Source organism: Verrucomicrobium sp. BvORR106 (assembly GCF_000739655.1).
Lineage (GTDB): Bacteria > Verrucomicrobiota > Verrucomicrobiia > Verrucomicrobiales > Verrucomicrobiaceae > Verrucomicrobium.
The window spans coordinates 1-57,671 of record NZ_BATR01000104.1; the positions used below are offsets into that span (position 1 = coordinate 1).

The 57,671-nt window shown below is 58.6% G+C and carries 39 protein-coding genes and 1 pseudogene (1 of these 40 running past the window's edge); 23 read left to right on the plus strand and 17 right to left on the minus strand.

Annotation, left to right across the window (positions count from 1 at the left end; translation table 11 throughout):
* Nucleotides 1-649 (minus strand): annotated as a pseudogene (locus tag BV106_RS18300) (hypothetical protein); the annotation flags it as partial.
* 177 nt (nt 650-826) lie between these two features.
* On the opposite strand from BV106_RS18300, the gene BV106_RS18305 reads away from it, so the two are divergent.
* Nucleotides 827-1,900, plus strand: a complete 1,074-nt coding sequence (locus tag BV106_RS18305; RefSeq protein ID WP_038167093.1) for a PA0069 family radical SAM protein — start codon at nt 827-829, stop codon at nt 1,898-1,900.
* 34 nt (nt 1,901-1,934) lie between these two features.
* Here BV106_RS18305 and BV106_RS18310 read toward each other — a convergent pair whose 3' ends face one another.
* The gene (locus tag BV106_RS18310) at nt 1,935-3,905 is read right to left on the minus strand and encodes a hypothetical protein (protein ID WP_265595821.1); all 1,971 of its coding nucleotides are present in this window, start codon (nt 3,903-3,905) and stop codon (nt 1,935-1,937) included.
* A 167-nt stretch (nt 3,906-4,072) separates the two neighbouring features.
* Between BV106_RS18310 and BV106_RS18315 the strand changes: the two genes are divergently transcribed.
* From BV106_RS18315 to BV106_RS18370, 12 genes are all read left to right on the plus strand, one after another.
* Nucleotides 4,073-7,288 carry a DUF1553 domain-containing protein gene (locus BV106_RS18315; protein ID WP_265595822.1) on the plus strand — a complete coding sequence of 1,072 codons (3,216 nt, stop codon included), beginning with the start codon at nt 4,073-4,075 and terminating at the stop codon, nt 7,286-7,288.
* A 5-nt stretch (nt 7,289-7,293) separates the two neighbouring features.
* Nucleotides 7,294-8,742, plus strand: a complete 1,449-nt coding sequence (locus BV106_RS18320) for a DUF1501 domain-containing protein (protein ID WP_038167097.1) — start codon at nt 7,294-7,296, stop codon at nt 8,740-8,742.
* 65 nt (nt 8,743-8,807) lie between these two features.
* Nucleotides 8,808-9,779: a glycosyltransferase family 2 protein gene (locus tag BV106_RS18325; protein ID WP_051946025.1), complete on the plus strand. Its 972-nt coding sequence runs from the start codon at nt 8,808-8,810 to the stop codon at nt 9,777-9,779.
* 57 nt (nt 9,780-9,836) lie between these two features.
* Complete coding sequence (locus BV106_RS18330) at nt 9,837-11,819, plus strand: hypothetical protein (protein WP_038167098.1); 1,983 nt, start codon at nt 9,837-9,839, stop codon at nt 11,817-11,819.
* An 86-nt stretch (nt 11,820-11,905) separates the two neighbouring features.
* Nucleotides 11,906-13,027: a glycerate kinase gene (locus BV106_RS18335; protein ID WP_038167099.1), complete on the plus strand. Its 1,122-nt coding sequence runs from the start codon at nt 11,906-11,908 to the stop codon at nt 13,025-13,027.
* Between the two features lie 42 nt (nt 13,028-13,069).
* On the plus strand, nt 13,070-14,002 hold the full coding sequence (gene fabD / locus BV106_RS18340) for an ACP S-malonyltransferase (RefSeq protein ID WP_038167100.1): 933 nt from the start codon (nt 13,070-13,072) through the stop codon (nt 14,000-14,002).
* A gap of 97 nt (nt 14,003-14,099) precedes the next feature.
* Complete coding sequence (locus BV106_RS18345) at nt 14,100-15,101, plus strand: enolase C-terminal domain-like protein (RefSeq protein ID WP_265595823.1); 1,002 nt, start codon at nt 14,100-14,102, stop codon at nt 15,099-15,101.
* A gap of 20 nt (nt 15,102-15,121) precedes the next feature.
* Nucleotides 15,122-16,360 carry a M20/M25/M40 family metallo-hydrolase gene (locus tag BV106_RS18350; protein WP_038167104.1) on the plus strand — a complete coding sequence of 413 codons (1,239 nt, stop codon included), beginning with the start codon at nt 15,122-15,124 and terminating at the stop codon, nt 16,358-16,360.
* Nucleotides 16,361-16,509: 149 nt separating this feature from the next.
* Nucleotides 16,510-16,965: a hypothetical protein gene (locus BV106_RS18355; RefSeq protein ID WP_038167105.1), complete on the plus strand. Its 456-nt coding sequence runs from the start codon at nt 16,510-16,512 to the stop codon at nt 16,963-16,965.
* 253 nt (nt 16,966-17,218) lie between these two features.
* Entirely contained in the window at nt 17,219-17,749 is a 531-nt protein-coding gene (locus BV106_RS18360; protein WP_038167106.1) for a hypothetical protein, read from the plus strand.
* A gap of 70 nt (nt 17,750-17,819) precedes the next feature.
* Nucleotides 17,820-18,254 (plus strand): NUDIX domain-containing protein, encoded by a 435-nt coding sequence (locus BV106_RS18365; RefSeq protein WP_038167107.1) that lies wholly within the window; start codon nt 17,820-17,822, stop codon nt 18,252-18,254.
* 1,276 nt (nt 18,255-19,530) lie between these two features.
* Entirely contained in the window at nt 19,531-20,175 is a 645-nt protein-coding gene (locus BV106_RS18370; RefSeq protein WP_038167108.1) for a hypothetical protein, read from the plus strand.
* 50 nt (nt 20,176-20,225) lie between these two features.
* Here the strand turns inward: BV106_RS18370 and BV106_RS18375 are convergent, their stop codons facing one another.
* Nucleotides 20,226-21,296, minus strand: a complete 1,071-nt coding sequence (locus tag BV106_RS18375) for a hypothetical protein (protein ID WP_038167110.1) — start codon at nt 21,294-21,296, stop codon at nt 20,226-20,228.
* Nucleotides 21,297-21,457: 161 nt separating this feature from the next.
* Nucleotides 21,458-22,072 (minus strand): hypothetical protein, encoded by a 615-nt coding sequence (locus BV106_RS38660; RefSeq protein WP_063767957.1) that lies wholly within the window; start codon nt 22,070-22,072, stop codon nt 21,458-21,460.
* A 1-nt stretch (nt 22,073) separates the two neighbouring features.
* Between BV106_RS38660 and BV106_RS18385 the strand changes: the two genes are divergently transcribed.
* The 3 genes from BV106_RS18385 (at nt 22,074) to cysC (ending at nt 29,189) form a co-directional block, all read left to right on the plus strand.
* Nucleotides 22,074-27,620: an RHS repeat-associated core domain-containing protein gene (locus BV106_RS18385; protein ID WP_051946027.1), complete on the plus strand. Its 5,547-nt coding sequence runs from the start codon at nt 22,074-22,076 to the stop codon at nt 27,618-27,620.
* A gap of 19 nt (nt 27,621-27,639) precedes the next feature.
* Complete coding sequence (locus BV106_RS18390; RefSeq protein WP_038167113.1) at nt 27,640-28,473, plus strand: hypothetical protein; 834 nt, start codon at nt 27,640-27,642, stop codon at nt 28,471-28,473.
* A 146-nt stretch (nt 28,474-28,619) separates the two neighbouring features.
* On the plus strand, nt 28,620-29,189 hold the full coding sequence (gene cysC / locus BV106_RS37415; RefSeq protein WP_081891894.1) for an adenylyl-sulfate kinase: 570 nt from the start codon (nt 28,620-28,622) through the stop codon (nt 29,187-29,189).
* 13 nt (nt 29,190-29,202) lie between these two features.
* Here cysC and BV106_RS18395 read toward each other — a convergent pair whose 3' ends face one another.
* From BV106_RS18395 to BV106_RS18415, 5 genes are all read right to left on the minus strand, one after another.
* Nucleotides 29,203-29,841, minus strand: coding sequence for a sulfotransferase family protein (locus BV106_RS18395; protein WP_038167114.1), 639 nt, complete (start codon nt 29,839-29,841; stop codon nt 29,203-29,205).
* 1,006 nt (nt 29,842-30,847) lie between these two features.
* A complete protein-coding gene (locus tag BV106_RS18400; RefSeq protein WP_038167115.1) occupies nt 30,848-31,930 on the minus strand; it encodes a glycosyltransferase family 25 protein in 1,083 nt (360 codons plus the stop codon).
* Nucleotides 31,931-32,009: 79 nt separating this feature from the next.
* Entirely contained in the window at nt 32,010-32,642 is a 633-nt protein-coding gene (locus tag BV106_RS18405; RefSeq protein ID WP_038167116.1) for a sulfotransferase family 2 domain-containing protein, read from the minus strand.
* 22 nt (nt 32,643-32,664) lie between these two features.
* The gene (locus BV106_RS18410; protein WP_038167117.1) at nt 32,665-33,300 is read right to left on the minus strand and encodes a glycosyltransferase; all 636 of its coding nucleotides are present in this window, start codon (nt 33,298-33,300) and stop codon (nt 32,665-32,667) included.
* 4 nt (nt 33,301-33,304) lie between these two features.
* Nucleotides 33,305-34,537 (minus strand): GlcNAc-transferase family protein, encoded by a 1,233-nt coding sequence (locus BV106_RS18415; RefSeq protein WP_051946028.1) that lies wholly within the window; start codon nt 34,535-34,537, stop codon nt 33,305-33,307.
* 197 nt (nt 34,538-34,734) lie between these two features.
* Here BV106_RS18415 and BV106_RS18420 point away from each other — a divergent pair, with 197 nt between their 5' ends.
* Nucleotides 34,735-35,250, plus strand: coding sequence for a hypothetical protein (locus BV106_RS18420; RefSeq protein WP_038167119.1), 516 nt, complete (start codon nt 34,735-34,737; stop codon nt 35,248-35,250).
* A 49-nt stretch (nt 35,251-35,299) separates the two neighbouring features.
* Entirely contained in the window at nt 35,300-35,656 is a 357-nt protein-coding gene (locus BV106_RS18425; RefSeq protein WP_038167122.1) for a hypothetical protein, read from the plus strand.
* A 371-nt stretch (nt 35,657-36,027) separates the two neighbouring features.
* On the opposite strand, the gene BV106_RS18430 is transcribed toward BV106_RS18425, so the two are convergent.
* Nucleotides 36,028-36,840 carry a hypothetical protein gene (locus BV106_RS18430; RefSeq protein ID WP_051946029.1) on the minus strand — a complete coding sequence of 271 codons (813 nt, stop codon included), beginning with the start codon at nt 36,838-36,840 and terminating at the stop codon, nt 36,028-36,030.
* Between the two features lie 113 nt (nt 36,841-36,953).
* On the minus strand, nt 36,954-37,469 hold the full coding sequence (locus BV106_RS18435) for a DoxX family protein (protein WP_265595824.1): 516 nt from the start codon (nt 37,467-37,469) through the stop codon (nt 36,954-36,956).
* Between the two features lie 156 nt (nt 37,470-37,625).
* On the opposite strand from BV106_RS18435, the gene BV106_RS18440 reads away from it, so the two are divergent.
* On the plus strand, nt 37,626-38,537 hold the full coding sequence (locus tag BV106_RS18440; protein ID WP_038167123.1) for a LysR family transcriptional regulator: 912 nt from the start codon (nt 37,626-37,628) through the stop codon (nt 38,535-38,537).
* Between the two features lie 82 nt (nt 38,538-38,619).
* Entirely contained in the window at nt 38,620-39,240 is a 621-nt protein-coding gene (locus tag BV106_RS18445) for a hypothetical protein (RefSeq protein ID WP_265595825.1), read from the plus strand.
* A 305-nt stretch (nt 39,241-39,545) separates the two neighbouring features.
* On the opposite strand, the gene BV106_RS18450 is transcribed toward BV106_RS18445, so the two are convergent.
* Nucleotides 39,546-43,451 carry a HEAT repeat domain-containing protein gene (locus BV106_RS18450; RefSeq protein WP_038167126.1) on the minus strand — a complete coding sequence of 1,302 codons (3,906 nt, stop codon included), beginning with the start codon at nt 43,449-43,451 and terminating at the stop codon, nt 39,546-39,548.
* Nucleotides 43,452-43,892: 441 nt separating this feature from the next.
* Here BV106_RS18450 and BV106_RS18455 point away from each other — a divergent pair, with 441 nt between their 5' ends.
* The 3 genes from BV106_RS18455 to BV106_RS18465 are packed head-to-tail and all read left to right on the plus strand — an operon-like array spanning nt 43,893 to nt 50,287.
* Nucleotides 43,893-45,473, plus strand: a complete 1,581-nt coding sequence (locus BV106_RS18455) for a hypothetical protein (RefSeq protein ID WP_051946030.1) — start codon at nt 43,893-43,895, stop codon at nt 45,471-45,473.
* Between the two features lie 27 nt (nt 45,474-45,500).
* Nucleotides 45,501-47,060 (plus strand): sigma-70 family RNA polymerase sigma factor, encoded by a 1,560-nt coding sequence (locus tag BV106_RS18460; RefSeq protein ID WP_038167128.1) that lies wholly within the window; start codon nt 45,501-45,503, stop codon nt 47,058-47,060.
* Between the two features lie 2 nt (nt 47,061-47,062).
* Nucleotides 47,063-50,287, plus strand: coding sequence for a c-type cytochrome (locus tag BV106_RS18465; RefSeq protein WP_051946031.1), 3,225 nt, complete (start codon nt 47,063-47,065; stop codon nt 50,285-50,287).
* A gap of 62 nt (nt 50,288-50,349) precedes the next feature.
* On the opposite strand, the gene BV106_RS18470 is transcribed toward BV106_RS18465, so the two are convergent.
* The 5 genes from BV106_RS18470 to BV106_RS18490 all read right to left on the minus strand — a co-directional run.
* The gene (locus tag BV106_RS18470; RefSeq protein ID WP_038167130.1) at nt 50,350-52,836 is read right to left on the minus strand and encodes a family 16 glycoside hydrolase; all 2,487 of its coding nucleotides are present in this window, start codon (nt 52,834-52,836) and stop codon (nt 50,350-50,352) included.
* 130 nt (nt 52,837-52,966) lie between these two features.
* Nucleotides 52,967-53,935, minus strand: a complete 969-nt coding sequence (locus BV106_RS18475; protein WP_038167131.1) for a PEP-CTERM sorting domain-containing protein — start codon at nt 53,933-53,935, stop codon at nt 52,967-52,969.
* A gap of 87 nt (nt 53,936-54,022) precedes the next feature.
* Nucleotides 54,023-55,252, minus strand: a complete 1,230-nt coding sequence (locus BV106_RS18480) for a sigma factor-like helix-turn-helix DNA-binding protein (RefSeq protein WP_038167132.1) — start codon at nt 55,250-55,252, stop codon at nt 54,023-54,025.
* A gap of 57 nt (nt 55,253-55,309) precedes the next feature.
* Nucleotides 55,310-56,869: a hypothetical protein gene (locus tag BV106_RS18485; protein ID WP_265595826.1), complete on the minus strand. Its 1,560-nt coding sequence runs from the start codon at nt 56,867-56,869 to the stop codon at nt 55,310-55,312.
* A gap of 551 nt (nt 56,870-57,420) precedes the next feature.
* Nucleotides 57,421-57,671, minus strand: partial view of a hypothetical protein gene (locus tag BV106_RS18490; protein WP_038167133.1) — the 3' portion only. Its footprint extends 157 nt past the window's final position; the window shows 251 of its 408 coding nt (coding positions 158-408); its start codon lies off the right edge, out of view; the stop codon is at nt 57,421-57,423.

The window sequence follows — 57,671 nt, forward strand, 5'->3', positions numbered from 1 at the left end:
TGCTCTCGTCGATCCGGTCTGCCAGGAAGGTGGAGCACACACCACCGCGCGTGCGGCCGTGGCTCTCATAGCGCACGGTGGCCACAGTCAGGTGCACCTGCTCGGGATTGGCGGCGAGGCTGGAGGAGATGGAGTACAGGCGGATGTTCAGCTTGCGCAGCAGGCCAGCCAGTTCTGCGGGCTCAAACTTGGCGGTCGGGTTTTCCTGAAGGATGTCCAGCACGTCGCTGCCCCAGAGGTACTTCTTGAGCTCTTCTTTGCGCTCGGGGGTGGTGAGGGAGAGCAACTCGCTGTTGCCTGCCTTGTCGGCCACGGCCTTGAGAATCTTGTTGTCCACTTCCGTGATTGCGTAGACCTCGATCAAGGCCTGGCGGATCGTGGTTTCACCGCCCTTCGGGTGGGGCACCACTTCGGAGCCGCTGAATCCTTGCACCTGCAGGATCAGATCCACAAGGGCCGGGTCATTCGTGGGCAGCACCGCCAGGGAGTCCCCCGGGAGGAATTCCATGCCGGAGCCAGTCAGGTCGATCTCGTAGTGACGCGTGTTCTTGGATGCACCGGGGCCGGTCAGGTCATAGGCACGCTTGAGGCGCGCGATGAACGGATTCTTGACGTTGTAAGCGGGCTTGTTCGTTGCGGCAGTGCTCATGTGTTCGGTGCGTAGCAGATGGAAAGAGGGCGGTCAAACTAGGGGGGCGAAGTGGGCTGTCAACCCGAGGGGATATCTTCCTTTGGCTCAATCCGGGGCTAAAGAAGCAAAAGTCTCGCCAAAGCAGGTGGCAGATACAGGTTTGACATGTGTTCAAATGAACTGTAGTCTTTGCCCATGAACGAAGCTTCTCAGGCGCAGGCAACCCGTCCTCGCGGTCGTGGAGCCGGGGACAATCCAGACCAGAGATTCACCCAGCTTCACGTGAGCTATGAGGAGGGGGAGGCCCCATCGAAGGTGACGACGAAGTTCTTTGTGGATCATTCCCAGAGCATCATTACGACCAACAACAGCCCGGATCTGGGATTTGGCGGGAGCATCAATCCGTACCGCGGGTGTGAACACGGCTGCGCCTATTGCTATGCACGACCCACGCATGAATACCTCGGGTTCAGTGCCGGACTGGACTTTGAGTCGCGCATCATGGTCAAGCCGGATGCTCCCGGGCTCCTGCGGTCAGCCCTGATGCGACCGAAGTACGAACCGGACCGGCTGGCCATGAGCGGGGTGACGGACTGCTACCAGCCGGTGGAGCGGAGCATGAAGATCACCCGAGGCTGTCTGGAAGTGCTGGCGGAGTGTCATCATCCAGTGGTGTTGATCACCAAGAACCATCTGGTCACCCGGGACATTGATCTGCTGGCCAAGCTGGCTGCGGATCATGCCGCGGCGGTGTATCTCTCGATCACGTCTCTGGATCCCAAGCTCGCGCATGTGCTGGAACCGAGAGCCTCCTCGCCCGCCATGCGTCTTCAGGCCATGCGAACGTTGCATGAGGCAGGAGTGCCGGTCGGGGTATCGGCTGCGCCCATGATCCCCGGGCTGAACGATCATGAGTTGCCCGCCATCATCGAGGCGGCGGCAGAGGCCGGGGCGAGCTTTGCCAGCTATACCGTGGTGCGGCTTCCCTTTGCCGTGAAAGACGTGTTTGCGGACTGGCTGGATGAGCACGTTCCTGGGCAAAGGGAAAAGGTGCTGGGCAGGATTGAGGAATCACAGGGGCGAACCTTGTCGCACCCGGAATTTGGCAAACGTCTCAAGGGCGTGGGAGTGTGGGCAGACCAGATCGCGCAGGTGTTTCAAGTCAGCCTGAGAAGAAGTGGCATCGCGCAGAAAAGGCCGCCCGTGCTCAGCGTGGCGGCCTTCCGTAAGCCGATGGTGCGTGGGCCTCAGATGGAGCTCCAGTTTTGACGGGATTCACGGGAGAGGCTTTTGCAGGAAATGCTCAGTTTGAGTCGGGGGACTCTTTCAACTGGGGCTTGTCCTTGCCTCCCTCGGTTTCGATGGAGATGGTTTTGGTGGCCTTGTTAATCTTGATGAGAGCGGGAAGACGGGCCACCCGGTTGTCTCTGACATTGAGTGCCCAGGCTTGAAGGGCAAGGTCTCCGTCAGGGAGGGCGGGGGCTTTCACGATGCCTTTCCAGGGGTACAACTGGGGCACGGTGAGGTCCTCGAGGTTCGAGAACTCATAGTCGAGTCCGTAGATGCGCAGCCACTGGTGGGTCTGGGGCTGCATCAGGCCGATGACCTTGTCTCCCTGGGTGATGAGCACGAGATCGCTGGGGTGCTTGGTGCCGAAGCGTGCATGGCCGGAGATCTCCAGCCCGCCATCCTCCTGGAACTGTGCGGTCAGGACGTTCGCCTTGTCCTTGGGCAGGGTTTTCTTGTCCTTGGTGAAGGTGCTGAGATCGGGCGACTCCAGGATGCGAGTCTTGAAGAGTCCCTGGCTGCGGAGGATGTTCACCGCGTCCAGGCAATACTTGTAGTCTTTGCACAGCACGTTCATCTCATCCCGGCTGAGCTGGAAGTGCGGCAGGAACATGGTGAGGCCCTTCGACTGCCAACGGGCGCGGTGCCAGATCTCTGTGAGATGGAGCGAGTAGCGCCAGGAGGGAATCTGGGCGGTACAGAAGACGGCGAGCATCGCGGTGGCGACGATGGAAACGGCATGGGAGGGAAAGAGACGGGCGGCCCAGTTGGCTGGATTTTGCCGCAGCCAGGTCACCCACTCGCGACTGTGCAGGAAGGCCAGGGCCATGGTCGCTATAGGAAGGAAGGAACTGATGACCAGATATCGGGTGGTGGTGGACCGGTGTTCCCCGATGTGGGCCCGGCCTTTGCTGATGGAGAGGGCGACGCCGATGACGTAGGCGGAGAGGGCCAGCCATGGCAGGGCCTGCGGCCAGAGCCGACGACCGGTCTTGGTGAAGACCGTCAAGGCTGCCACCACCAGGAATGCCCCCAGCACCCAGATGCCGAAGAACTCGGCCGAATCCAGCGGGTGATCTTCAAACGGAGTGCGGGCGAAGGGGTTGCCCAGGAATCCGAGGAAGAAGCCTACGAACTTCTTAATGTTCTCCGCCGAGTTGAGGCTGATGCCGCCTTCCAGAGCGTAGTCGCCCGGTTTCAGATTGTAGGCGTGGAAGGCGACGTTGTAGAAGTTGCTGAAGTAAGAGACGATGGTGCCGGCGGCCACGGCAATCCAGATGCCCCCCATAAGAAGGCGGGTCTTGAGCGGGGCCAGATTGGGATGCAGGAGGATGTAAACCAGGATCACCGGCCAAAAGACCAGGCCGTGGGAGAAGGAGTGGGTGGCCATCTCCGCGAGGAGCAACGCAGCGGCAAACAGCAGCCAGGGACGCTTGGCCGTTGGCGGGAGGGAAGGCGCAGGCGAGTCAGGAGTGAAGGCATTGAGAATCGCCAACAGGCAAGGCACTGGAATCGCCATCCACATGGCTGCTCCCCAGAAGAGGATCTGGAAGAGCATGGGAGAGAAGATGAGCAGGTTGGCCGCAAAGGCCAGGGCGGCCACCCAGAGGCTGCGCCCCAGGGTCTTGCTCATGATGCGCCAGGTGAGCAGGCCGCTCACGAAGAACAGGAAAAACGTGAAGTAGTTCTCCCAGCGGAAGTCTCCGCCGCTCAAATGGCTCAGGGTGAGAATGATGAGCCGTGGGATGACAATGCGGTGCTGGATCTGCGGGGCATAGAGGTCATGCCAGCTCAGGGTGCCGTTGTGCCACTTCTGCAGGAGCGGAGCATTCTCCCAGGTGTCCCAGCAGGCGATGTCCACGCTCTTTTCCCAGACGAGCATGCCGGTGAAGAGGGCCGGCGTGAAAGCCAGGAGAAAGATCAGGACCCGTTTCCAGGAAAACGAGCTTCTGTTGGGGGCTGCGGTCTGGCTTTTGTCGAGGTTCATGTGAGCGTCGGGCCGATCCATAGCCGGGTATTACCGGGGTGCGAGAGTAAATCCATGAACAAAAGTTTAATTGATGCTGGCCGTGAGGAAAATAACCTCGGGTTGTCCCAGCACCTCCGGCAGGAATGGCAAATGAACCCGCGACCCACCACTCCCGGCATCCTTGGATGTCTTCTTTTGTTGTCTTGATGCTGGGCGGGGCTGCGGTCCCGGTCTCGGGAGCGGACGGCACCACGCCTCCCCAGTACAATCGGGACGTCCGCCCCATTCTGGCAGACCATTGCTTCAACTGCCACGGGGCGGACGAGCGGCAACGCAAGGCCAAGTTGCGGCTTGATGAACGAGATGGGGCCTTGTCCAGCAAGGCCGTCGTGCCCGGTCATCCTGAGGCGAGCGAACTGATCAAGCGCATTCTGACAGAGGATCCGGAGGAGGTGATGCCTCCGCCCAAGTCCCACAACACGCTCACGGAGGATGAAAAGGCCACTCTGCGGCGCTGGGTCGAGTCCGGGGCCGAGTACCAAAAGCATTGGGCGTTTATTCCGCCTCAGAAGGTCGAAGTACCCGCGCCCAAGACACTTCCATCTGGATGGGACGGTGCGGTGGACGCGTTTGTGCTGAAACAACTGGAGGACCATGGGATGGCTCCAGCCGGGCCAGCGAATCGAGAAGCGTGGCTGCGTCGGGTGACCTTTGCCCTCACCGGGTTGCCCCCGGGGATCAAGGAAATGGACGCATTCCTCGGTGACACCTCAGGAACGGAAGCCGATGCACGGGCCAAAGTGGTGGATCGCTTGCTGGGCTCACGTTCCTATGGCGAACATCTTGCCAAGGACTGGCTGGATGCGGCGCGCTATGCCGACAGCTATGGCCGCCATGAAGACGGTGACATGCTGGTGTGGCCCTGGCGAGACTGGGTGATCCGCTCCTTCAACAACAACCTTCCTTACGATCAGTTTGTCCTCGCTCAAACGGCCGGTGACCTCCTGCCGGGATCCACGCGAGATCAGAAGGTGGCCACTGCCTTCAACCGGCTGGCGCAGCAGTCCAATGAGAGCGGGAGCGATCCTGAGGAATTCCGGCTAGATCAGGTGAGTGACCGGGTGCGGGCCAATGGTCTGGCCTTCATGGGGCTCACCATCGAGTGCGCCAAGTGCCACGACCACAAATACGATCCGATCAGCCAGCGCGAGTACTGGCAGATGGCGGCCTTCTTCGACAATATCGACGAGAACGGCGTGTACTCGCAGTTCTGCCCCAAGGCCACGCCTTCGCCCTCACTGCTGCTGCCTGATGCCTCTCAGGAGGCGAAGCTGGTGGACCTGCAGCACCAGATCGAGACGCGTGAGCATGCCCTGGAGGCTATGCGCAAGGAGGCGACGGCCGCCTTTGAAATACAGATCGCCGAAGAGGGGATCCCTGGGGCGTCCAAGTCCGGTCTTGTCAATGGCATCAAGGCGCTGTTCGGCTATCGGGAGTTCAATCCCTGGACCCAACGGGCCAAGGCGCACTTCGATTTTGAACCGGAATCAGTGGCGAGGCAGGACGGTGATCGGGTGCTGCTGAATCGTGAGGACAAGGAGAAGGCTGCACGGCTCCGGGTGAAGCTGGATCCCATCGAAAAAGGAGCTCGTGGCAAGGCCATGCTCATGAAGGGGGATGATGAAATAAACATCCCGCGCATGGGCGATTTCAACGAGTATGACGCCTTCAGTTTCGCCGTCTGGCTCCAGCCGGGTGAATCGCGTGAGCGGGCAACGGTGGTGGCCTGTTCCCGTGGTGGCAACGATGATGGGCGGGGCTATGAGGTGGTGCTGGACAACGAGGTGCCTTCCTTCGCCCTGATGCACTTCTTCCCCGGCAATGAGATTCGCATCCGCGCCCGGACCTCCCTGCCGCTGAACGAGTGGAGCCATCTCGCCGTGACCTATGACGGCTCCAGCCGGGCTGAGGGCATGAAGTTGTACATCAACGGGGAGTTGGCCTCCGTGGAGGTGGTGCACGACAACCTGAAGAGGGACATCTCCCGCCGCGAGGAGTGGGGGGACATCGGCATCGACCAGGTGCGTTTCACCCTGGGAGGGCGGGAGCATGATTCGCCGCTCAAAAACTGCGGGGTGGACGAGTACTACCTGTTCGGTCGCGACATCTCCGCGGGTGAGGTCAAGAACCTTGCTGGCGTGCCATCCCAGACGGCGGACTGGCTGGACTGGTGGCTGGCCCTCAGACACGATGGCTGGAAGAAGGCCCATGCGGAGCTGAGGAAACTACGCGAGGCCCGTACCGCCGTGACCAATGAGGTGCTGGAGATCATGGTGATGCAGGATCTGCCCGTGGCGCGGCCCAATTTTGTGCGCTTGCGCGGTGACCACCGTCAAAAAGGTGAGCCGGTGCAGCCGGATGTGCCGCAGCAGATCCTGCCGTGGCCGGATGGTGCCCCGCGCAACCGGCTTGGCTTTGGCCAGTGGCTGGTGAGTCCGCAGCATCCGCTAGTGGCCAGGGTGGCGGTCAATCGCGTCTGGCAGATGTTCTTTGGTCGCGGGTTGGTGGGCACGCCGGAGGATTTTGGCACGCGCGGGGAACTGCCCTCCCACCCGGAACTTCTCGACTGGCTGGCTTGCGACTTCCGTGATCACGGCTGGGATATGAAACGGCTGTGCCGCATGATCGCGCTCTCAGGAACCTTTGGACAGAACGCGATTCCAGCGGATCCCGCCCAGTTGACGACCGATCCTGCCAACAAGTGGCTGGCTCGAGGGCCGGTGGTCCGTCTGGCCGGGGAGGAACTGCGTGATCAAGCGCTGGCCGCCAGCGGACTCTTTGCGGACAAGGTGGGTGGCCCCAGTGTGTATCCTTATCTGCCTCTGGGAATCTATCGCGACAGCGGCTTGCAGCAGAATTACGTGGAGAGCCAGGGGGAAGGCCTGTATCGACGCAGCCTCTACACCTTCTGGAGGCGCACGCTGGCTCCTCCGAATCTGGCGGCGTTCGATGCCCCCACGCGCGAGGTTTGCGTGGTACGCCGGGAGAAGACCAGCACTCCGGTGCAGGCGCTGGTGTTGCTGAACGATCCCCAGTATGTGGAGGCTCAGAGGGTGCTGGCGGCCCGGGTTTTGAAGGAAGCCGGGGATGATGATGCGGCGGCCTGTGCGGCAGCTTTCAGGCTGCTGCTGGGCCGGCTTCCCTCCGAGCAGGAGCAGGTTGTCCTGCGGCGCCTGCTGAGTGGTCACTCGGATCACTATCGGGCCCATGAGGATGAAGCCAAAGCCCTCTTTCAAAACGGTCACCATGTGGCCGATGAACATCTCGAACCCGCCCGTGTGGCGGCCATGGCCATGGTGGTGCGCACGCTCATGAGCCACGTGGAAGCCGTCAACCGTTGATCCCCATGACTGACTATTCCAACATTACGCGGAGACAGATGTTGAGCCGGGCGGGCTGTGGTCTGGGCGGCCTGGCCTTTGCCAGCCTGTTGGGTGCCGCGGAGTCGGGCGCAACCCCGGGACTCTCTGGCTTGCCCGGGCTGCCGCACTTTGCTCCCAAGGCCAAGCGGGTGATCTTCCTCTTCATGAGCGGCGGGCCGTCGCATGTGGACAGCTTCGACAACAAGCCGGTGCTGCTGAAGCGCCAGGGCGACAGTCTGCCTGAGAGCTATCGCAAAGGGGCGCAGAAGCTGCCCGGCATGTCGGGCAATCAGACACTCTTCCAGCTCAAAGGCTCCTCGTACGACTTCAAGCAGTATGGCCAGAGTGGGGCGTGGGTGAGCGATGCCTTTCCCCACACGGCGAAGATGGTGGACGACCTCTGTTTCATCAAGTCGATGCACTCAGAGTCGGTGAATCATGACCCGGCCATCACGTTTATCCAGACCGGTTCACCGCTGGCAGGTCGCCCCAGCGTGGGGTCCTGGGTGCAGTATGGGCTGGGGCGTGACAACCAGAACCTGCCGGCCTTCATCACCATGATCTCACGCCGTTCCGTGGATCAACCGTTGAGTGCCAAGCTGTGGGGCAGTGGGTTCCTCCCGACACAGTATGAAGGCGTGCAGTTTCGCGCTTCCAAGGATCCAGTGCTTTATCTGGGAGACCCGGCTGGCGTGAGTCGCGACACGACGAAGCGGGTGCTGGATGGTCTCAAAGATCTTCAGGCCGCGCAGTCAGGTGTGAGTTCCCAAGCCGCCACGGCTGCTGCGCTCGATGCCCGGTGGGCGGAGTACGAGATGGCCTTCCGCATGCAGACCTCGATCCCCGAGGTGACGGACCTGAAGGAAGAGCCGGACCACATCTTTGACCTCTATGGTCCTGATGCTCGCAATCCGGGGACTTTCGCGGCGAACTGCATCCAGGCGCGCCGTCTGGCTGAGCGTGGCGTGAAGTTCGTCCAACTCTTCCATCCAGGATGGGATCTGCACAGCAACATGGAGAAGGGGTTCCCTGTCCTGGCCCAGGAAGTGGACCAGCCCTGCGCCGCGCTCATCGCCGATCTCAAACAGCGTGACATGCTGAAGGACACCCTGGTCATCTGGGGTGGGGAATTTGGCCGCACCTGCTACCTGCAGGGGCGTCTGGGCAAGATGGGCCAGGGGGGCAGGGATCATCACCCGAACTGCTTCACCTTCTGGATGGCGGGAGGCGGTGTGAAGCCGGGGGTGACCTATGGGGAGACGGATGAGCTGGGGCATGCCATCGTGCGGGATCCCGTGCATGTGCATGATTTCCATGCGACCCTTTTGCATCTGCTGGGGATTGATCACGAGCGGTTCACCTACCGCTTTCAGGGACGGGACTTCCGGCTCACGGATGTGTCGGGGAGTGTGGTGAAAGGGATTCTGGCATGATCGGGTCGCGTTCTGCGGACTTTTCCCAGTTGCATCCCCGGGCCGACGGTGGAGTATCCGCGCCGATGACAGAGTCCCCGGCGCTGCCGAAGTTTTGTGTGGTGATACCCTGCTACAATGAGCAGGAGTCGATCCCTGTGCTTGTGGAGAAACTGACGCCCGTGCTGGAAGAGGGAACAGCTGGCTCGTGGCAGATTCTGTTTGTGGATGATGGCAGCCGGGACGCCACCCCGTCCATGATCTGGGAGCTCCATGCCAAGGATCCCCGGTACCAGGGAATCCGGCTGAGCCGCAACTTCGGGCACCAGCCCGCTGTCTGGACGGGAATCGTGAATGCGCGGGCCGAGTGCATCGGGGTCATCGACTGCGACCTGCAAGACCCACCGGATGTGCTGATGCAGCTCTACCGGAGAGTGGTGGACGGCGGCGTGGACATCTGCGCTGGCGTGCGTGGCAAGCGTGAAGAGGCCCCTTGGTGGCTCTGCATTGCCTACAAGACCTTTTACCGCCTGATGGGCTGGTTGGCTGAGCACGATTACACTCTGGACAGTGGGGACTTCTGCGTGGTGAACCGCCGCGCGCACGCCGCTCTCTGCCGCCTGGGGGAGGCTGCTCCCGTCCACCGCGGACTGCGCTCCTGGGTGGGGTTCAAGCAGGACACCATCACCTATCTCCGCCCGCCGCGCCTTCACGGGCAGAGCAAATACAACCTGACCCGCCTCGCGGTGCTGGCGATCAACAACCTGGTAAACTTCAGCACCGCCCCCCTTCGCCTGGCCACACTGGTCGGGCTGTTCATGGGGTTCATCACGCTGCTGGCTGCCGGATTGTTCCTCTTGAACCGGGTCTTTCCCAGTTTCTCACTCTTCGGCTACTACGTGGGGGCCAATCCCGGGACGGCGACGCTGGTGCTCTACACCTCGTTCATCTCCTCCGCCCTCTTCTTCTGTCTGGGCATCATCGGGGAGTACCTGGCCGTGGTGATCAAGGAGGTGAAGCGGCGGCCGGTCACTGTTATCGCGGAAAAAACGGAGTGACGAGCTATTGCTTGCCGAGGGGCGCGGGGGGTGCTTTGATCCGCGCTTCCTCGTACTATGGCATCAGAGATTGTCCCAGCCCCCGCCACACGCAGCCGTGTCTGGTTTGAAACCGCATGGCCTTGGCTGAAGCGGATCGTGCCCTGGTTGCTGGTGCTGCTGCCTGCGATCCTGCTCAATCGTCTGATTCAGGAGCACAAAGTGAACATCCCGTTCCTGGACGACTGGATGTTCGTCCACATGGATGCCAAGCTGGCTGAAGGGACCCTGCGGTGGCAGGATTTCTTCATGGTGCAGATGGAGCACCGGATGGCGTTTGTCCGGGGGGTGATCATGCTGTTTCACCATTTCTCTCCGGGTAATTATACGGGTCAGATGTGGCTCAGTTGGGTGTTGTTGGCCCTGACGCTGGTGAATGTGGGAGTGCTGCTGCGCAAGACGACGGGGGCTCCGTTCCGGGTCTGGTGGCCGCTCCTGGCTCTGGCGAGCGTGGCGCTCTTTTCCCCGGTGCACTACCGGATCGTGCTGTGGGCGATGATGTTCCAGGTCATCTGCCCGGCCTTCTTCCTGTCGCTGGCGATGGTGCTGCTGCTCTCCCGGTGGCCGTTGTGGATCCGTTTCATCGGGGCGGTCCTGTGTGCCCAATGTGCCACCCAGTGCTTCGCCACGGGCATCCTGGTCTGGGTGTTGATGATCCCGATGATCCTGTGGTCGGGGGCGATCCCCAAGACGCAGAGCCGCTACCTCTTCCTGATCGCCTGGATCGGGGTGTTTCTGGTGACCATGGGGTTGTATTTCCACGATCTCAAGAACGAGACGGATCCCCAGTTCTCCTATAAACAGGGGGAGGAGCAGACCATGGGGAGGAACTTCAGTTCCTTCTTCAAGAACCCCGGCAAAGGCCTGGAGTTTGTCGTGCGGTTCCTGGGGTGCCACTTGGGGCGCGGCTGGAGTGTTTCCGTGATGGACGCGTCATTGCTGCTGGGGGGGCTTTCGCTGGCGCTGGTAGCGGCGTTCTCCCTGTTGTGGTTGAAGAAGTTCAAGGATGAGACCCTGCGACAGCGGCTGCTGCCGTGGCTGCTCTTCGGCGGCTACTCGGTGGGCGCTGCGGTGCTGACGGCGGTGGGGCGCAGCTGGGCCTCCCAATCAGGGGACAATGCCATCCATGCCCGGTACACCATCCATGCGGTGCCGCTGACGATCTCTTTGGTGGTGCTCGTGTGGATGGTCTCGCGGGAAATCCGGCATCGGCGCCCCCAGTGGAGCAAGGTGACGGTGCAGACCGTGACGGCGGGGGCTTACATGCTGGTGGTGGTACAGGCGGTGTCCTGGACCTTCGGCGAGCGCATGATGGCGGTCTGGGAGTCCTCCCGACTCCGTGGTGCAGCCAACACCCTGTTCTTCAACACGGTGTACAATACGGAAGGCGATATTGCCGGAAACCGTGATCTGGCGCGAAAGGCCAACGAGCTGAACTTGCTTAATCCGCCGATGCTCAAAAATGCACGGTTGGACAACTTCAGCCTGACTCCCAAACTGCTGAATCAGAACACGGCCTTCTTCCGGTCCTGCGTGGTGCATGGGGTTGATGGGGAGGCCGAGGCTGTCGTCGAAGGGTTCGCCTGCCTGCCCAATCGCATCCGCGTGGCGGACGCCGTGATCTTCGCCTACAAAGACAAGGCGGACGGGCACTGGGAGATCTTTCACGTCTGCCAGGTCATGGGGATGCCGCTTTACCTTGTGGATCTGATGGCGCGGGACCTTCAATTTGTGCACACACCGCCCGGCTCTCTGGAGCAGGAGGGGCTGGCGGGATTCCGGGGTAGCTTTTCCTTCCAGCAGCTGCCTGCCGGGGAGCACCGGATCATGGCCTGGGCTCTGGATTACAAGAGCCAGCGGGTCTATCCAATGTCCGGCTTCTTTGAGGTGGATACCGTCAAGAAAAGGGTGAAGAAGCTGGGGAGCGATCCCAAGGAGGTGAATCTGCACTGGTTCCTGGAGAAGGGGAAAGGCAACCCGAACTGGGAACAATTGAAATGACAACGGGGGCGAAACCAGCCCAAGATGGGGTGAAGGTTCTCCCCAGAAACCGTTGAAACTCCGATCACTGCTGCTAGGAAGACACCATGCGTATCCTGCTTGCTCTGGACAAGTTTAAAGGCTCCCTGTCCGCCCGTGAGGCGTCGGATGCCGTCCGACGCGGGCTGGCCGCGGCCGGAGTGGAGGCAGAGATCTGCACGTGTCCCATTGCGGACGGTGGCGAGGGCTTCACCGAGGCCATCATGACCTGCGTGGGCGGGCAGTGGCATGAAGCGCCCGTGCACGACGCCAGGGGACGGGACCGGGTGGCCAGGTATGGCATCATCGACCGCAAGGGCCACACCGAGGCGGTCATGGAGATGAGCGCGGCCTCCGGGCTGGCCATTGTGAATGATCTGCCGCTGGATCCTGCCGTGGCGACCACGCGGGGTACGGGCGAACTGATGCTCCATGCTCTGGAGCAGGGGGTGAAGCGCATTTTGATCGGCATCGGCGGGAGCGCCACCAACGACGGCGGCACGGGCATGGCTTCCGCGCTGGGCGTCAGGTTTCTGGACTCTGACGAAGTGACCGTCGAAGACCTGCCCGCGGAAATTGAAAAGGTGCGTCGGATTGCCAAGACGCATCGACTGCCGGTGGACGTGGTGGTGGCGTGCGACGTGACCAATCCGCTGCTGGGTGAGCATGGTTGCACGCACGTTTATGGCCCGCAAAAGGGGGTGAAGGATCTGCCGTTTTTCGAACAGCGCATGACCCGCCTGGCTGACATGGTCCGCCGGGATCTGGGGTGCGATCATCAAAACGAGCCCGGGGCTGGTGCCGCGGGCGGGTTGGGCTTTGGTCTCATGAGTTTCTGTGGAGCCCGCCTTCAGAGCGGCTTCGATCTGGTGGCTGAGGTCACCGGCTTGAGAGAACACATCCTGGAAGCGGACCTGGTCATCACGGGCGAGGGCAAACTGGATGCCCAGACTCTGCACGGCAAGGGGCCCCTGGGCGTGGCAGACATGGCCCGCGAGGCGGGGAAACGGGTGATCGGCGTCGGTGGCATCATCGATGACAGCCCCGAATTGCGTCGCCGCTTTGATGGTCTGGTGCAGGTGAAGCCCCCGGAGGTGCCGATTCCCGAGGCCATCCGTCGGGCCTCCGAACTCCTCGAACAGGCCATCACCAAGTGGGCCTCTCACTACGAATTTATGGCTCCCGTGTGAGTCGTTTCGGTCATTGAATTTCTCGTTAGATCTGTTGAATTTATGGGTAAAAAAGTTGTTTTGTTGTTCTCGGGCCAAGGTGCCCAGAAGGTGGGCATGGGCCAGGATCTGGCCGCCGCGTATCCCAAAGCCAAAGCCTTGATCGACCGTGCGGATGAGACGCTGGGCTTCAAGCTTTCCGAGGCAATGTTTCAAGGGCCCATTGAGGAATTGACCCGTACCTCCCGCTGTCAGCCCGCTCTGTACACCCACGGCCTAGCGGTGTTGGAAGTGTTGAAGGATCTGGTGCCCGATCTCGAAGTGGCCGCTTGTGCGGGCCTGTCCCTGGGAGAGTTCACCGCCCACGCTGCGGCGGGCACGTTCGATTTCGAAACCGGTTTGAAGCTGGTCTATCAGCGCGGCACCTTCATGGAAGAAGCCTGCGAGGAGACCAAGGGCGGGATGGCGGCCCTGATTGGGGGCGAGGAAAGTGCGGTGCGGGAACTCGCTGCAGAGTGCGATGTGGATGTGGCCAATCTGAACGCTCCCGGCCAGATCGTGCTGAGCGGCAGTGTGGATGGCATCAAAGCCGCGGTGGCCAAGGCCAAGGACAAGGGCATTCGCAAGGCAGTGGAACTCACCGTGGCCGGAGCTTACCACTCCCGGCTCATGAAGTCTGCCCAGGACAAGCTGGCCGCAGTCTTGCAGAACACGCCCGTGCAGCTCTCATCGACCCCGGTGGTGAGCAACTACGAGGCGGATGCCGTGACGAGCGACATCGTGATCCGCACCACCTTGGAGCGCCAGGTGACTGGCTCCGTGCGCTGGTCCGAGTCCATGCAGCTTTTGCTCAAGGAGGGGCATGATTTGTTCCTTGAACTCGGCCCCGGCGGGGTGCTTGCGGGCTTGATGGGCCGCATCCAGAAGGGCGTGAAGGTGCTTTCGATTGAGGATGTGAAGGGAATCGAGGCGGCAGTGGCGGAGTTGAACGCCTGATCCTCTAGCTCATAAAGGTTTCAGTTTGGGGCGGCGGCTTTCATCGGAAAGTCCGCCGCTCTTGTGTCTCCGGCCAAGCCGTTCTATGGTCGGGTCCATGAGTGCAACACCCCTGCAGGCCGGGCTGAAGACCCTGCAACTCACGGAGCCGTTTCGCATCGCCCATGGCACGTCCACGGAGCGTCAGGTGCTACGACTGCACTGGAACGGAGCAGTGGGCGAGGCTCCCGTCGTGCCGTATTACAAGGAGAGCGCCGCTGTTACCTTGGAATGGCTGCAGAGTCTTGATTGGAATGGCAGTCCTGCGCCCAAAGACGGGCCGCGCCTGGGCCGTCTGGCGCTGGATCTGCTCTGGCATGACGCGGTGGGCCGGGAAAAAGGGCAGACGCTGGGGCAGTTGCTGCATCTGGATCCTGCCCTGACTCCGCCCGGTTGCCGATCCTTCAGCATCCCCACCGATCTGGACGAGTTCGCGGAAAAAGTCGCCCAAGTGAGTCGGCAGTTTCAGGTGCTGAAACTCAAGACGGGAAGTGGCAATGTCGAGTTCGACGAGGCCATCGTCGCCACCGCGAGGAAGGCGGCACCGGATGCAAAGCTGCTGGTGGATGCCAACGGGGGATGGACCGTGGAGGAGACGGCGGCGATCCTGCCGAAGCTGGCCAAGTATGACCTGACGCTGGTGGAGCAGCCATTCCACCATGATGGCGGCTCTGAGTTTTGGCGGGAACTGAAGTACCTCCTGCCTTCGCATTCCATTCCGCTCTACGCCGATGAGAGTGCGCAGGGGCCGGATGATGTGCTGACGCTTGCAGGCCTGGTGGACGGCGTGAATGTGAAACTGCTCAAATGCGGGAGCATCGCAGAAGCTCAAACCATGATCCGTTTTGCCCGGGCCAGCCGCATGGGCGTGCTGCTGGGGTGTATGATCGAGAGCAGCATCGGCGTGACGGCGGCAGCCCACCTGGCGCCTCTTGCCGACTGGATTGATCTGGACGGCCATCTGTATGTGTCGGACGATGACTACGAAGGCGTATCGTATGATGAACAGGGGCGTCTCCAGTTGCGCGACCTGCCGGGACTAGGCGCGACCCCTCGCTGACGAATCTTCAATTGCCTGCTATGAATTCACAGCCCTTGATTGACTGGCTCACCTCCCAGATGCCGGAGGCGCTCGAATGGCTGGAGCGCATGGTGAGGATCAACAGCTTCACGACCAACAAGGAAGGGGTGAACGTCCTGGGCAAGCTGACGGCGGATGCCTTCGCCGAACTGGGGTTTGAGCCCGAGTTTGTGCCCTCCACAGAGCCAACGCACGGCTCGCACCTGTATCTCCGACGTCCTAGGGCGACCGGGGCGCAAGTCTTGCTGGTGTCTCACTTGGACACGGTGTTCCCTCCCGAGGAAGAACTGCGGGAGAACTTTCAATGGGAACCCGTGCCGGAGGAGGGGCGCATCTATGGTCCCGGTACCGTGGACATCAAAGGTGGCACTGTGTTGATCTGGATGATCCTGGGGGCGCTGCAACGTCTGGCTCCCAAGGTGTTCGAGGAAACTAACTGGCTCATTGCGCTGAATGCAGCTGAGGAGGTGATGAGTGCCGACTTCGGGGTCAGAACGGTGGAGCGCAACCCCCAGGGGGCGACCGCGGTGCTGGTGTACGAAGGTGGCCCCATGGTGGGCGGGGCTTATCATCTGGTGACGTCCCGGAAAGGACGTGCGAGTTATCGGCTTGCTGCCCATGGGAAAGCGGCCCATGCGGGCAGTTCCCATGCCGAAGGGATTAATGCCATCGTGGGACTGGTGGATGCTGTGAAAGCGGCGGCAGCGCTGACCAGCTATGACGATGGACTCACGGTGAACGTTGGGGTGATTCACGGAGGTACGGTCACGAACCGGGTGCCGCATGAAGCAACGGCCGAACTCGAGATGCGGGCCTTTGATCCGCATGTCTTGAAAGAGGCTCAAACGGCGGTGGAGGCCCTCGCGACTGAGGGAGATCCTTCGAGGAGTGAACCCAGAATCGAAGTGATCTGCGAGGGGGGCACCCCCGGGTGGCCCAATGACGAACGCACGCAGCAGTTGTTCCAGTGCTGGGCTGACGCAGCGGCGTCACTGGATCATCAGGTGATCTCAGTGCCCCGTGGTGGGTTGAGTGATGCGAACTACCTCTGTCACTTGGGACCCACACTGGATGGTCTGGGGCCCTTCGGAGCCAATGCTCACTGTTCGGAGCGCAGCGCGGACGGGACCAAGGTGCCCGAGTACGTGGTACCGGCTTCCTTCGTGCCAAAGGCTGCGATCAATGTGCTGGGGATCTTGAAGCTGCTGGGGCGTGAGGCAGAACTGGAAGGGGCCTGAGAGATGTCGCCCTGCTGCGAGGATCCTCTTCATGCGGAAGAGAATCTTCTTGCTGTTTTTCGACATTTTATACGTAGATGTTGGGGCTTCTTCGCGTCCTAGTGTTGAGTGTAGTTGTTTGTTGGAGGTAACACGTCAACGGAAATGGTATGAAAACAGTCGCCGTATTAGTGCTCGCTCTGGTCGTTATGTTGTCTATCCTTGGAGCGGTTGCCCCCGATGATCCCGTAGATCATGAAGTCAGGGCGAGTAAAATTCCTGGCGTCTATTTGGACGGCGATGTGGAAGATTTTGTTATAATTTTCTTCTCTGATGGAAGGGTTATGACATCTTGGTGGAATATTCCGCCAACGTTGCAGCTTGAGGACTGGCACAGGCGCGGTCGTTGGGCGGAATCTCCAGATGGATCGATTAGCATCAAGTGGGAGCCAAAGTCAACAGACAGGCTGGAAGACCTGGAGCCGAAGGTGTATAGGATAGATTCGCAGCTGAAGGATTGTCTTCGGTCTCCCGATGGTAACTATCATATGAGGATGGGTGGGGTGACTGAGCTTAGGGACACGAATGCCCGTCTGAGGAATGAGCGAAAGTTGAAAGAGAAATAGAATGAGACGTTCGCGCAGGAGTAAGCTCAGCCACCCGAATGCTTGGGGCGATGCGTATGCCCTGGCGGACAACCGCATCTCTCGGGAGGTGTTTGGCGGGCATGATGCTGGTACTTCGAGCTGCGCAATTGACAATGGTGCTGGTGCCAATCAAGTTCCCCGTATGACGCGACTTGTCCCGGATACTTGGCTGATCTGGTGCTCCGCCCGTGTTTCTTGCTCTATTGCCTGAGCTTGACGTCATCTTGCAGCTATGATTCGCGATAAGGTACTTCTGGGATTGAAGGTGATTGCCGTGTCAATCGCTCTTTCGGCAGTCGATGGGTTGGGGGATGACCAGAAGTCCCCACCACAGGAAGCAAAATCGCCCTGGTCTTCAGACGATGAGCAAATATTTATCCTGATGAAGGATCGCGACCCCCTTCTCCTAAAGTTCTATGTTGATATACTTGCCGGTTCCAAGCAGCCCGAAAAACGTATGCTGGCCCTTGAAGCCTTAGCGTATGATAGAATGTTTCACGACGCCACGGAGATATTCGGAAAGAACTACCGAGTCAACCACCTGATCAAACTGGTAGTGGATGAGAGAGTGGAAGTGCGACGCCTCGCTAGAGATGTGCTGGATCACATAACGTCAGCGGAGATCGTAGAAATGGTTGGGCGCCTGCAGGCTATTGTAGACCAGAGTGGTGCGACAGAAGAGAGGGCGGGAGAATTGAAATCGGCCATTGAACACATGAAGCAAAGACTGCTGGATATTTCCAGTGGCAAACTGAAGGGCTGATGTCATGTCTATCAGTAAAACGCTTGAAACCGGCTTAGTCGGGAGTCGGAGCTGCAACCTCTTGAGAACGATGTCTCCTTACTACAAAAAACTTCGCAGCGTGTACGGAAAGGGACTCCTTATCATGCCCTCTGTCGCGGCCGTCATTCGCGACGAGGCTGATCGTTTGCTCTTGATCGAAAAGCATGACGGCAACTGGAGTCTACCGGCAGGTGCGATTGAGCCTGGTGAAACTCCGGAGCAAGCGGTCGCCCGGGAAGTGAAGGAGGAGACGGGCATGATCTGCACCGAGTTCCGATTGCTGACATTGCTGGGCGGATCTGGATATCGGTACACCTACTCGAACGGAGATCAGGTGGAATACCTCGTGGCCCTGTATCGATGCGCTGCCAAGGAGGATGGTGAGTCCACTGATGTTCAGGAGATCCGGAGCGTGCGGTATTTCGCAAGGGAGGCGATGCCGGGTCTGCCCCTGCCTTATGATCTTGATCTCTTGTTCCAGTGATGGATAGGAGCGGGAAACAAGATTGTGAGGGACCTGAAAGTGTCCAGCGAAGTCCATCAAGAGCCCACATCTAGAGGCTGCGGCAGTCTACGAACGAAGCAAGTCCTTTATAGGGAGGTCTGGAGTGAGGTTGCAACCAAGTGTTGTAGATACCAAGGACTTTGTGATAAGAGTTTGCCGTGAAAAATACCCGTCTGCCTAAAAGTAGACACCATATGCCAAAGTGAAGTCGATTGGTAATGCAGGCTCGGTACCGATGCGGTAGTTGTCGAAACCATCCGAGATCCCGCGAGGAGGGATCCCCCTGATTTATTGGCATCAGGTGATCGAGTGATCGGTCAGATGGCTTTTCTTGATCTGCTCGCAGAAAGACTCCTAGGTCCGTTGTGGAAGGAAGTGAGCACAAGTGATCGTAGTCGGAGAATGCCAAACTTGGGTCTAGGGCCAAGGCCCCATCCGGTGCCAGATGGCAGTTGCCCATTTGCCGCATGATTCTGTAACTAAAGATCTCTCTAGCAAAAATGTGGTCGAATTGACTTAAGTCTTCGCCCTGATTGAAAGCACTTTGAGGTAGTAGCACCTTCCTGTGTGAAGTAATTGATTTTAAGCTATGGCGCAACCCGGGGGAGGCGCGATAGAAATTGCCTACATTGCCCCCACCATAAAAGAGGAGCGTGTCTGCCTTGTCCGACGGCTCAAATGCTTTGCCAGGTCGTCCGTGCCGCACTAGTTCGATTCCACTCCTGGCAAATAGCTGTCTGAAGCCCATGGCGATTAATTGATCGCCTGGATTTCCGAATGGGTTGTCTATCATTTCGCATTTTGAACCTCGAAGCAAGTCGATCAGCGGCGCGAAATGTTTGTCGTCAAGTATGGGACCCATGAAAGTCGAAGTGTGTTTCCAATGTGAAGTGAGACTGAAGCGCGTTGTGGAAGGCTCATGGTGCTTCACTCAACAACAAAGTATGATTGCCATCCGATTTACTAAGGTCAAGCAGTAGCTCTCTTGATGGATTCTCCAATTTGACGTATGGCTGTACGTATTCTCTGAGTTTTGGTCGAAGTTTTTGCAAGCTTCCGCTCGATCAAAATATGAATTGCAGATGGATGACGTTGGTGCACAAATGGTGGAAGCGTGGCAAGAGGGGGCTCGAATCTCGATTCTCAGATTGAAGATGGCTCAAGATCTTTGCTAGATTTTGTGTTTAGGAATTTGTCGCTGCACAGTTCCAAGTCGAACAAAGCTGGATCTCAATCGTTAGCCATTGCCATTCGCATGTTGACAGTCGTCCTGACTAGCTACGCTCGGCCAAAAAATGTGCATTTGATCCATCGGGTGCTGCAAGCGCAGAGTGTGAAGCCGAAACTGTGTCTTTGGGACAACAATCCTACAACCCAGCTGGATGCATTGGGGTGGGATCTCTATGCTGCTTCCACCGAGAACAGGTTTTGCATTCCGAGGTGGCATATGGCCAAGCTGGCATCCACGCCCTACGTTGCAGTGATGGATGATGATCTGATTCCCAACGACGAGAATTTTCTTGGTGACGTCGTGTCGATCCTATGTGGGCGTCCCGAGATTGCGGCTGTAGGCTTGTTTGGTGTCATTCTGCAGTCCGAGACCTGCTATCGCCATTGCACCCATATACCGAACCGCAGATTTCAAGGGGATGTGAATGTGAGTTTGCTCAAAGGCAGGTTTGTCGCTTTCAGAGTCGAGAGTATCATGGACTTCACTCCGGTTACCTTTGACTGTGAAGACATCGAGGCCTCGGCGTACCTCGGCTCCCTTGGAACCCTGGTGGTTCCCGAGTTGCTGTCCAACCGTACCCGAGATCTCCCACGACAAGGGGGACTGGAATTTCGGCCGGATCACTACGACAGGCGAGAGGTGGCGCGCCGCCGTTTCTTCAAATGCTGAAACATTGCGTCTCAAAAGGGAATTGTTTCTGCCAATGAGGTAAGTTGGTTTCAGTTTTGGGAGGGTTTGCGTTGAAAAACTGTCATGCCCTTGGAGGTATGCGTGACTTTGCAAGCAACGCGGAACTGATCAAGAAGCTCAGTCTCCAGGTCCTCATTGCGGGACGGTTGATCCGTGGTGCCGTGAACAAACAACCACCCTCCGTGAGTAATGGCGGTACGCAAATGCTTTAGTGGATCAGGGGTGGTTGTGTTAGATACAATGCACACATCTACGGTGTTCGGTTCGAGAACTGGTAGTCGAGCGTCTGAAACTAACCGTATGCTCTGCGAGGCGTGACGAGAGCTGCTCTTGAAAACCGCGGTTAGGTATTCGCAAACCCCTGGACTTCCCATAATGAGAATTCGACTGGTCGGCTTGACTACGCACAGGATGGCGGTGGCTTCATCGTCGTGAATGAGGTCGCTACCTTGGGTGTGGCTCCATGTTCGACGCCCACGCATCCCTCCAATGTTGTCGCTGGAGAAGTGTCTTTGAAGGGCAATCCATCTTTCCGGGGCGTAGGTAGGGATCTCAGACTGCAGTTTCCCCACGGTTTGGTCACTGAACATCTGACGGAAGGGCTTTTTGCCGAGTTCCTTGAGAATTCTGGAGGCGCACCAACGGCGAATCATCAGAGCATGGTTGAAGTGGGTTTTAACACAACGGACCAACCCTGGGGAATCGGTTTCCAGGGGTGGTCTGACATGATTTCCCCCTAGAAAGAACATCCCCCAACCATCGGGTAAGTTGTCTATTAAGAAGTCGATCTTGCTCGTGAAATCTTTAGTGAACATCACATCATCTTCTAAAAGTAGCAGTGCATCGTCGTCGGACTGGAGGAACCTTCGGATCGCTATCCTTTTGGATAGTCCCACTGCGTAAGACCTCTTCCCAATGTTCCACCTGCGGCATTTCATTTCTGAGACGCACTCACCGTCGGCAGCGTGAATGAACTGGATCGTCTTGGCTACATCGTCGGGGGCAGTTTGCAGGAGGACAAAACGACGATCCTGTCGACGAGGCAAATTCATGCAGATGCAGCTTGTTTGCAGCGTCCACTTCTGGCCTGGTTGTTTCATTGTAGGTAAGAGGGACGTTGGCTTAAATGCCAGCAATGATCAATCGCGACACGGTTCTTACAAAAAGTTTTCATCCCACGCCGTAGGTTGATTTTTACTGTAACGTTTTTATTATTGTCTCGACAAAGTTTGCGCAGCAATCCTTAGTGTTGGCAATAATTTCAGGATAGAGGGGCTTTTACCAGGTGCCCTGACGATATTCCGTGAGTTTTGATTCGCTTTCCCCCCATGAAAAAGGCGTCTTCCCCCAGCAACGTGCCAAGTTCATCGAACAACATTGAGCCTACGCCAACGCCGACGTTTGTGCCTGTTACTCCGACTCCGACGTTTGCGCCGGTCACGCCTACGCCAACCTTTGTGCCAGTGACGCCAACACCAACGTTTGCGCCCGTCACTCCGACGTTTGTACCGGTGACGCCCACCCCGACTCCGACGTTTGCACCGGTAACGCCAACGTTTGTGCCCGTCACTCCGACGCCGACTCCAACGCCTACCCCGACACCGAGCAGCTCGTCCAGCTCTGGCAGTAGTGGTTCCAGTTCAGGAAGCGGAAGCAGCTCTGGCTCCGACAGCTCTTCTTCGTCCAGTTCCAGTAGCTCCTCTTCTTCATCTTCCTCCAGCTCCAGTTCGAGCAGTAGTAGTAGCAGTAGCAGTTCCTCTTCAACCTCCAGCTCCAGTTCTTCCAATAGCAGCAGCTCGAGCAGCAGTGAAGGGCCATGTGACAATCCTTCCTCCTTCCAGGACTTCTCAGAGGCATCCGGGCCGCAGTATCGCAAGGTGGCACTGAACGGTTTGCCTCTTTCGGACTCAAAACCTCAGGCGGCGGATGAGTCGGACGAAGACTCGGAGGAGACCTATGTCGATGCTCTTACGTTGTCCCTCAGGCATGACACCAGCGACATTTATGTGCCTCTGCCTGGTGGCGAGCTTGCTCTCGCAGTGAAACGCAGCGTATCGGAGGAGCAATGGAGCACCCATCCTGGATTGAAGCCCAGTCAGCAGGTTGATAAGCCTTTTGGTCCCTGCTGGACATCCGGGTTGGCAGCGCATGTCAAGTTCACCTGGAAGGACGCTGATGCTCCTTCAGGACATCAGTGCGAGGTGGAGCGCCCCGATCCTGATTACACGTTTGTGGTGGATGAGAACGGTGCCTCCCATCGGTTCGTCCTTATTTGGAACAAGTCCGGCGGGGGAGCTGCCCCTTATTTCATGCCGATTGCTTCCAATCGGTCTGAGAAGGACTCCTTTCTCATGCGCCTGGAGGTGGTCAATCCTGGTGACCCTCGCTCGCAGTGGCGCTTTCTATTCACTCGCAAGTTTGGCACCAAGCTTGAGTTCGAGACCGCCGGTCTGCTTCAGAGCTACCAGCTCAATCCGGGTGCTTCACCGCCCAAGATGCAGTATTATTCTTACTGCCGCCTCAAAAAGGCCACGGATCGGATGGGGAATGAGATCGACTTCTCTTTCAGTGGTACGGGTACCTTGATCCCGCAGACCATTGCCTGCGGGATCCGCAGTATCACGGTCGAGCGAACCGGCCAGATTATCACGGCCGTTACTGACCCCCGCGGCCATCGTACGACTTATCGCTACGGAACCGTCACTTTCGGGGGCAATACCTTCCAGCGGCTTATCGAGGTCGGTCGGCCAGAGGGCATCCGTATTCGCTATGGCTATGCGGGTGCCACTGAGCTGGACAATACGCCTCAGACTCCGCCTTCCCCTGGGCAGCCATCGCCTCCGCCCCAGTACTTCTACCACTACAATGTCTCAGCGATCACGGACCCTCTGGGGCGGTCCCATCGGTTCCTGTACGCGTTTGATCATTCGAAGGAGACCTACTCCACGGCATCAGGCACTCCTACGTGGTACCTGCAGCCCGGTCTTCCGAGGGTGGTCCAGCGCGTGACGCTTCCAGACAACAACTTCAGTATCTTTTCTCAATCCGCGGCCCCTTTGCGCATCCAGTTTTCGCCTGACCCAAGTGAACCGGATGGGTTTCGCAGCTATCTTACGGGCGATCGTGTCAACACGGTCACCGACGCCTTGGGCAAAGGCAGGGTTTACACGTTCTCCCAGCCGGTGTTTATCGATGCCAAAGAGTTCGAGGATTTGTTCTTCGACACGGGCAGCCCACGCAAACGTTTCTTCCTCATTCTCTGGACACGCCTTGATCTAAAGCACCCTACTCATGTCACGGAGTCTTTCCGGTTCAATCCCGAGGCCAACATGGCCTTGTCCAGGATAGAAGACTATAGCGGAAACATCACCACGTTCGACTACGACAATTGGTGGTCAGTCGACTATGTTTTCCCCTGGCTTCCCGCTCGGCTCAAAAATAGTCCGATCTTTGTCAGGCACTACTCCGACCCCACGGGTCAGATGAACGCCCTCGGCCGGTACAAAATTTTCAGATATCTCTCGGAGGACCCGACTCTCCCGAGTGCCCGGGTGATGACTCTCTTCGTCGATGAGGAGAGTAGACGCACGGAATATGAGGTGGACAGCACCCGAGGGCTTCGTCTTTCAGAGAAAGTGCGTACCGCCGGTCGCTTGCTCGTTCGGCAGACTGACTATACCTACGGAAACGGCACCTTTCCTTCCTTCCTCACGAAGACGACGGTGCAAAACGGGGTGAGTGCAGGCAACGACCTCGTCACGACTTACACCGCCGACGCTTATGGCTACAAGGCCACGGAAAATGTCGGCGGCCTTATGCCTCGCTCCTTTGATCACGACGCCAATGGCAACCAGACAAGGATGACAGACGGCCGCGGACTGGAGACGGAGTTCGTCTATGACGACGCCAATCGCCTCATCCAAACCGACTTTGAGGACGGTTCCTCCCGCTACATGGGCTACGACACGGCGGGGAACAAGATCCAGGAGGAGGACGAAAACGGCCACATGACGTGGCACACCTATGACCGGCTAAATCGTCTTCTCTCTACTACGAGGGACATGGATGACGGTCCTCCGCTGGTTACATCAAATACATACAATGCGTTGGGCTCGCGGCTTACTACTACGGACCCCCGGAACAACGTCACGACCTTTGAGTATGACGACATCCAGCGCCTCATCAGTACAACGGATCCGCTGAACCACACCACGAGTCGTTTCTATGGGGCCAACAGCGGGTCCAGCGTCTTCGACGTCTCCGGATTCAAACCCGTCCGCATCCGTGATCCCCGGGGATACGACACGCATTTCACCTACGACGCTCTCTATCGCACCACCGAACAGGCCGCCGAATACGGCAGCGGCACCGCTACCACGGAGACGGACTATGACGATGTCGGCAACCCGGTCTCGGTCACGGATCCTCTCGGGCACACGACCGCTACGGAGTTTGACGCCCTGAACCGGCCGGTTCGTGTCACCTTTGCTGACACCACTTTCACAGAGAAAACCTACACGCCTGCCGGGCTGGAGCGAACTCTAACCGACGAGATGGGTCGTGTGACCGAGCATCATTACGATGACGCTGGTCGTCGTATCCGCATCGTCTTCCCCAATCCGGGTGGCGGAGCCCCGGAGGTGCTCATGGACTATGACGACGCAGGCAACCTGGTGTCTCAAACCGATCCCAACCTGCACGTCACGACGTTCACGTACGACGATCGCAACCGCAAGGTTGAGGAGGAACTCGCCGCCATCTCGCGGCTTGTTGTCACCGGCTACGACTTTGTGGGCAATGTGACGTCGATGACCGATGCGAATAGCAACGCCACCACGACCGACTACGATGCGGCGAACCGACCCGTGCTGATGACAGCCGCCGACGGTGCGACCACGGAGACCTCCTATGACGCAAATGGCAACGCCCTTGCTGTCACCGATCCGCTGGGCAATGTCACGGTCAACACCTATGACGACCTCAACCGTCTCCTAAGCACCACCACCACGCCCTCGGTTGGCGATGACATCGTGGTGAGCTACGCCTATGACCAGGTCGGCAACCGCACGCGCCAGACGGACGGGCGCGACTGTATTGTGCGCTTCACCTACGACGGTCTCAACCGTCTCCTCACCACCGTGCATGATGCCGACACTGCTCTGGAAGCCACGGAGACCAACGCCTACGACGACCTCAACAAGGTGAGTTATGAAGATGCCGAAGGCCGGGTGATCGAGTTTGCCTACGATGTTCGCAACCGCATCACCGGCGAAACCGTCCCGAGCCGTCCCCAGGACAACCGCACCCGCACCTATGACGATGTGGGCAATCTCCTCTCCGTCAGCCACGCCGGGGACACCTGGCGGGATACCGCTCAGACTTACGATGCACTGAACCGCGTTGTGAGCGAGACGAGTTCAGGGCTTACCCACACTCATACGTACGACAAGGCAAACAACCGTCTCACCACCACCTATGACAAGAGTGGCAGGGTGCTTACCCGTACCTACGACGCCGGCAACCGTCTCCTCACCCAGGAAGATGTGCTTAGCGGTGAGCCTACCCGCCTCACCAGCTTTGCGTACGATCCGCAGGGGAACTTGCTGGTGAAGACCCTCACGGACAGCAGCACGGAAAACCGCACCTATGACGTGCGCAACCGTGTCATTGAGATGCACGTGAAAGAGCCAGACGGTACTACTACCCGTCTGCTCCAGACCTATGAATACGACCTGGCGGGGAATCTCACCGCTTTGGAGGAAAGCAGCACCGTTGGAAGCCTGCCCACCCGCGTGCTCACCTGTGCTTACGACGGCACCCATCGTCTCATTGTTGAGGCCGACCAGCGGGGCTTGGCCCCCGCCATTGTCACCAACTACACCTACGACAAGGCAGACAACCGCGTCTCGCGCGAGGTCTTCGGCGGTCCTGATGCTGGCACCACCACCTATGCCATCGGCAACGGAGGCAACGGCACCGGAGCCAACCAGATCGCCAGCTTCACCCGGCCGGACACCAGCGTGGTAGCATTCACCTATGATCTCACCGGAGCCCGCACCAGCCGCACCAATGACACGCGTACGGATACCTACAGCTACGACGTCTGGACGCGCCTACTCACGCTTGACCTGCAAACCCCGGCGACTCCGGGGGATCGCGGTCTTTATGAGTACAGCTACGATGCCCGCACCCGCCGGGTGTCACGTGAGGAGTTGAGTGCCCCCACCGTGCTTACTTTCCAGGGCGGAGTTAGCATCCAGGAATACGCGGCCAGCCCCGGCACCAGCGTGGGCAGCCTGCCCAATCCCACGGTGGAATTCGTGAGGGGGCCCGATCAAGGCGGCGGGGTGGGAGGCATCCTCTACAGCGTGCGCAGCGGCGCAGCGAGCCTGGCGCACAGCAGCGCGCGAGGCGATGTCGTGGCAAAGGTGGATGAGAGCACCAGCACGATGACCTGGCAGGCGCAGTACGAAGCGTTTGGCCGCCGACCTGAGGAAGCGGGCGCGAATCCAGACCGTCAGCGCGCGAACAGCAAGGATGAAGATCCGACAGGGTTGTTGAACGAAGGGTTCCGATATCGGGACCTGGAAACAGGGATGTTTATTACGCGAGATCCTGCCAGGTTTGTGGATGGTCCGAATTTGTACACATACGTCAGCCAAAATCCGTGGACTAGTTTTGATCCGAAAGGTTTGGAGATTAGAAAATTCAATGAGATTAAGAGGAAGGATGATTCTGGTTGGGATAAGAAGCCAAAGAGAGATGCTCTGACCAAGAGCAAAGAGCAATATGAGAAAGATTTGAAGGCATGGAATTCAGCCGTGGCTAACCACGAATTTAATCAAAACAATGTTCGTGAAATTAAAGCATGGGAAAACTACAACAAAGCCATCCAGCTTCTCGAATCAACGCCGGAGGGTAAAGTGCTCTTGGCTGAAATGAATCGTACAGATACTGGAAACATCTATGAAGTTGCAATCAGTGAAAGTCATAAGGGTATAAATATTGGTGCTGGTGTAGGGTTGCCTGGAAAAACTCAAGGCTTGGATTACGAAGGCTCGTCCTATGTTACTGGCGTTGTGCTTGATCCGATGACAATGGGGGGGTCTACGACAAGCTTGAATGGCGGGGTAAACGTGGACTCACCGGCTTATGGTTTAGTATGGCACGAGCTGTATCATGCAGCTGAGCCTTCGCGCCTGAATCCTGACCCGTATCGCTTCGGTACAGTGAGTCCAAAAGATGCGCCACTTGCTGATGCGGTGCGGAAAAATTTCCACGAACGACGTGCGGTGCGTTTTGAGAATATCATCAGAGGTCGGCTCGGTGGAAGGGTTGTGGCCCAAATATACGCCCCCAATACTATTAGGGAAACTCAGGTACCTGACCCTCTTGGAGTTGGGGAATATGCCAAAAGTCTATGAACGTCTAACTTCTATATGCATGAAACTTGCTGCGCTATTGTTAGCTACTATCTGTTTGGAGGGTGAACTTTGGAGCCAGGAGGAGGTTCCAAAGGTTAAGATGGACTCGGACCAGTACGTAAAGGATATTCAACGACTCTCCGCGAGTTCTCTGCCAAGCGAACGGGGGCGAGCAGCAGAGGAGATTGGAGCCCGCCCCGAGGAACCTTTGCAACTGGAGATTCTCTGGAAACTCATGGCAGACAAAGATCCGGGCGTGCAAGGTCAGGCTGCACTTGCGGTGGCTTCTAATGCACCAAACTCTTCGCTTTCCTCTGATGCAGCTCAAAAGCTAGCGAAGCACTTTAGGCAGCAATTGGAGACCGGCCGAACTATTGTCGGGCATCCCGAACCAGACCTAGCTAAGATCAGACTCCTCGTGTGCAATGCGCGTGCATTCCGGTCGCTATCTCTTTGGCATCCTGTAGTCTCTATTCGGGAGTATCGCCTGATTCAGGGGGCAATATTTCTGCCGCTGTTGAGAACGCTTTCGAAAGTTCGGACTGATAGTTACAACGATCCTTACCTTGCGGTGCTGTCTCTTATCGATGATCCGGATGTTGCCTTGCGAGCGCTCGATGTTACATGGCGTGAGGATGTTGAACGGATTTCTCCAGCGCTAGTGCTCGCTAATATGAGACATTATCGAACTGACTATCTTTTCGGGGACGGTCGGCCGATGAGATGGTGTCTCAGGAATTTGTTGCTGTCCAAGAAGGAGGAGTTACGAGTTAGAGTTGTTGGTGGTCTGGCTGATCCTAAGGAGAGAAAAGAATGTGAGTACTACCTTGATGAGTTGTTCGCTGGGGAGTGACCTCGCTGAGACTCCAAACGCAATGCAAATGGACAGACTAGAATGGCGCTGACAAACGTGACAACCCATAGCAGCGATGCGACTCAAGCGTGGTGGGCTTTCCCTATGGCCTCAGGGGGGCGCACGAGCCGCACTGATGACACACTATGAGCGAGAACTGCGACAGTCTGGGGACTTCTTGCATCCCATCGTCAGGATTGGTAATCTGGATCTTCGGCAGGCCATCGTCTGGAAAGACCACTTTGGCGCTGAACCTTAGTGCGCGATTGACCAGAAATGGGAGTCAATTAGTCATTTTGGATGGAGACGAAGTTCGCAAAGGTCTATGCAAGGACCTTGGGTTTTCTGTTGCAGATCGTACTGAGAATATTCGACGGGTCGCGGAAGTCGCCAACCTCGTGGCTCGATTCGGGAAAGTTGTAGTTGTGGCGTGCATCACACCACTTGTGTGCCAGCGTAGTCTTGTAGCTTTACTTCTAGGAGACGCAAGAGTTCACTTTGTGTACCTCCCTGCTAGCGCAGAAACCTGTGTGCAACGTGATGCAAAGGGGCTTTATGCCTGCGCACTTAGGGGTGAAATCAATGACATGACTGGGATCTCCTCGAAATTTGAGCCTATAGATCCGGTGCTGGAAAGCGAGTTTATTGTGGCTCCCAATGAAGGCCCTTTGGAAATTGCAGAGTTTGTTATCCAGCGGATAGGTTTGACGTTGTAGCCGCTATCTCGAATCAGTCTTGCCTTTCAAACTGATAACCAAACAGTCTGATGTCGTCACTGTACTTTTGCCCTATTTGCTGGACAAGCTCTTCGTCATAGTGCGTGGAGTAGTGACCTAGATCTTCTTGTTTGAAGATATGTGGCAATTCTGGAGTTTTGATCCCCAAACGGTTGCAAATTAGAGAAAAATCTGCCTCAAGATGTTCAAATCTTCCAATGAAGTCGACGGTAAGTTTTCCCTCTTTGTCCGTCAAGTAATCTGATTGCTGTGCCCCTAAGTCCTGACCCCATAACCATTGCTTCGTGTAGCAGAGGATCTTGAGGTTGTCGGAAATGCATTCCCCATTGAATACTTGCTTTCCAGTCCTGGCTTGCAAGTAGCGAACTTGGGAGACCGCCCGGCTCCATGGATTTCTCACAAAAGCGAACTTAAAATATGCAGTTAAGTCGTAGTTGCTTTTTTGAAACCACCTGATCTTGTTGTGCTGCATGCCTGTCGGAGGAAGACAGTGGCGTCGAGCCATCTCCTTGGAAAGTGTGCTCCAATCTGGCACGCCCAAGCATGACTTCATGAGCGCGTTTTCGATGCTTGTTCCTGCACATTTTGGAATGTGGATGAAAATAAATGGCTTCGGAAGGAATGCGATCATTGGTGGTGATATCCTACGCATTGTAGCCGCTGGCAAAACAAAAACTAGAATGTGCGTACCATGATTCATTTTTTATCCGTCCACACTAGTAAACGATGGGTTGATATTCAGCGGCGATTCATTGAAGGCAATGTCGCAGCGCCTCATCGATTCTGGTTATTCCTTGAAGATGAAACTGATGAAGTGCGTTCAACTTACGTTTCTTCGACTTGCTACGTTGCCAGAAGCGGGGTTGTGGATCCTCCAAACTCACGTTCATCGGGACGTCACGTCGCGAGGCTAAACAAGCTTACCCGACATGTACTCGGTCAATCATTGGTTGTTGATGAGGATGTATTGGTATTTCTCGACTCAGATGCTTTCTTAATTCGCAACATCGAACCGCTGGTCGAGAAATTGAAACGGTATCCCGTCATCTCTGTGCAAAGGCTGGAGAATGGGGATCGTCATAGCCACCCCTGTTTCTTCATGACCACTGTCCGTACGTGGAAGTCCCTCAACGGAGGCTGCGGAACAAGTGGGCCAATGTGGCATGTAGGTCGCACTGATAGCGTTTTCAGACCAAAAAAAAGCGATACCGGTGGTGCAATTTACAATGAAATAAAGCGGCAAGGGTTGAAGTGGTTACCGCTCAATCGAACAAATGTTGTGGACTTTGCACCCGTATTGTTCGGCATCTACGGGCATACTGTCTACCACCATGGATGTGGAAGCAGAAGTCCAGTCGTTGATGTTCACATAGTTGCTGTTCGTGGTAAGCCTCAAGCCCTACAGCATATGCGATGCTGTTTTGGGCGGATGAGCAATTTGGTTTACAATAATATCGAAAAGGAGCCGCACTTTTTTAGAGTTTTTGAGGGTCATAGTAGACGCTAGGTTTGTCAATGTGACGAGCCCACGAGCTTGAGTTACCATGAAAATCCAGTGGCTTGAGAATTGTCCACAACACAAGGTTCTCGTTCCCGTGCCCAAATAGTACGCGCGTGAAAAGCAAGGCATAGTTCTTTCAATTCACAGTAAAAGCGAGAGAAGCATTTTGGAAAATTGCGCTATGATCTGTCACATCGTCTTGCTCATTTGAGAGTTTCAATGCGTGAGTGCGGAGATTGTGAAGTTGATTGTGAACCATCCTTTCCATAGATCTTGGGGCCCAAGGTATCACCCCCGCCCGCCATATTTTCTTCAGCCGTTCAATCCCGATATAAGGGTGTTGAACCGCAGGGAGTTTTTCTATATCCAATGCCTCTCGTGCTGCTACATTGAGCCAATTGGAGAGTCGATCGTCACTAATGGCGGCAACATCGAGACCGACATCTTCGAATGTATCGGGCTTCAGGTTGTACCCTCCATGTAGCCAACGTTCATCACCATGAAGTGATGTGCCGACTGCGGGAGGCAACCAAATGAACGGAAGATGCTTCGACCAGGTTGTGGGGTGCCACCAGTGGCGGGAATTGTATCTACCACTGATGTCGCTCCATTCTTCATCTTGGCCCGCGATCCAGTATGAAGGGCTGTAGACCGGCCAGTCCCCGCGCTCATGTGCAATTCCCAGCTGGTGATCAATGTGCCATCCACCTGGGTGCTGGATGTAGTCAGGTGCGTGCCAAATATGCTGGTGCATGCGTACCATGGCGCGGCTGTGTACAGCAAAGGCATGTGTGCGATTCACACAATGACATTTCAGCACGTATGGTGAGGCTGCAACCGGGGTGGCGTCCTTGAGGTGTTGCCCGCCCAGGTAGATTTGGCCCCAGTCTTCTGGCACCTGCTTCATGAATCCCTTCAGAAGGGACCCGGCATCAGGTTGAAACACAACATCGTCTTCGAGGATGAGGACGTTCTCAATTCCGTCGGCAATTGCTTCGGCTAGCACGCGTGCGTGAGAAAGGTGACATCCCCATGCTCCATTGCCGGCATTCCACCATGCCGGCGGGGGCATTTTGTCTCCGGAATACGATCTTACCCAGGTGATATTCTTCTCAAAGCCTTGTTCGGCGAGATGGCGGGTCAGCCTCTCTCTGCGCTCTGGCTTATAAGGTAGATTGAGAATGCAGATGCGTTCAAAGTAATCGCTCAGGGTGGCCATAACGGGAAAAATTAACGCTAAAAGTCATTACCATGGCAACAGAAAGTTGACCGCGGTCGGAGCTTTGTGAACATGCGGATTAGTCACTTGGCATTGGCGAAGTGAGCGTGACGGGGCTGTACCCAAAAAGAGCGAAATCTTTTTGGTAGAGACTTGCCACCAGTTGCAGCGATGCTGGGTCATAGCAGTCCTGCCATGGAGCATGTGATGACGCATTCCTCTTCGGCAAATGGGTGCCGTTGAGAGCGTATCTGCGGCAGAGTTGAGTCCAAGTCCTTGTCATTGCTTCGAATTGAAAGATTTTGTCCACCAAGATCTTCATTGTGGGGTCGCACACAAAACAATGCTGAGGCATCAAATGCACGATGTTCGTCAAGAGATCCTCTGACTCTGCAAGTTTGACGACAAACGATCGGAAATCTTTCGCTTCGTGGACAACCTGATTGTTTAGGGCAGGGTTGATGGGTCTCTCTCGCAGATAGTTGAATGCAGAGACGAGGCGATCAGCCGGATGACGAACGATTGCGAACTTGAAGTAGCCACGGAATTTCTCGGGGAATGCTCGCCGATAGCCCAACGCAGTGGTGTGCCCTCCCACAATGCGGTCTTGCGATTCTTTGAGGGCGTTTTCAATTGAGGTGCCAGCACACTTTGGCACGTGCACAAAGATGGCTCGCAAGTGGTCATAGATCTGAGGATTGGGATAGACCATGTAAAGTGCCTGGGAGTGAAGTTCATTGGCGCTGCCAGGTGGCCGCGCGGATGTGATAGCCGTAGCGACGCTCGCCAACACCATCACCACACCGTTCGTTGTCAAATATGTCTGGATCGAGGATCCTGATGCAGCCTACGTCGGCCTGCCTGGATAGGAGCGAGTCGTAAAATGCACCCAGGGCAAGGGGGCCTGTGTGGCGCAAGACTGGCGTGTTGTCTGGCAGGGCCAGCATGAAGTCCACCGCTTCCAGCCAGAACTCCTTGCCGGGGGTTGCGGCCATCCATGCATTGCCGAGAAATGACCACTTTTTGACTCGAGCTTGGGTGGATTGGTAGAAATACAAGTCAGACCCATCTTTAAACAAGCTGTCGATACAGTCGGTGAAGACGAAATCGAGGTCTGCATACACACCGCCAAAACGGTGCAGGATGAAGTAGCGGGCCACGTCAACTTTCTTGATGGGCTTGTTCAATGCCTTCCAGCGTTCATAGTACGCGGAATAGCAGTCGCGGATGAAGTTGTCGAGATCATCATCGGTCCAGAATTTGTATTGCCAGTGTCCCAGATGGGTTCGTACTGAGGCCTGGGATCGCTTGAAGATCCAGAAGGTAATCTCGTTGACCTTCCAAGTCTGATGTATCACTTGGGGAACCATGATCTTAAAGTGAGTACACGGTCTTTTTCATCCACCCCTGCGAGCGACTCACCGGCCACACTACCAGTCGAGCAGGGGAAGAGCCGGCCAAAAACTGGACTCGACGTTCTTGGACCGAACCGAGTGCCTCCAGACTATCGTAAGGTGCATCGTGCCGATACAGAACTTTTCCATTTGCATCCTCGATGCCAAAGTACACAAACTGAAGGTCATCCGCCTGGAGAACGTCTGTGGGCTGCCAACTGTAAGTTAACGTATAGTTGCGCGCGAATTGTCGAGCCCACTCGGCCTCCGTCGAGAATGTGCTGGGTGGCTCCTTCCCCGCGATGGTGTCGTTATGCAGGAGTCGCTCTGCGAAGTTGATTCCTGCATAGATTTCATAGTCGCGATGACTGCGAACTGAACCCAGGCCGTAACGCCCCAGCTCCACCTCGTTCTCTTCCTCCTTGAGCAGCTTCCGTAGACGTTTTTTGCTCACGACATCGCGTTCATGCCAAGCAGCTCCCACCAGCTCTTTGTTGGCAGTGGTGTGATCATCCCAGTGCTTCACCCTGCCTTTACGAGTGTATTCGTGCCAGACCAAAGTGCGGTGGGGATGAAACAGGTCATATCCGAGCGTGTAGGATCGGATGCTTAGGCTGATTTCATCTCCTGCGAAATACAAATTGGGATCGTAGGCATACTCTTCACAGTGCTGGCCAATCGTGAAAAAATAGTGTCCCGAAACAAATCTGGCCCGGACTGGGCCAGTGAGGTCGCGCCAATTCGGAATAAGATGGGGGCGAAACAGGATGGTGCCTGACGGCGTGAAACGATCTGCGACCATTTTGAAGGGCTCGTTTCCCGCCTTTGTGTTGGTAGGGGGATCGTAAACGCCGGCATAGGTGGTCAGAATGGGCTTGCGACTTCCAATCGACTCTAGGTCGGATAGAAGTTTACGGTCCCATTCTTTCTCAAAACGATGATGTGAGTCTAGTTGAAGGGTGAAAGATTCGCCTTCATACATTTTCTGGATCCGAGAGCGAGCCCAACACAGCCCCTTGCTCTCCTGCCATGGGACTTCATCTATTCTGAAGTTTGACCTGGTCTTCCATTCATCAAGTCTTCGATCTTCGCTATCACTTTGCCAGCAAATCCCAAAAGTGAGATCGTTCTTATACTTGGCTTTTGAAATGCAATCCTCCAGAGTAGGAATGAGTTCAGGGTCCCGATATGCTGCGATTTGCACGTAAATCATAGGCTCAACGTGAAAAACTTTTCGTCTGACGGAACCCTAGCAATCAGATGATTGAATGTCGAAAAAAATGATCTTCTTGTAAGAGATTCTTTAGAATCGGTCGGGTGCAGGCAACTGCTGGCTATTGAAGGCGCTAAAGTTTTCGCTTTGTATGCGATCTTAACCCTTTATACCAGTGAGCGGTAGGATGTCAGCGAATGTCACCTCCCGACTCTGCAACGGCAAAGAACCTTGCGATCAGCGCTGGTATCGTCCTCGTGGCGACGGTGGTGACGTATTTTGCGTGGAGCATGTTCAAGTTTCACGAGCACTCGAAAACGGACTATTGGCGTCGGGACTATGCTCCATCTGCCGCTGATCTCGCTGGATTTGCTGAGCAGCACTATCCATCGTCAATTCACCGGGTGTTTGAGGTGGGGCATTCATCGCGGGTCAATGGAGATGGAGAATCCCTGACCATCTGTAGCTATGATCCTGCAGACTCCGAGGCGTTCATATCGGTGATCAAGGCTGGAAACGGCTGGGCCGAAGGACTTCCCAAGGACTCGCATTGGAGCTACACGCTGGAGCGCGATGCCCCGCGGCACCTGTGGATCACTGCCTCAGATGTGCCTGAGGACTTTGTTCACGCGGTCAAGGGACCGGATGAACTGACCTGGCGCCTGATCAACCGCAAGAAGGGTATTGTTTACCTCCATACCGTGCGGCGTTAGCCGGATACCCATATGAAAGTTTTTTTAATAATACACAGACACCATAACGATGAACCAGTTGCCACTAAGTGAGTATCTGCGTCGTCCCATCGAGGACGTGGCGGTTCTCGAACAAGAGCCAGAGTATTTTGAGAGAGAAGGTCTTCTGATCTTTACTGAGACTTATGATGACCTTGATTGGTACAAGATAGCGCTATTTACCGATAGCAAAGGGCAAGCTTTTGGGATTAAACGCTATCGAAATTGCCCAAGTTCCGGGGTGTTTTTGCTAGCGGAAATAAATCACACTCTCTCCCTTCATGAGCAGATTGAAGGGGTGTTGCAACTACTTGGTTTAAGTGGCGAAAGCGTAGTTTGGGCGCGAGAGGATGCTCATTGGCCAACTGATAACTGCGGTAGAGAATAGTAATGCGTAAGCGTAATGCGTGGTCATGCTGCGTAGGGAGTAGCGCAGAACTTTGGTTCGCCAGTCGCGCCATCCACGAGATTCAATGCCGACTCGAGAGGGGTGGGCAAAAGGAAAGAGGTTTAGGGTCTGGCCGTGACCGCTTTTAGCTGCCGACTCTACGAGGTTGTGATCTCAGAGACACCTTCACGGTTTGTAGAACTCACTTCGGAGTTCTGGTCCAACTGCCAGTGTACCCAGGGTGGCGGCTCGTGCCTCGCCTTACCCTGGGCTATTTTGTATGACGCCTTTGGCGTCAGGGCGCGTGCCTGGGGTTGGTGGTGCAGACGCTTATCACGATGTCCATGTGCGTCCTCCTTTTTTGGATCAATTCAGAAAAAACGAACTTCTGCCCCGTCCGGATCGGTCCAGCCTCGGTTGGAGTTGTCTCCGGGAACCGCCATGTCCCAACCCACCAGTCCGGTGGCGTTCGGGGCGCCGCTGATGCCGGGGCGCGTGTTCCAGGTGTTCACGGCGAGGTGATGGTGGTACTTGCCCCGGGCCATGAAGATCGCGCCGGAGTAGTTGTCCTGGGTGACGCGGAGCTTGAGGTGGTCGAGATAGGCTTGGGCGTTGGTGAGTTGGGAAGTCTGCAGGTGGATGTGACCGATGTGCATCGGTGCCGCAGGAGCATCCTTGACCGCATCTTGTTGGGCCAGGATGGTGCGGAGAGGCAGGGAAAGACTGACCATCTGGATCTTGTCGCCCTTCCAGGGCCACTCGTTCTCGGGCTTGTCCCAGGCGAGTTCGATGCCGTTTCCGTCGGGGTCTGCCAGATAGACGGCCCAGCTCACGGCGTGGTCTGCTGCTCCGTGGAAGTCCAGTCCCGGCATGGCGAACATACGGCGCAGGGTGAGCTTCCACTCCAGCAAGTCGGGAAAGAGAAACGCGACATGGAACAGGCCCGGAGCGCCGCGGGTGGGAGCAGGTGCGTTCTTGTCTTCAAGAAGGGTGATCAGCACGGCCTTGTTGACGGGATGCACGAGATTGATGGTGCCAGTCTCTCCGGAGCGGGATTCGGGAATCAGGCTTAGCAAGTGAGAGTAGAAGGTCCCCAGCGTCTTGGCATCGCGGGTGCGGAGAATGACTCGCCCAATGATGGAGTTGGTGGTGGGGGCATTAGAAGTGGGGGCGGGGGCATTCATGGCAGGAAAGGCTGAGGGTGGACGAGTGGATGGTCTGGCGGGTCGGGGGCGGGCGTTGCTCAAGGGCGGCCCGAATCGGGCCGCCCTAGGAGGCAAAGGGAGCTGAAGACTGATTACGACTGCTTGCTCACGGCACGGTCAACCGAGAAGCGGCCGGCGCCCGAGATGACGAGGGCGAGGGCGATGCCCAGCACCAGGACGAAGAATTCAACGCCTTCACCCTTCTGCGTGCCCATCCAGTTCATGAAGAAGCCGTTAGCCAGGTGGACCTTCACCATGGCGGTGCCGAACACGGTGCCGATGGCGATCGCGGCGGGGCGGACCGCAGCACCCGCGATCAGGAAGAGCGGAGCAAAGAACTCCACGAGGATCACGCCAAGGGCGAGGATCCAGGGGATGCCCATCGTGCTGGTGAAGAAGCCCATGGTGCCTTCATAACCGTAGCCGCCGAACCAGCCGAGGAGTTTCTGGGCGCCGTGGGGGAAGACCACCGCAGCAAGAGTCAGCCGGAGAACGGTGGGGGCGAGGGCATTGTTGGTGCCGACTGCGGTGTTGAGGACCGTGCGGACCACACCGTTGTCGGTGGTGTTGGAACTAAGCACGGCAGGGGAAGTGGAGGTCGTATTCATCTTGGTTACTTGATTGAAGATTTTCGTTTTCTGTTTCAGGCGGGTTGCCTGTCTGGGGTGAGCATGGCTCACCGTGCGGTTTCGCGATAATGCCCGTCCGCTCTTGCCGTTATGCGTTTTGCGTATACCCTTGGGGTAACAAAACGGCAGCTTCCTATGATTGATTTGCTCAGGGCGTTCTTCGTGGTGCTAGAGGAGGGGAGTCTCAATCGGGCGGCGACCCGGTTGCATGTGACCCAGCCTTCCTTGTCCAGGCAGATGCAGGCTCTGGAGCACGAGATTGGGGGACCTTTGTTGGAACGTCAGACGAGTGGAGTGAAGCCTACGGCACTAGGGCAGGCGACGGTGGCCTGCATGAAGCCGGTGCTGGAGCGGTATGAAAGCGGACTGGCAGAGTTGCGCCATCAGGCACGGGGGCAGCGCGCGGAGTTGCGCATTGGCTACATCGGCTCGGCGGCCCAGTTTTACCTGAACCCCGCGCTGACGGAGCTGCGCAAAAGGCATCCGGAAGTGCGGGTGAAGCTGCTTGACCAGGCTCCGGGCGAGCAGATCGCGGCGCTGCAGCAGGGTGACATAGATCTGGCGTTGATTGGTCAGGAGGGAGCGGCGCTTGCCGGAGAGTACTACACCAAAAAGCTTGCAACGCTGGGTGTCTGCGTGGTGCTGCCGTCGGATCACCCCCTGGCGGTGCGGCGGGAGCTGGCCCCGGTTGATCTGAAGAAGGAGGTTTTCATCGGCGCACCGGAGAAGGATGTGCCGGGGCGGAATCGGTGGATCACACGCATCTGCCGCGCCGGTGGCTTCAAGCCCAAGTTCATTGCTGATGCGGAGAGCATTGGCGAGGCGTTTTCCATGATCGCCAGTGAGGGCGCGGTGACACTGCTGCCGGACTACTTTGCCCAGAGCCCACCTCCTGGCGTGGCGCTGGTGCCGCTGATCGACAAGGCGGCCACCTGGGATCTTCTGCTGCTCTGGCAGCGGGGCAAGGCCTCGATGGTGCTCAAGGCCATGGTGGAGATCCTGACGAAGGTGGGTGAACGCAATTCACGCGCTGGCAAAGAGCAGTGACAGGCCGGGGTGAGCGTCGCGTAATCGTAGGGTGAAGACGATCTGCCGTATGCGAGGAGGGCCACTTCTGGTCTGTGTGGTCGTGTCTCTGGTCCTGCCTGTTCTGGCGCAGGAGGTGCCGAATCTGAAAGACTTGAAGGTGCCGGACCGGACCTGGACCCTGTTGGAACAGGGGACATCTGCCAAGGCCGAGCAGCGCTCACCAGCGCGGCAGGGTGGAAAGCACCCCTACGCGTACTCCTGGTGTGTCTTTCAACAGGAGGCGTCAGGGGATCTGATGGCCGTGGTGGTGGACCGCTATGCCGGGATTGCCCGGGAGCTGGGCACGGAATCGCATTTGCAGTCGATAGGGGATCGGTTTGTGGCCGGATATCCCATGATGATGCCAGAACGTGGGCGTTTCCTGAAACCTGAATTCGGATGGTCGGTGCTCTCCCTCAAGCTTCCTGCTCCGGAGAAACTGGTGGTTCGGAAGGCAGATGGCACCCGGAAGGAACAAGAGACGCTGGAGTACATCCAGCTCTATGAGATTCCGACTGAGAGGCCGGCAAAGCCGGGAGACCCACGTTGGCTGATGGGCGTGGGGTATTCCTACATGCAAGGTGAGCTGGCCGTGTATGTACAGCACACCTCTAAAAAGGTGATTAGCCAGGAGGAGGTGCGGGCCTTTACTCAGTGGTTGCTGAGCCACGGGGAACTCTGAGAGGTAGAAGTGCAGGGGGGCAAGGAGCGGTCTCGGGAGGGGGATAGCAAGGTCCCTCTCAAGATGCACCGTTGCTGGCATCCCTTCAGGATGCAATACATCGTGGAGTACCCGGAGGTATCAGTCGCTCCGCTCCTTCAACCTCCGGCTAATGGCTTTGATGCCTCCGGCATCGGATGGCATGTGAAGGGAATCTCCTTCTGGTGCAAGAGCCTGGGAATTCGCTCGTCAAACAACCAAACAAAAAGGGGCAGCCGTTGGTGGCTGCCCCTTTGAGGAACTATCAAGACCAAGTCTTCTGGCGGTTAGCCCTTTTTGTAGGGCTTTGCTTCGAGCTTCTTGGCCTCGCCCTTCAGCGGCTTTTTGAGGGTGCTGAGCCAAGCGACGATGTCGCGGGCTTCGTGGGCGTTCAGGAAGACGCTCATGGGGGGCATGGCGGAGACCGGTGGGGAGGCGGTGGCGACGTCGGCTTTCTTCACGCTCCAGAGGTCTGGTGCCACGAGAATCTCGTAGGCATCGGGCGTCTCGTTCTGAAGCACTCCGCCCACGCTGCCGCCGTCTTTCAGGGTCAGGAAGACCATGCCGTAGCCGGGGGCGACTTTGGCACCGGGATTCATGAGGGCTTCAAGGAAATATAGCCGGTCATGCTTGCCGCCCACGCCTGCCAGATTCGGGCCGGCATCGCCGCCTGCATCGTGACCGCCTTCACCCGCACGATGGCAGCGGAAGCATTGGGCGCTGCCGTGGCTGAAGAAGAGGCCGCCGCCACGCTCTGCATTTCCGCCGTAGAGGGCGGGCATCCACTTGGCGAGGAGGTCGGCGGGGTTCAAGCCGCTCTCATAGGCACCCAATGCGGTCTTCACTGCGGGTTCGCTGCGCTTGGCCGCGGCTTCGAGGATCTCCAGCTGGCTCTCCTTGTCAGTCTGCGGGGTGGCGATGTCCTGCACGCCCTTGGCGATGAGCTGGGCTGCTGCATCGCCCGGGATGCCGGCGAGCACGGTCCAGGCGGACTGGCGGCGCGTCACCGACTTGGACTTAAGCGCCTGGGTGGCACCTGCCAGGGCTTTCTCAGGGCTGGTCTTGGCCAGATCCGTGAGAGCGGCGGCGGCGACTTCATCGGCAGAGTCGGTCGAGAGTTCAACCAAGAGAGAGTCCGCATCCTTCGGCTTGCCTGCGATCCACAACTCCAGAGCCGTGGCGCGGGCGGCGGCGGGGAGCGTGCGGGTGGTGATGATGCGGCGCAGGTCGGCCTCGGTGAAGGCGGAGCGGCTGAGGTGCAGATCCTCCACCAGCTTCAGCGTCGGGGCCAGCAGGGTCTCTTCGGCAGCGAGAAGCGCGGGAATACCAGCTTCCAACACGGGAGCGACTTCCTTGGGATCGCGGGCTGGCTTCGGATCCAGGCGGCCCAGAGACTGGTCCACCGGATGGGGCTGCGGCCACTGCAGCAGGAGGCGGAGGGCTTCCTTGCGCTGGTCGAGGTCAAAGGACTTCTGAGCCGCCAGTTTGATGAGGCGGTCGGCATTCTCCTTGCCGCCGGTGCGGAAGGCTGAGTGGATCACACGCCGGGCGATCATCGGGCTCAGCTTGCGGGCCTTCGCGGCGTCCGGGCCGATGTAGCCATCAAGCAGCGCGTTCAGCGCCGGGCGGGCGGCATCCACTTTTTCCTCGTGGATGGCGCGGATGGCTTCGTCAATGATGCGGGGCTCGGCATCGACCAGGAATCCGGCCAGTTCCTTGCTGTGCAGGCGGCGCAGGGCGATGACGGCGGCCATGCGCACTGCGGGGGCGTTGTGAGTCCTCAGCGCGGCGAACTCGGCTTCACCACCTGCACCGAGCAGGCCCATGATGGCAGCGTGGCGCAGGTAGAGGTCGGCGTCGCCGTTTTGCACCAGCACCTCAATCAGTGGAGCCCAGGCCTCCTTGGACTTCAAGCGGCCCAGGGAGATGGCGGCGAATCCGCGAACGCGGTTCGAGGAATCTGAAAGCAGCGGAAGGAGGCTGGCAGGAGGGGTGCCTTTGACCTCACCCAGCACGTGGGCGGCCTGGGCGCGCACTTCAGCGTCCTGGTCCTTCAGCAGCTCCACCAGGGCCGTCGCGGCGGCGACATCACCCGACTTGCGGGCGCGAATGCCAAGGCCCCAAATGCCATGCAGGCGAGTGAGGAGATGGTCCTGGTCTTGCGAGGCCTTCACCAGCAGCGGGGTGCTGCCGTCCTTGGCCGCAAGGGCGATCTGGGCGCGCAGGCGGACGCGCTGGTCAGCGTGCTGCAGCAGGTCAGCCAGTTCGTCCTGAGAGCGCTGGGTGAAGCCTTCCGCCATGAGCTTGGCGACATCCGGCGTGCGGCCAGCGTTCTTTTCCGAATCTGCCGTGATGGCGTAGATGCGACCGGCGTCATGGGATTCCCAGCCGCTGATGAAGTCCGAGACAAAGAGACGGCCGTCATAGCTGTACTCCACATCCGTGGGGCAGACACCCCAGTTGAACTTGTAGGGATCTTCGAACTTCATCCCTGCGCCGTCGCGGGTGACCTTGAAGGACCAGATGCCGGAGCTGGCAGCATTCGCACGGTAGTCGCAGACGAGGAAGCGGCCTTTCTCAGATTCTAGGAAACCACTGCCAGGGTGGTAGGTGAGGCCAGAGGGTCCGCTGGTGATGGCACCCACCGGAGGCACGATGTAGGCGGGCTGGGAGGGATTGCGGGTCTCTGCCATGCGCTCTGTCATCCACGGGGAGATGGGGCGCTCGGGGAGGCCGATGTCATCGCGGAAGGTGTGCAGCGCCTGGTGTTGCATGCGCCAGCCGGAGTCGGCCCCTTCCATCATGTACACGACGCGGGCGGGATCGCCCTGGTCGGAGTTATTGTCCACGCTGATGCCGTTGCCATACTCGTCGAAGGCCAGCTCCTTGGGATTGCGCAGCCCAGTGTGCACGACTTCGAAGTTGGAGCCGTCGGGCTCGAACCGGAAGATCGCTCCCTGGTCGGGTGACTTGTAGGAGACGCCTTCCTTGGTGGTGAAGCTGAAGCCGCGGTCACCCACGGTGCCGTAGATGCGGCCGTCCATGCCAAGCACGAAGCCGTTCAAATCGTGGCCGGAGAGGGACACGCGCACGCCGAAGCCGTCCTCGATGATGTCGCGCTGGTCAGCCTTGCCATCACCATCCTTGTCCAGGAGGGAGTAGATCTTGGGGATGCAGGCAAAATAAACGCGCCCTTCATGGGCGAAGACGCCAGCGGCCGTGCCATCAAGCAGGTCATTGAAGCCGTCGGCATAGACCGTCATCTTGTCGGCTTTGCCGTCGCCATTCTCGTCCACCAGCTTGCGGATGACCTCGGTCTTTTCCGTCATGGACTCCAGCGGCACTTTGGCCTTCCACTTCTCGTGCATGGCGCGACGGTCTGCGGTGGTCTGGGAGGCGATGTCGTCCAGGTACCAGTAGCGATTGTTCCGGTCATCGTGAATGCCGAAACGGAAGCGGTGGGTCTCCGCCACATAGAGCGCGCCTTTTTCGTCAAAGGCAAAGGCTGTGGGGCTGGTGACCTTTTCGCCTTCGTGCGTGGCAAAGATCTGGATGCTTGTGCCCTTCGGGATGCTGTTGCCTGGGATGACCGGAGTGGAGACCAGCTCGATGGCATTCTCATCTGAGCCCGCCTTCTTGGGCGACTCCACCTTGATGACGAAGTTCTTGTCAGGGGAGAAGACGAACTCATCTGCCACGATCAGGCCCCAGCCTCCTGTGGCCTGGTCCACGATGCGAAGCTGGCCCTTCTTGCCCTGCCAGGGGCTGAGATCCCACGTGACCTGACGAAGTTGCAGGCTGTTCTGGCCGGTCGCTTCTTGAACGACCTTGCCGTCCACCAGGAGCTGGACGGCGGTCTTGCCGGGCTGATTGCCCCCAGCAACGAGGAAGTGCAGGTGCCCGCCGGTGAGCGCGATCTCAGGGGAAGTGAGGGTGCCGGTGGCGGGGTCTCCTCCATGGCCGGAGCAGGCATAGGCGTGCCCGGCGAAGCCGGTGACGGTGCCATTCATGCCGGGAACTTTTCCAGCGGCTGGGCCACGGCCGAAGGCGCTGCCGTCTTCGGTCCAGGTGTCAAACCCATCTCCTTCAAAGGAGAAGTGGGAGCCGGAAGGAGAACTGGCCGGGTCTGAGAGGAGGGAGGTGGTCGTCAGCAGGGCGCTGAGCGCGGGCAGGAGCTTAAAACGGCGGGACAAGGCGGGACGAATGTGAGTGTGAGACAGGTACTGAAGGAACTGCCGCTGGAAGAATTTCCGACGGCCGGGAAGCGGGAACAGAATGAAACGATGAATTGCCGGAAAATAAACGTCAGGAGGCGTGAATTCTGGACTTTTTACGGTCTGGACATTGGTCCAGAGGGGGAAAGTGAATGGTATTTCAGCAAAGAGATGAGGCGGAGGCCAGGGTTGGAATAAGGAGAATTACTGGGTGCAACCTCGGTGTGGGAATGAAGGGCATCTCTCAAGGAACTGTCGTCCTCCATGGGAAAACGGACAATAAGATGTGGAAACGGGCAGACGAGCGGAGGCTCCGCTTCAAAAATAGGCTGTCCGGTTCATGGGCTGAGGCACAGATAGGAGGGAAATCTCCTCCGGGGTGGCCAGAGTGCCGCTGCCGACGTTCACTGTCATCTGCCCATGAAAGCCGCTCCCTTCCGAATCCTGCCTGCTATCTTGGCCGCCGTGCTGTCGTGCATGGGGCTGGCCCATCTGAAATGCCAGGCTGAGGCCGTGGCACCCTATTTTGAAATCCAGGTGCAGGATGAGGCCACAGGGCGGGGGATTCCCTTGGTGCAGCTGACCACGGTGAATCACGTCACCTATGTGACCGACAATGCGGGTCGGGTGGCGTACTACGAGCCGGGGCAGATGGGGCAGACCGTCTTCTTCGAGGTGAAGGCACATGGCTTCGAGGTGCCCAAGGATGGCTTTGGCATTGCCGGAACCCGGTTCAAGATGGAGCCCAATGGTAACGGAGTGCTCAAGCTGAAGCGGGTGAACCTGGCGGAACGCCTGTACCGGATCACCGGCTGCGGGCTCTATCGCGACAGTGTGCTGCTGGGGAAAGAGACCCCTCTGGCGGAGCCGCTGGGTTCAGGCATGGTGGCGGGGCAGGACTCCGTCTTTGCCGTGCCGTATCGTGACCGCGTGTACTGGTTCTGGGGGGATACCAACCGGATGTCCTATCCACTGGGGCTGTTTCGCATGGCAGGGGCGACCTCTGAGCTGCCGGGCAAGAGCGCATTGCCCGTGGATAAAGGAATCAACTTCAAGTATTTCACAGGCGCGGACGGTTTTGCCCGGGCTATGGTGGAGGTGGAAAATCCCGAAGGGGTGGTGTGGATCTTCGGGGTTCACACCGTGCGCGATGCTGAAGGCAAAGAACGCATGGTGGGACATTTCACCCGTCGCAAAGGGCTGGGGGAAGAGTACGAGCAGGGGATCGTGGTATACAACGACGAGCGGGAGATTTTCGAAGTGAAGAGCCGCCTGCCCCTGACGGAGCGCTGGCGCTTTCTGAGCGGGCAACCGGTGAAGGTGCAGCGAGATGGGGTGGAGTACCTGTACAGCGGATTGCCCTTTCCCCAGGTGAGGGTGCCAGCCACGCTGGAGGCAGTGCTGGATCCCACCAAGTATGAGGCCTTCAGCGTTGCCCCTGCGGGCGAGGCGGAGCAGTCGCCGAACGATGCCAGCGTGGTGGCGGGAGAGGCCCGGCATCCGCAGTGGCGTTGGACGACGCAACATCCTCCCACGGTGCCCAAGCAGGAGGCGCTCTTAATCAAACAGGGGGCCATCGTTGCCAAGGATGCCCGGTTCCTGCCAGAGGATGCGGACCAAGCCGGCCAGCGCGTGGAATTGCACACGGGATCTGTGAAATGGAACGCTCACCGCAAAAAGTGGGTCATGATCGCGGTGGAGACTGCCTATCAGCGTGCCGGCTCACCCTCGCCTCTGGGAGAGGTTTGGTACTCTGAAGCCGATGCCCCTGAGGGCCCCTTCCTGAAGGCTGTGCGCATTGTCACGCATGACAAGCAGACCTTTTACAATCCCGTGCACCATGAGTTCATGGACGAGGACGGCGGCAGGACCATCTACTTTGAGGGAACCTACACCAACCAGTTTGTAAACTCGCCTCCGACGCCCTTGTATGAGTACAATCAAATCATGTACCGGCTGGACCTGGATCATCCGCGGCTGAAGGCGGCCTTTGCCCGGTAGTCTGCCTGCCACGTGTGCAACTCCGACATGGATTGGGAAACAACAACGGATGCCGATGGGGCGGGAACTTCCGAGCCGGGAGATCGCGAACTGCTGGCGGCGTATCTGGACCATCAGGACGAGCAAGCCTTCACTCGACTCGTGAGGAGGCACCAGGACATGGTACACTCTGCGTGTGTGCGTCGGCTGGGACGCCTGCCGATCGCAGAGGATGCTGTGCAGACCACCTTCCTGCTTCTGGCGCAGCGGGCCCGGCAGCTGCGAACGCATGCCTCCGTGGGCGGTTGGCTGTACAAGACCGCCTTGTTCCAATCCTCCAACTTGCTGCGGAAGGAGCAAAGCCGACGCCGACTGCATGAAAAGTGGGGAGTGGAGCCGACCGCCAAAACGGAGGACACAAGTGCGACGTCAGGGAATGAGCCTACCCTGGCGGAGACCATGCGGCCGCATCTGGACGAGGCACTGCTGAAGCTTGGAGAAGCTGACCGGGAAGCGGTCGTGCTGCGGTTCTTTTGCAAAAGGAGCCTTAGCGAAATCGGTTCCTCGCTGGGGACCACGGAGGATGCCGCGAGGAAGCGGGTGAGCCGTGCCCTGGACCGGTTGTCCGGGTTTCTCCGTCGACGACGCGTGGAAGCCGGGACCGTGGCGGCGCTGGCACTGGCGCTCACGCAGAGCACACATGCTGCCCCCCCGGATCTGGCGGTGAAAGTGACAGCCATGGTGCACGGGACGGCCCTGGTGGGGCAGGCCACGGCAGCGACTGCTCTGTGGCTGAAGTGCTTCTGGGGAGGGACATTGCTGGCGACCATGGCAGGCACCATCGCCTGGCAGGCCCGGACGTATCGTCAGTTGCACGAGGAGGTCTCGGCGGTGAATGCAGAGATCGAGTCGCGCACTGTCGCGGTTCATGGAGCCAATTCATCGCCGCCTGCCGAGCTGTCTGCGGGAGGCACCAGTGGAGTGGCGGGATTTGCCGTCCAGCCGACCAACGCGCTGCCTTCCCTGATGGCGGCCATGTGGGCGGAGGAGAGCCGTGCGGGCACGGATGCCCGGCTCCAGCTATTGCAAGAGCGGGTGCGCCTGGATACTACCCAAGCTGAAGCTGCGAGCGTCCTGCTACGGCAGAGTCTGGAGGCCCGGCAAAAGCTGGTGGCAGGCCTTGCTGAGGGGTTGGTGGAATTTGAGCGGGTGATGGCCTTTCTGCGGGCTGGGAGCGAGGCGGACGCGGCCATTCGCGGCCTGTTGAGGGCGGATCAAGTGGACGGCTTCAACGTCTTTCTCGTGTCTGAATCGAAGGCACGCGCAGAGAACGCGGCGCGCTGGCGGTTGGCAGACTTGCGGTCGCTGTTGCGCCTGACGAAAGACCGGGAACCGGCAGTGCAGCGGGCGCTGGTGGAGCATGGTCTGGCGTTTGCCCCTGAGAGCCTGCCAGCCGTGCAAGGGTTTCACGAACTGCAGCAATGGCTCAGCGCCCGGGATGCTGACGAGGCGGAGAGATTGCGTCCCCTGCTGACTCCGGAGCAGCATCATATTTATCAGGAACGGTCCGCCAGTCTGCGGACGAATGCTTTTTTCAACCAGCCTTGATCATGAGAGTCTCGATTGCAGCCGCGGTGCTATGTTTCTGTGGGACGGATCTGCTGGCGGTGCTGCCAGCCAAGGAGGCGCTGGTGATGGACCTGAATGCCGGAGCCCAAGAAACGCTGCGGCAGGCGGCGTCGTTGCCACCATTGATTTCATCGAGGCCTGTGAGCGTGATCCTGGATGCCAGTGGTGCCAAACGGAGGGCGGGGCAGCCGATGGCAGCCTGTCGGCCGGAGTTGGTGGGACGCGGACGGGCTGCGACGTTGAGGTTTGACGGCCGTGATGATTTCCTCGTACTGGATGACGGTCCCGGGATGACTCCGGAAGCCACGGTGGTGGTACTGGCAGCTCCGCAGGGGAATGCGGGCGGCTTTGCGGCCCTGCTTTCGACCACTCTGACGGAGCAGGATGACTTTACCAGCGGACTGAACCTGGATCAGGGGCCGCAGGCCACGACGGACTTGAGCGTGCTCAATGTGGAGACGGCGGGTGGAGGAGGATTTCGTAATCTCATGGAACCCACCCTCATGGGGGCAGCCAAGAGGCCGTTTGGCGGGTATCACGTGTTCTCCATCCGCACCAAGATGGGGAAGGGCGGTACGGAGCTGTTCTTTGATGGCATCCGGGCGGGAGCTCGGGACAGGCTGGAGTCCCACATCGGTCTTGAGCAGGTGGTGCTGGGGGCTCGCTACTACTCGCATGAGGAACGCCAGCCGCCCCATGCGCAGGGGTTCTTCCATGGCGACATCGCCCGGGTGCTGATCTTCAATCGAGTGCTGACGGATGCGGAACTGCAGGCGGTGGAACAAGAGGTGATGCAGGTCACTCCTGCGCTGCATGCGATGCTGCAGGGTCGCGGAGAGGGGCATGCTCTGGAGACTCTGGCCAGTCCACCGCTGGTGCAGATGCTCGTGCCAGGCTTCAGTGTGGAGGAGTTGCCTCTGCGGATCGGCAATTTGAACAACATCCGCTACCGCCAGGATGGGAAAGTGGTGGCGCTGGGGTATGACGGGCGCATACACCTCCTGAGCGACAGTGACAGTGACGGGCTGGAAGACCGCAGTGAACCCTATTGGTCCGGCCAGACCATGAGAGGGGCGATCGGAATGGTCGTGACCACAAAGGAGCAGGTCTGCGGGCCGGGGGTGATGGTGGGGAGCAAGGGCAAGGTTTCCTTTTTCCCGGATCGCAACGGCGATGATCGAGCCGATGGCGAGGAGATTGCTGCTTCGGGATGGAAGGAGAGCTTCCATGGGGTGGATACCGTGGGGCTGGCGATGGATCCCAAGGACGGCTCATTCTACTTTGGCCTGGGCTGCGCGAACTTTGCGGATGCGTATCTCATCGACAAGAAGACGGGCAAGAGTGCCTACGACATCCACTCCACCCATGGCACCATCCAGAAGTTGAGCGCGGATTTCAAACAGCGTGAGACAGTGGCAACAGGGTTGCGGTTCACGTGCGCGCTGGCGTTCAATCGGGCGGGAGATCTGTTTGCCACGGAACAAGAAGGGGCCACCTGGCTGCCCAACGGCAACCCGTTTGATGAGCTGTTGCACATACAAAAAGGGAAACACTATGGCTTCCCGCCCCGGCATCCCAAACATCTGCCTGACGTGGTGGATGAGCCGCCGGTGTTGAACTTCAGCCCACAGCACCAGAGCACCGTGGGCATGGTGTTCAATGAGGGCGTCAATGGGGGGCCTTCCTTTGGACCGGGGCACTGGCAGGGAGACGCCCTGGTCTGTGGGCAGTCACGGGGCAAGCTCTGGCGTGTCCGGCTGGTGAAGACGCCGCAAGGGTATGTGGCGCAGAGTCATTTGATCGCCTGCATGGGCATGCTGCTAGTGGATGCCTGTGTGACGCCTCAAGGGGATCTGCTGGTGGCCTGCCACAGTGGTCCTCCTGACTGGGGGACGGGGCCGGCCGGTGAAGGGCGTCTCTTCAAGATCCGGCAGGTGAGGAAGGAACTGCCTCAACCAGTCATGGCCTGGGCGGCTGCCCCGGACGAGTTTCGGATTGCCTTTGACCGGCTCCTCGAACCTCAAGATTGGGTGGCTGAGAAGGTTCTGCCCGCCATCCGGATCGAGGCTGGTTTGCATGTGCGCGCTGGCGACCGGTATGAAGTGATCCGCCCTGGCTACCAGGTGGTGCGTGATCAGATGGCGATGCCGCGGCGCTGGGTGCAGGCCCTTGATCTGCGCTTGAGTGAAGACCGGCGGACTTTGGTGTTGAAGGTGGCTCCCCAGACGGAACCTGTGCACTATGCGATCTCTTTGCCAGTTCCTGCTGGTTGGAGCCTGGCGCAGCCAGGGCTGCAACAGGCGGGGGAGATGGACGTGGACCTCACGCTCGATGGCGTGATGGCGGAGGTGGAAGGAGAGCGACTCGTGCTGCCGCATCCAGCGCTGGATGTGTCCAAAGTTCTGACAGCCGGCTCAGCTGACCACGAGGCCTTTTTGAAGAAGGCTGCGGGAATGGAGGCCGGATTGCAGGTGAGAACGTTGGTGGATGTGAGCAACCCCTTTGTGCCCGCAGTGCAGCCGGGGTCCAAGTGGGACTGGAACCTCGCCGACGACGCTTTTGCCCGTCAAGAGTTCCAAGTCACAAGGGATGATGGCAGCGTGGTGAAAGCGAATGAGGGGATGATTGCCGTGGTGCTCAAGGCTCCCCATCAATCCGCGGGTGGTCTGTACCTGGGCCACGACGGGATGAAGGCGGTGCTCACGCCGGACCGGCTGCTGGTGCCGTGGGCGTTGAGAAACCGCACGGATGGCGGAGCAGGAGCAGGGGTGGCCGGGCGGGCGCAAGTTCAAGGAAACTGGCAGAACGGCCGCAAGCTTTTCTTCGGGCAGGCGGTGTGTTTCACCTGCCACACGGTACGTGGGGAGGGGCATGCCTTTGGTCCGGACTTGAGCAACCTGATCCACCGTGATCGTGACTCTGTCTGGCAGGATGTCTTGAAACCGTCTGCGACCATCAATCCGGACCAGTCTGGGAGTTTGCTGAAACTCAAAGATGGCACGTCGATGACGGGCATTGTTCGCAATGGTGCCGGTGCCACGGTCCTGCTGGCGCTTCCCGGTGGAACACAGATGGAAATTCCGAGGGACAAGGTGCTTGCGACTGAGCCGCTCAAAGTTTCCCTGATGCCCGAGGGACTGGTCCAGGCCTTGAGCCGTGAGGAGCAGGAGGATCTGCTGACCTTTCTGTTGAAGGAGAGACCCTAGTCTGGCAGACACCGGATCCATGAACGGCATCGTTGCACGGATCCGGTGCCACCAGGAGGTTGCTACCGCTTCATCAGGCGGATGACATCCAGCCCCAGGCGGTAGGAGGTCGAGGACGGGTTCTTTCCTGTCACAGTGAACTTGAAGTACTTGGTGCCGGAAGTGAGTGACACATTCCCGAAGCCGCTCAAGGTGACGAAGTCTGACGATGACGCATAGAGGTCATTGTTCTGGTCACCCACATTGACGAAGGGACCTCCTGGCGTGCTGGCCACGGCGAGGCCAAATCTCCCGCGGTTGGAGCCGCGGTGGACGTCGAGTTCCACCCGGTATTCCCCACTGGTGGGCACGTTCAGGCGATACACGACGTAGTCGCCCGATGCATTGGACTGGTACTCGCGATAAGCCCCCAGGCTGGCACCGGCATCGGTCACCTGCGGATCCGGATCGCTGGAACTGGCGTCCTTGACGAGCGATTCCACCTCGCCCGTGACGGTGGCGGGAGTCACGACGACATTGTCCCAGGTCGCGATCGAGTTGTAGTTGCGAAGCCCGAGTCCGCCGTCAGCATACATGCCATCGGTGGCCGTGATGCGGAGCACATTGTCCACGTAGATCTGGAAGGTAGAGCCGGTTGCGACCACCTTGAGACGGTAGGTGAGGTTGGGCTGGATGGTCATGCCGACCTGCTGCTGGAGAAGGGTGCCAGTGCCGTAGTTCTTTCCATAAACCACTCCCACACCCGGCTTGAGGGCCGCGTAGTAGCCTTCGTATCCCTCCGGGCCTTTGCCAATGTTCCGCGTGCGGAAGATGAGGCCGGCACCGGAGCCGCTACCTGCCTTGACATCGGCTTCACAGGTGAAGTCGCTCGCCACCACCCCCTTGAGCAGGGCCTTGTGACCTGCACCTGAGGTGACGCTGAACTGGCCAGCGGTGGTGGACCAGGTGCCTCCGAAGGTCATCCATTCAGTGGCATCATTGTCGCTGAACGTGTCGCTGTAGAGGTTGACGGTGTCTGGAGAGAGGTCCAGCAGATTGGCCGACTTCAGGTGTTGAAGACTGTAGTGGCACATGTCTGCCAGGACTCGATTGCAAATGATGCCGGCCCCATCGGCACCGCAGGAACCGTTGTCTGAGTAGCTGAGGCTGTACACCCCGTTTTGCGCTGAGTGCTTGTGCAGGCAGGGCATGTAGAAGTAGGAAATCGCCTCCTGATCAGGATCGGCGATGATGGCCTTGGTCGTCCAGGGACCTGTTGGTGACGGGGCAAATTGGGCGTGGATCACATCGCCCCCGGCGGGAATGGAGACGATGGTGTAATTTTCCGGCCCCAGGCGCTCCGCCACACTGACGCCGGTCAGCAGAGGGAGGGCCACAGCTTGAGAAGCGGATGAAGTCCAGGTGCTGCCGTTGTAGTAGGTCCACTGGGACTCGTCGCTGAAGCTGCCCTTGAGGACGCGGGCGAGCCGCACGACCCCGGCGTCGTTGTGGTAGATGTAGAAGTAGCCGTCGGCATCGCTCAGCACCCGGACGCCCCAGGCATTGGTCCGGGGACGAATGTGCTGAAGCGCGAGGGTGGACAGCGAAAGAGTGGCGATGGCCTTGCCATCATCGGAGAGGGGGCTCTTTTTGATCTTGTTGAGCAGGACTTTTACCTGGTTGCCCTCAACGAAGGCATCGGTGGGCCAGTAGAGGTGTGTGGCGTCAGTGGCTGGCGTCGTGTCTTCGTTGAGCGGATCGTCGAGTCGAAAGAGGGTGTTGTTGACCAGAGGAGTGAGGGTGTCGTCCTGCTGAACGAGGGCGTAGTTCCGGTACAGGGTGACGGAGTTTCTCTCGTTGGAGTAGAACTTGGAGCGGTCGGGGTTCATGGCTCCCACCCAGGTGTCATTGAAAAACCAGCAGACCCGCTCGTCCGGCAACCGCACGGTGATGCAATTGTCCGTGCCGGTGAGGATTTTTGCGTTGCCAGCGGCGGCCCCGTACTGGCCCCATTTCCAAAGATGGCTCAGGGGCACATCCATCTTGGTGTCACCGGCAGCATGCACCTGCACCTCATCCAGCCAGAAGGTCGCGGCTTGCTCAAAGGTGATGCTGAGCGTGGTGGTGGCAAGAGTGGGCGTGAAGGCGAAGTGGTACTCCTCCCAACCGTTGGTGGAGGGCTTGATGTCGATCTGCGGCTGGCCGGTGATGCTGGAGAGTTGCACCTTCATCAGGGGCCGGTTCACGCCTTCGGACCGGGCAAAGAAGCGGAGGAGGCAGGGCGTGTTGGGAGTGGATGCGAAACTGCCGGTCAGGGAAGGTTTGGCTCCTGAACCCGGGGCGCTGACTTCCACCCTGGCGGCCTTGGCGCCAACATAGGGGCTGGTGGTGGAGATGGAGAAGATCGCCGTACCCGAGTTCTGGTTGGGCGTCCAGCCCGCAAAGTCGGACTCAAAGCCAGGATTGGTCAGGAGCTGTCCGTGGCTATTGTGAGCGAGCCCGGCCCAGGTCAGGGTGGTGAGCAGGGCCGCTTGCAGGCGTGGACTGGCAAGTGAGGAGAGTGTCTTCATGGGAGGAATGCGTTGTAATGACGATGGTCTGGAACATGGTTGGGTATGTCTTTTTGGGGGATAGGTAGGGTCCTCGAACCTGTGGGCCGGGGGCCATTGTGGAGGGCCGGGCAGGGGTCGAAAACCCCGCTCAGGCTCTGCGGCGACGTCTGAGCAGGAGCGCGAATGCTCCGGAGCTCAGGAGGAGAAAGCGGCTGGGCTCCGGGGCCACGGTGATGCTGCCGCCGCCGGTGAAAAAGCCGCCGTAAAGGGAGTGGGTGGCGTCATAGACGCCGGGGTCGACGAAAGTGCTGCCGCCATCAAAGGAGAGACCGCTCAGAAGGCTGGTCCCGGTGTAGTTGAGATTGATGAGTCCCAGGCCCGCCAACATGCTGTCCAGGGTCATGATCTGGGTCCAGTCCATGTTGGAGGCACTGTTCAAGGTGAGGGCACCGTTGGCGCGAACCTGCACCGTGCCGCCATTGCCCAGGTGGGAGCCTGCGCCCACGGAGAGCATGACCTGGTTTGCCGTCGTGCTAATGGTGGAATTTCCAATGAGCGTGCCGCCGGTGTAGTTGTTGAGCATGCCATTGAGATAGACGACGCCACGCTGGCCAGTTTCCCCGTTGACGGCCACCAGAGGCCCGCTGCCGGCGAGGGTGGAGAGCACGGTGATGGTGCGTAGGCTGCCGGCATTGGAATTTGCAGAAAGGTACATGCCGCCGGACTGGATGCTGATGTTGCCGTCCAGACTCACATTACCGCTGCCGCTGTCCGTGCCGGAGATGAAGGTGCCCCGGTTCATGATGAGGTTGTTGACGGTGACGGTGCCGCTGTAGTTTCCTTTATACAGCAGGCTGGCGGTGGAGGCTGACCCGTTGCCAACAGTCAGGGAATCACCGGCGAATACACCGCCCTGGGTGCGCAGCGTGTAAGAGGAGTTGACGTAGTCATTGCCAGCGCCAGGTGCCCCGGCGGGGCTCCAGTTCACGTCGCTGCTGTAGCCGTACTGGCCTCCGGCATTGTTGGCAGTCTGAACCACCGTTGCTGCATGAGCGAACGGGAGTGAGGCGATGAGGGCGACGGTGAGGATGGCGGGTAGGTGGAGCCGGGTGAGCATGGGGCGCTTGGATGTGCTTTAGTTTGGGTGAGGGAATGGTGTAGTGATCTGGGCGTGGACATCCCGGGGGCTGAGGACCAGCCGGAATCAGCGGGAGAAGAGAAGGGTGCTGGCGCGGTACGATGCCGCGTGATTGAGATAAAGTTCTAGCTGGCTGGGGGTGAGGGCGGAGCGGAGGCGCCTAACCTCGTCGGTTTGCTTCCTCTCCAGCCATGCCAGGAGTGAGGAGAAGTCTTTCACCGCAGCCAGGTGATCGGAACCGTAGGCCAGGTGGTTCTGCACCATGGCATCACGAACCGCTGCCTCCTGGTCGGTCGTGAGGTGCATGAGGACTCGGAGGTCTGCGAAACGCCAGCGGGCCAGGTTTTCTGCCCGGGAGAGCGTCTCCTGTGCCCGCCATTCATCGAACCGCTTTTGTTGAGGCGGTGGTAGAAGCTGGCGGACCTCGGCATGGGCCCTGGAGTCGGCCTGGAGAAAGGTCATGATGCGGTCGAACTGCACGTCTCCGTCAGTGAAGGCATCCACCATGTCCTGACGGTTGCGCTGGGCCTGCAGGAGAATGGTGCTGACCTGCAGAAACTGGCTGTCGGACAACCCCACCTTTTCCCGGAGGAGCTCGAGGCGAGACTGCGCTCCTTCACGGGATTCCAGGGCCCAGATGGAGCCGAGCAGGGACAGCAGGTGCTGGTTGGTCGCCTTTGTACGCGGTGTGAGCGCGGGCATCTCCTCTGCGGGCTCTCCCGTAACGATGGGCTGGAGTGGCGGTGGAGCCTGCACTTTTTCCCGAAGCATGGCCAGCTCGCGACGGAGCAGATCATTGCGATGCCATTGCCATACAGCGGGGACAGCGATCACCAGTGTGGCCAGAGCCAGCCAACCCAGTCGGGTGCGCCATGTGGGCGCTGCGGCCCGGTTCAACAGATCCAGGCCGCGGAGGCCTGCGGAGATCTTGGGAAGCAGTTCCTCGGGCGCCCCTTGGGTTGATTCTGTGAGAATGGCAGTGAGGGCGGCCAGTGACAGTGGGGAGATGCCGTCAGACGTGGCCTGTCGCGATTTCAACGCCTCCGCCAGTCGGGTCAGGGCGTGAGCAATCCGCTGTTGGGCGACTTCTTCGGATACGCCGAGGGTGATGCTCACATCGCGAAGGCTGCGTTGGCCGAAGAAGCGAAGAATGATCAGTTCCCGGTCCTCACTGCCGAGTTGGAGCAATGCTTCATCAAGCTGGGCGGCAAAGCCTGCAGCCGGCTGCTCGCGCAATCCGGCAACCGCCTGGGAGGAGGCGGAAGGATCGGGCGGTCGCCTGGCATTGTGGGGCATGGTCAGAGTCCGGCGCGGGTGGGTGATTTCATGAAACCTGCAGGAGAGACTCGGAGATCAGCGGGGAAATGCCTGAAGGAGGCGCGGGTGATCCAAGTCCAGGCGGTACATGATCTCGTTGTCGTTGTAGAAAGGCGTGGGTGGGGTGTCCACAAACTGGTTGGTGTAGGCCCCTTCGAAGTGGATGAGGCGCCCTTTCTCCTGGTCCATGAAGGCATGATGGACAGGATTGTGAAAGGTCTGCTGCTGGTGGGTGACGATGCGAAGCGCCTGGGTGAAGGGACCTTCAGGGGCATCACTCTCTGAGTACCAAACCTCACCCAGCGCGGAGGGCTGATGGGGAACCTGAAGGGCGTTTTGCACCGCGATGAGGATCCACTTTTTACGGTAGGCATTCCATCGGACGGTTCCGCTATGCATGAGCAGGCGCTGGTGGGGCGACTCAGCGTTGGCAGGGAGGGTTCGCGCATCCTCTGGCTTAAGCTGGCGGTTGTTGAGCCAGCGGAATTCCTGCGCCTGAAGCACGGGCGGCTGATGCGGTGTCCAGCGCCAGACGGGATGGCCCTGGGCATCGCTGGCGAAGCTGGGGTCTGCGGCATCCGCATCAGCTTGAGGGGACAGACAGGTGAACGCCTCGTACTTGGCAGGATCCATCACCGCCTCAAGTGTGGCTGGCACCCGCACGTGCAGGAAGGGCTCCCCGCAGTAGAGGTAGTCCACACCGTTGTGCTTTACCTTCACGGGTTGTCCGGTGAGATAGCGCCACTTTTCCTGGAGAGGCAGGTTGGTTTTGACCTCGAACACGCCGCGTTCGTCGTTGTAGAGCACCATGCCGTGTTCGTATTCCTCAAGGAGTCCCTTGCGGCGGGAGAAGTGGCCCACGAGGCGCTCGCGTCCGGTGGCATCGCGGACCGTGGAGATGCCAAAGACCCAGACGAGGCCCTCGGGATTCTCCACCTCAGTCATGGAGCGCGGGTAGCCTCTCTCATCGCTGAAGTACTGGTAGTTGAGGGGGTGGTCCGCGAAAGTGACCTCGGGCTCAGGAACTGGGGTCGTGGCGCCCACGACGCGATACATGCCCAGGGAATAAGACATGCGGGAGGTGCCGCCCCAGAACCAGAAGATCTTGCCCAAGTAGGGGATTGCGGAGACGGAGTTCTGACCTGCAAGGACGACAGGACCTGCAGGGGCGGCGGGGGGAGTGGCCTTGCCGAGGATGACACTGTCCCGATAGAGACCATTGCCGGTGCTGCGATAGAGCCGCTCGGCCGCATTGCGTCGCTTCAGCTTGAGTACGGAGGTGCCACCTGATTCGACCTTGAGCCTGGCACCGACGAGGCCGAATCCATCCGGTTCCAACTCATAACCATGGGCGGTGACGGAAAAGAACACGGCCTGACCCATGAGACCAGGTTCGTAGAAGGCAATGCGACCAGCGTTGTCCGTAACGTGGCGGACCTGGTTTACGGTGGTGAGCTCGACAAGAGGAATGCCGCGACCGGTGGCCTCATCCACCACCTGGATCTCAAACCAGGGGGCGGCGGATCTGGCCGGGGTGGGGGCAAAGAAGAAGCCCAGGCAGATGGCAAAAAGCAGAAAGAGGGAAGGTGCCTTCACGAGGGCGAACAAGGGATGGGCTGGTCGATGACGCGGTGGCTGGCATGGCAGAGCCGACGAAACGGGACTCCTCATGCTGTACTGTAGGGGCCGCTGAGTACCGGACAGGATATTTTGATCAGAGCGTTGACCCAGTAGGAACTGGCGTGGGGGACACCGGGAGAATGGGGGCGGGGAGAATGGTCATCGGCTCGATGGGAGCGGGTGCCACTTCCGCAGGTACTGCCGGACTGGCTGTCAACGGATCTGGGAGAATGAGATCAGGGAGGATCGGGCTCGGAGTGATGGCCTCTGTTGGAGGTGGAATCACGGGGACCGGAATGGCCTGCAGCGGTGCAGGAAGGATGGGGGCGATCTCAACCGGCAGGGCAGTGATTGGCTCCGGAGTGATAGCAGCCGGCTGGATGGGGTGGGCTCAATCTTGGAAACCAGCATGGGGCCAGTTTAGCACGGGCGGCGACGTTGCGGAATACCAAGGCTGGATTGTGGTGTCCAGATCAGAGACGGAAGCACATGGAAGACCTCCGCCTGAGGGGCGGGACTATCGCCCGTTACGCCTTAGGTGGGCTTTCCTCAGGCAGTTGGGACACGATGGCTGCGTGGCGGAAGCTGCGCGAGAGCGTCCAGAGACCGTAGGCAGTGAAGGCACCACCGAGGTAGATGGGGAAATCCAATTGGCGATTCTTGAGCCCAACAAAGACGAAGATCAGTCCCATCGCGAACAAGAATGTGCCGGAGCCATAGGCTGTGAGGGAGCTCCGTTTCAGAATCTGGTTCGTGGCCGCAGAACTTGCAATATTCC

Excerpts from the sequence above, each read along its gene's own strand:
- BV106_RS18305 (WP_038167093.1), top strand. The coding sequence starts at position 827 with ATGAACGAAGCTTCTCAGGCGCAGGCAACCCGTCCTCGCGGTCGTGGA.
- BV106_RS18310 (WP_265595821.1), bottom strand. The coding sequence starts at position 3,905 with ATGAACCTCGACAAAAGCCAGACCGCAGCCCCCAACAGAAGCTCGTTT.
- BV106_RS18315 (WP_265595822.1), top strand. The coding sequence starts at position 4,073 with ATGTCTTCTTTTGTTGTCTTGATGCTGGGCGGGGCTGCGGTCCCGGTC.
- BV106_RS18320 (WP_038167097.1), top strand. The coding sequence starts at position 7,294 with ATGACTGACTATTCCAACATTACGCGGAGACAGATGTTGAGCCGGGCG.
- BV106_RS18325 (WP_051946025.1), top strand. The coding sequence starts at position 8,808 with ATGACAGAGTCCCCGGCGCTGCCGAAGTTTTGTGTGGTGATACCCTGC.
- BV106_RS18330 (WP_038167098.1), top strand. The coding sequence starts at position 9,837 with ATGGCATCAGAGATTGTCCCAGCCCCCGCCACACGCAGCCGTGTCTGG.
- BV106_RS18335 (WP_038167099.1), top strand. The coding sequence starts at position 11,906 with ATGCGTATCCTGCTTGCTCTGGACAAGTTTAAAGGCTCCCTGTCCGCC.
- fabD (WP_038167100.1), top strand. The coding sequence starts at position 13,070 with ATGGGTAAAAAAGTTGTTTTGTTGTTCTCGGGCCAAGGTGCCCAGAAG.
- BV106_RS18345 (WP_265595823.1), top strand. The coding sequence starts at position 14,100 with ATGAGTGCAACACCCCTGCAGGCCGGGCTGAAGACCCTGCAACTCACG.
- BV106_RS18350 (WP_038167104.1), top strand. The coding sequence starts at position 15,122 with ATGAATTCACAGCCCTTGATTGACTGGCTCACCTCCCAGATGCCGGAG.
- BV106_RS18355 (WP_038167105.1), top strand. The coding sequence starts at position 16,510 with ATGAAAACAGTCGCCGTATTAGTGCTCGCTCTGGTCGTTATGTTGTCT.
- BV106_RS18360 (WP_038167106.1), top strand. The coding sequence starts at position 17,219 with ATGATTCGCGATAAGGTACTTCTGGGATTGAAGGTGATTGCCGTGTCA.
- BV106_RS18365 (WP_038167107.1), top strand. The coding sequence starts at position 17,820 with ATGTCTCCTTACTACAAAAAACTTCGCAGCGTGTACGGAAAGGGACTC.
- BV106_RS18370 (WP_038167108.1), top strand. The coding sequence starts at position 19,531 with ATGTTGACAGTCGTCCTGACTAGCTACGCTCGGCCAAAAAATGTGCAT.
- BV106_RS18375 (WP_038167110.1), bottom strand. The coding sequence starts at position 21,296 with ATGAAACAACCAGGCCAGAAGTGGACGCTGCAAACAAGCTGCATCTGC.
- BV106_RS18390 (WP_038167113.1), top strand. The coding sequence starts at position 27,640 with ATGAAACTTGCTGCGCTATTGTTAGCTACTATCTGTTTGGAGGGTGAA.
- cysC (WP_081891894.1), top strand. The coding sequence starts at position 28,620 with ATGAGCGAGAACTGCGACAGTCTGGGGACTTCTTGCATCCCATCGTCA.
- BV106_RS18395 (WP_038167114.1), bottom strand. The coding sequence starts at position 29,841 with ATGATCGCATTCCTTCCGAAGCCATTTATTTTCATCCACATTCCAAAA.
- BV106_RS18400 (WP_038167115.1), bottom strand. The coding sequence starts at position 31,930 with ATGGCCACCCTGAGCGATTACTTTGAACGCATCTGCATTCTCAATCTA.
- BV106_RS18405 (WP_038167116.1), bottom strand. The coding sequence starts at position 32,642 with ATGGTCTATCCCAATCCTCAGATCTATGACCACTTGCGAGCCATCTTT.
- BV106_RS18410 (WP_038167117.1), bottom strand. The coding sequence starts at position 33,300 with ATGGTTCCCCAAGTGATACATCAGACTTGGAAGGTCAACGAGATTACC.
- BV106_RS18415 (WP_051946028.1), bottom strand. The coding sequence starts at position 34,537 with ATGATTTACGTGCAAATCGCAGCATATCGGGACCCTGAACTCATTCCT.
- BV106_RS18420 (WP_038167119.1), top strand. The coding sequence starts at position 34,735 with ATGTCACCTCCCGACTCTGCAACGGCAAAGAACCTTGCGATCAGCGCT.
- BV106_RS18425 (WP_038167122.1), top strand. The coding sequence starts at position 35,300 with ATGAACCAGTTGCCACTAAGTGAGTATCTGCGTCGTCCCATCGAGGAC.
- BV106_RS18430 (WP_051946029.1), bottom strand. The coding sequence starts at position 36,840 with ATGAATGCCCCCGCCCCCACTTCTAATGCCCCCACCACCAACTCCATC.
- BV106_RS18435 (WP_265595824.1), bottom strand. The coding sequence starts at position 37,469 with ATGAATACGACCTCCACTTCCCCTGCCGTGCTTAGTTCCAACACCACC.
- BV106_RS18440 (WP_038167123.1), top strand. The coding sequence starts at position 37,626 with ATGATTGATTTGCTCAGGGCGTTCTTCGTGGTGCTAGAGGAGGGGAGT.
- BV106_RS18455 (WP_051946030.1), top strand. The coding sequence starts at position 43,893 with ATGAAAGCCGCTCCCTTCCGAATCCTGCCTGCTATCTTGGCCGCCGTG.
- BV106_RS18460 (WP_038167128.1), top strand. The coding sequence starts at position 45,501 with ATGGATTGGGAAACAACAACGGATGCCGATGGGGCGGGAACTTCCGAG.
- BV106_RS18465 (WP_051946031.1), top strand. The coding sequence starts at position 47,063 with ATGAGAGTCTCGATTGCAGCCGCGGTGCTATGTTTCTGTGGGACGGAT.
- BV106_RS18470 (WP_038167130.1), bottom strand. The coding sequence starts at position 52,836 with ATGAAGACACTCTCCTCACTTGCCAGTCCACGCCTGCAAGCGGCCCTG.
- BV106_RS18475 (WP_038167131.1), bottom strand. The coding sequence starts at position 53,935 with ATGCTCACCCGGCTCCACCTACCCGCCATCCTCACCGTCGCCCTCATC.
- BV106_RS18480 (WP_038167132.1), bottom strand. The coding sequence starts at position 55,252 with ATGCCCCACAATGCCAGGCGACCGCCCGATCCTTCCGCCTCCTCCCAG.